The sequence below is a fragment of the Mesorhizobium sp. M0045 genome (assembly GCF_040323385.1).
Lineage (GTDB): Bacteria > Pseudomonadota > Alphaproteobacteria > Rhizobiales > Rhizobiaceae > Mesorhizobium.
In genome coordinates this window covers 55285-110969 of the sequence record NZ_JAMYUY010000004.1, presented here as the reverse complement: position 1 = coordinate 110969, position 55685 = coordinate 55285, and the positions used below count along the sequence as shown (strand labels likewise).

At 62.9% G+C, this 55685-nt stretch carries 57 protein-coding genes (2 of these 57 only partly in view); 32 read left to right on the top strand and 25 right to left on the bottom strand.

Features of this window, described 5'->3' with window-relative positions:
- The 5 genes from NKJ72_RS07860 to NKJ72_RS07840 all read right to left on the bottom strand — a co-directional run.
- Positions 1–68 carry the 5' end (the start) of an ABC transporter ATP-binding protein gene (locus NKJ72_RS07860; protein WP_352476539.1) on the bottom strand. The gene continues 1051 nt to the left of window position 1, outside the view, so the window shows 68 of its 1119 coding nt (coding positions 1–68); it begins with the start codon at positions 66–68; the stop codon falls past the left edge of the window.
- 4 nt (positions 69–72) lie between these two features.
- The gene (locus NKJ72_RS07855; protein WP_023676025.1) at positions 73–930 is read right to left on the bottom strand and encodes a carbohydrate ABC transporter permease; all 858 of its coding nucleotides are present in this window, start codon (positions 928–930) and stop codon (positions 73–75) included.
- A gap of 9 nt (positions 931–939) precedes the next feature.
- Entirely contained in the window at positions 940–1863 is a 924-nt protein-coding gene (locus NKJ72_RS07850; RefSeq protein WP_352476538.1) for a carbohydrate ABC transporter permease, read from the bottom strand.
- A gap of 150 nt (positions 1864–2013) precedes the next feature.
- On the bottom strand, positions 2014–3459 hold the full coding sequence (locus NKJ72_RS07845) for an ABC transporter substrate-binding protein (protein WP_254818725.1): 1446 nt from the start codon (positions 3457–3459) through the stop codon (positions 2014–2016).
- 44 nt (positions 3460–3503) lie between these two features.
- The gene (locus tag NKJ72_RS07840) at positions 3504–4478 is read right to left on the bottom strand and encodes a sugar-binding transcriptional regulator (RefSeq protein WP_023676028.1); all 975 of its coding nucleotides are present in this window, start codon (positions 4476–4478) and stop codon (positions 3504–3506) included.
- 226 nt (positions 4479–4704) lie between these two features.
- On the opposite strand from NKJ72_RS07840, the gene NKJ72_RS07835 reads away from it, so the two are divergent.
- From NKJ72_RS07835 to NKJ72_RS07805, 7 genes are all read left to right on the top strand, one after another.
- Complete coding sequence (locus NKJ72_RS07835) at positions 4705–5748, top strand: substrate-binding domain-containing protein (RefSeq protein WP_352476537.1); 1044 nt, start codon at positions 4705–4707, stop codon at positions 5746–5748.
- A 36-nt stretch (positions 5749–5784) separates the two neighbouring features.
- A complete protein-coding gene (locus NKJ72_RS07830) occupies positions 5785–7053 on the top strand; it encodes an ABC transporter substrate-binding protein (protein ID WP_352476536.1) in 1269 nt (422 codons plus the stop codon).
- A gap of 77 nt (positions 7054–7130) precedes the next feature.
- Positions 7131–7976, top strand: coding sequence for a carbohydrate ABC transporter permease (locus NKJ72_RS07825; protein ID WP_352476535.1), 846 nt, complete (start codon positions 7131–7133; stop codon positions 7974–7976).
- Positions 7973–8815, top strand: a complete 843-nt coding sequence (locus NKJ72_RS07820) for a carbohydrate ABC transporter permease (protein ID WP_352476534.1) — start codon at positions 7973–7975, stop codon at positions 8813–8815. The genes NKJ72_RS07825 and NKJ72_RS07820 overlap by 4 nt, the downstream gene beginning before the upstream one ends.
- Before the next feature lie 21 nt (positions 8816–8836).
- Positions 8837–9877, top strand: a complete 1041-nt coding sequence (locus NKJ72_RS07815) for an ABC transporter ATP-binding protein (protein WP_352476533.1) — start codon at positions 8837–8839, stop codon at positions 9875–9877.
- 34 nt (positions 9878–9911) lie between these two features.
- Positions 9912–11192 (top strand): amylo-alpha-1,6-glucosidase, encoded by a 1281-nt coding sequence (locus tag NKJ72_RS07810; RefSeq protein WP_352476532.1) that lies wholly within the window; start codon positions 9912–9914, stop codon positions 11190–11192.
- An 81-nt stretch (positions 11193–11273) separates the two neighbouring features.
- A complete protein-coding gene (locus tag NKJ72_RS07805; protein ID WP_352476531.1) occupies positions 11274–12689 on the top strand; it encodes an FAD-binding oxidoreductase in 1416 nt (471 codons plus the stop codon).
- 35 nt (positions 12690–12724) lie between these two features.
- Here NKJ72_RS07805 and NKJ72_RS07800 read toward each other — a convergent pair whose 3' ends face one another.
- The 3 genes from NKJ72_RS07800 to NKJ72_RS07790 all read right to left on the bottom strand — a co-directional run bounded on the left by NKJ72_RS07800 (position 12725) and on the right by NKJ72_RS07790 (position 15856).
- A complete protein-coding gene (locus NKJ72_RS07800; protein WP_352476530.1) occupies positions 12725–13654 on the bottom strand; it encodes a pseudouridine-5'-phosphate glycosidase in 930 nt (309 codons plus the stop codon).
- A 12-nt stretch (positions 13655–13666) separates the two neighbouring features.
- Positions 13667–14776, bottom strand: coding sequence for a carbohydrate kinase (locus tag NKJ72_RS07795; RefSeq protein ID WP_352476529.1), 1110 nt, complete (start codon positions 14774–14776; stop codon positions 13667–13669).
- 231 nt (positions 14777–15007) lie between these two features.
- Entirely contained in the window at positions 15008–15856 is an 849-nt protein-coding gene (locus tag NKJ72_RS07790) for a MurR/RpiR family transcriptional regulator (protein ID WP_352476528.1), read from the bottom strand.
- A gap of 186 nt (positions 15857–16042) precedes the next feature.
- Here NKJ72_RS07790 and murA point away from each other — a divergent pair, with 186 nt between their 5' ends.
- From murA to NKJ72_RS07745, 9 genes are all read left to right on the top strand, one after another.
- Positions 16043–17299: a UDP-N-acetylglucosamine 1-carboxyvinyltransferase gene (murA, locus tag NKJ72_RS07785; RefSeq protein WP_352476527.1), complete on the top strand. Its 1257-nt coding sequence runs from the start codon at positions 16043–16045 to the stop codon at positions 17297–17299.
- Positions 17296–18186: a glucosamine kinase nucleotide-binding domain-containing protein gene (locus NKJ72_RS07780; protein ID WP_352476526.1), complete on the top strand. Its 891-nt coding sequence runs from the start codon at positions 17296–17298 to the stop codon at positions 18184–18186. The genes murA and NKJ72_RS07780 overlap by 4 nt, the downstream gene beginning before the upstream one ends.
- Positions 18187–18355: 169 nt before the next feature.
- Positions 18356–19261, top strand: a complete 906-nt coding sequence (murQ, locus tag NKJ72_RS07775) for an N-acetylmuramic acid 6-phosphate etherase (RefSeq protein ID WP_502900490.1) — start codon at positions 18356–18358, stop codon at positions 19259–19261.
- A gap of 99 nt (positions 19262–19360) precedes the next feature.
- On the top strand, positions 19361–20881 hold the full coding sequence (locus NKJ72_RS07770) for an ABC transporter substrate-binding protein (RefSeq protein ID WP_352476524.1): 1521 nt from the start codon (positions 19361–19363) through the stop codon (positions 20879–20881).
- Positions 20882–20915: 34 nt separating this feature from the next.
- Positions 20916–21875 (top strand): ABC transporter permease, encoded by a 960-nt coding sequence (locus NKJ72_RS07765; RefSeq protein ID WP_352476523.1) that lies wholly within the window; start codon positions 20916–20918, stop codon positions 21873–21875.
- On the top strand, positions 21875–22714 hold the full coding sequence (locus NKJ72_RS07760; RefSeq protein WP_352476522.1) for an ABC transporter permease: 840 nt from the start codon (positions 21875–21877) through the stop codon (positions 22712–22714). Before NKJ72_RS07765 ends, NKJ72_RS07760 begins: the two co-directional genes overlap by 1 nt.
- Positions 22711–24459, top strand: a complete 1749-nt coding sequence (locus NKJ72_RS07755; protein ID WP_352476521.1) for an ABC transporter ATP-binding protein — start codon at positions 22711–22713, stop codon at positions 24457–24459. Before NKJ72_RS07760 ends, NKJ72_RS07755 begins: the two co-directional genes overlap by 4 nt.
- Positions 24460–24529: 70 nt before the next feature.
- Positions 24530–25531: a serine hydrolase domain-containing protein gene (locus NKJ72_RS07750; protein WP_352476520.1), complete on the top strand. Its 1002-nt coding sequence runs from the start codon at positions 24530–24532 to the stop codon at positions 25529–25531.
- Positions 25532–25536: 5 nt separating this feature from the next.
- On the top strand, positions 25537–26667 hold the full coding sequence (locus NKJ72_RS07745) for an anhydro-N-acetylmuramic acid kinase (RefSeq protein ID WP_352476519.1): 1131 nt from the start codon (positions 25537–25539) through the stop codon (positions 26665–26667).
- On the opposite strand, the gene NKJ72_RS07740 is transcribed toward NKJ72_RS07745, so the two are convergent.
- Both NKJ72_RS07740 and NKJ72_RS07735 read right to left on the bottom strand, forming a co-directional pair.
- Positions 26664–27095, bottom strand: a complete 432-nt coding sequence (locus NKJ72_RS07740) for a GNAT family N-acetyltransferase (protein ID WP_352476518.1) — start codon at positions 27093–27095, stop codon at positions 26664–26666. The two genes, NKJ72_RS07745 and NKJ72_RS07740, sit on opposite strands and share 4 nt — an antisense overlap.
- A 49-nt stretch (positions 27096–27144) precedes the next feature.
- Positions 27145–28320 carry an MFS transporter gene (locus NKJ72_RS07735; RefSeq protein ID WP_352476517.1) on the bottom strand — a complete coding sequence of 392 codons (1176 nt, stop codon included), beginning with the start codon at positions 28318–28320 and terminating at the stop codon, positions 27145–27147.
- A 48-nt stretch (positions 28321–28368) separates the two neighbouring features.
- Here NKJ72_RS07735 and NKJ72_RS07730 point away from each other — a divergent pair, with 48 nt between their 5' ends.
- From NKJ72_RS07730 to NKJ72_RS07720, 3 genes are all read left to right on the top strand, one after another.
- The gene (locus tag NKJ72_RS07730; RefSeq protein WP_352476516.1) at positions 28369–28908 is read left to right on the top strand and encodes an Lrp/AsnC family transcriptional regulator; all 540 of its coding nucleotides are present in this window, start codon (positions 28369–28371) and stop codon (positions 28906–28908) included.
- Between the two features lie 140 nt (positions 28909–29048).
- Complete coding sequence (locus NKJ72_RS07725; protein WP_352476515.1) at positions 29049–29588, top strand: dihydrofolate reductase family protein; 540 nt, start codon at positions 29049–29051, stop codon at positions 29586–29588.
- A 22-nt stretch (positions 29589–29610) separates the two neighbouring features.
- The gene (locus tag NKJ72_RS07720) at positions 29611–30516 is read left to right on the top strand and encodes a sigma-70 family RNA polymerase sigma factor (protein WP_352476514.1); all 906 of its coding nucleotides are present in this window, start codon (positions 29611–29613) and stop codon (positions 30514–30516) included.
- Between the two features lie 74 nt (positions 30517–30590).
- Here the strand turns inward: NKJ72_RS07720 and NKJ72_RS07715 are convergent, their stop codons facing one another.
- Genes NKJ72_RS07715 through NKJ72_RS07690 form a run of 6 tightly spaced genes read right to left on the bottom strand, consistent with a single transcriptional unit; the run spans position 30591 to position 34976 of the window.
- A complete protein-coding gene (locus NKJ72_RS07715) occupies positions 30591–31850 on the bottom strand; it encodes an ABC transporter substrate-binding protein (protein ID WP_128244314.1) in 1260 nt (419 codons plus the stop codon).
- 48 nt (positions 31851–31898) lie between these two features.
- A complete protein-coding gene (locus NKJ72_RS07710; RefSeq protein WP_352476513.1) occupies positions 31899–32327 on the bottom strand; it encodes a DUF4440 domain-containing protein in 429 nt (142 codons plus the stop codon).
- Between the two features lie 8 nt (positions 32328–32335).
- Positions 32336–33391 (bottom strand): aldo/keto reductase, encoded by a 1056-nt coding sequence (locus NKJ72_RS07705; protein ID WP_352476512.1) that lies wholly within the window; start codon positions 33389–33391, stop codon positions 32336–32338.
- A complete protein-coding gene (locus tag NKJ72_RS07700) occupies positions 33388–33747 on the bottom strand; it encodes a TIGR04076 family protein (RefSeq protein WP_352476511.1) in 360 nt (119 codons plus the stop codon). The genes NKJ72_RS07705 and NKJ72_RS07700 overlap by 4 nt, the downstream gene beginning before the upstream one ends.
- Entirely contained in the window at positions 33748–34236 is a 489-nt protein-coding gene (locus tag NKJ72_RS07695; RefSeq protein WP_352476510.1) for a DUF3830 family protein, read from the bottom strand.
- Entirely contained in the window at positions 34233–34976 is a 744-nt protein-coding gene (locus NKJ72_RS07690) for a GntR family transcriptional regulator (protein WP_352476509.1), read from the bottom strand. Before NKJ72_RS07690 ends, NKJ72_RS07695 begins: the two co-directional genes overlap by 4 nt.
- 125 nt (positions 34977–35101) lie before the next feature.
- Here NKJ72_RS07690 and NKJ72_RS07685 point away from each other — a divergent pair, with 125 nt between their 5' ends.
- The 6 genes from NKJ72_RS07685 (at position 35102) to NKJ72_RS07660 (ending at position 40041) form a co-directional block, all read left to right on the top strand.
- Positions 35102–35899 (top strand): ABC transporter ATP-binding protein, encoded by a 798-nt coding sequence (locus NKJ72_RS07685; protein ID WP_352476508.1) that lies wholly within the window; start codon positions 35102–35104, stop codon positions 35897–35899.
- The gene (locus tag NKJ72_RS07680; RefSeq protein WP_352476507.1) at positions 35896–36645 is read left to right on the top strand and encodes a branched-chain amino acid ABC transporter ATP-binding protein; all 750 of its coding nucleotides are present in this window, start codon (positions 35896–35898) and stop codon (positions 36643–36645) included. The genes NKJ72_RS07685 and NKJ72_RS07680 overlap by 4 nt, the downstream gene beginning before the upstream one ends.
- The gene (locus NKJ72_RS07675; RefSeq protein WP_352476506.1) at positions 36642–37550 is read left to right on the top strand and encodes a branched-chain amino acid ABC transporter permease; all 909 of its coding nucleotides are present in this window, start codon (positions 36642–36644) and stop codon (positions 37548–37550) included. The genes NKJ72_RS07680 and NKJ72_RS07675 overlap by 4 nt, the downstream gene beginning before the upstream one ends.
- Positions 37547–38527, top strand: coding sequence for a branched-chain amino acid ABC transporter permease (locus NKJ72_RS07670; RefSeq protein ID WP_352476770.1), 981 nt, complete (start codon positions 37547–37549; stop codon positions 38525–38527). The genes NKJ72_RS07675 and NKJ72_RS07670 overlap by 4 nt, the downstream gene beginning before the upstream one ends.
- The gene (locus NKJ72_RS07665; RefSeq protein ID WP_352476505.1) at positions 38527–39819 is read left to right on the top strand and encodes an NAD(P)/FAD-dependent oxidoreductase; all 1293 of its coding nucleotides are present in this window, start codon (positions 38527–38529) and stop codon (positions 39817–39819) included. The genes NKJ72_RS07670 and NKJ72_RS07665 overlap by 1 nt, the downstream gene beginning before the upstream one ends.
- Positions 39820–39894: 75 nt before the next feature.
- Complete coding sequence (locus NKJ72_RS07660; protein ID WP_352476504.1) at positions 39895–40041, top strand: hypothetical protein; 147 nt, start codon at positions 39895–39897, stop codon at positions 40039–40041.
- Between the two features lie 47 nt (positions 40042–40088).
- On the opposite strand, the gene NKJ72_RS07655 is transcribed toward NKJ72_RS07660, so the two are convergent.
- The 6 genes from NKJ72_RS07655 to NKJ72_RS07630 all read right to left on the bottom strand — a co-directional run bounded on the left by NKJ72_RS07655 (position 40089) and on the right by NKJ72_RS07630 (position 46075).
- Entirely contained in the window at positions 40089–40925 is an 837-nt protein-coding gene (locus tag NKJ72_RS07655; RefSeq protein WP_254818760.1) for a GNAT family N-acetyltransferase, read from the bottom strand.
- A gap of 6 nt (positions 40926–40931) precedes the next feature.
- Positions 40932–41672 (bottom strand): aspartate/glutamate racemase family protein, encoded by a 741-nt coding sequence (locus NKJ72_RS07650; RefSeq protein ID WP_352476503.1) that lies wholly within the window; start codon positions 41670–41672, stop codon positions 40932–40934.
- Between the two features lie 2 nt (positions 41673–41674).
- Entirely contained in the window at positions 41675–42493 is an 819-nt protein-coding gene (locus NKJ72_RS07645) for an ABC transporter permease (protein WP_352476502.1), read from the bottom strand.
- A gap of 4 nt (positions 42494–42497) precedes the next feature.
- Positions 42498–43406 carry an ABC transporter permease gene (locus tag NKJ72_RS07640; RefSeq protein WP_352476501.1) on the bottom strand — a complete coding sequence of 303 codons (909 nt, stop codon included), beginning with the start codon at positions 43404–43406 and terminating at the stop codon, positions 42498–42500.
- 254 nt (positions 43407–43660) lie between these two features.
- A complete protein-coding gene (locus tag NKJ72_RS07635) occupies positions 43661–44950 on the bottom strand; it encodes an ABC transporter substrate-binding protein (protein ID WP_352476500.1) in 1290 nt (429 codons plus the stop codon).
- Positions 44951–44986: 36 nt separating this feature from the next.
- Positions 44987–46075, bottom strand: a complete 1089-nt coding sequence (locus NKJ72_RS07630) for an ABC transporter ATP-binding protein (protein WP_352476499.1) — start codon at positions 46073–46075, stop codon at positions 44987–44989.
- Between the two features lie 258 nt (positions 46076–46333).
- Here NKJ72_RS07630 and NKJ72_RS07625 point away from each other — a divergent pair, with 258 nt between their 5' ends.
- Positions 46334–47047, top strand: coding sequence for a GntR family transcriptional regulator (locus tag NKJ72_RS07625; RefSeq protein WP_352476498.1), 714 nt, complete (start codon positions 46334–46336; stop codon positions 47045–47047).
- Between the two features lie 7 nt (positions 47048–47054).
- On the opposite strand, the gene NKJ72_RS07620 is transcribed toward NKJ72_RS07625, so the two are convergent.
- Entirely contained in the window at positions 47055–48152 is a 1098-nt protein-coding gene (locus NKJ72_RS07620; protein ID WP_352476497.1) for a lactonase family protein, read from the bottom strand.
- 191 nt (positions 48153–48343) lie between these two features.
- Between NKJ72_RS07620 and NKJ72_RS07615 the strand changes: the two genes are divergently transcribed.
- From NKJ72_RS07615 to NKJ72_RS07600, 4 genes are all read left to right on the top strand, one after another.
- Entirely contained in the window at positions 48344–48895 is a 552-nt protein-coding gene (locus NKJ72_RS07615) for a MaoC family dehydratase (protein WP_352476496.1), read from the top strand.
- 3 nt (positions 48896–48898) lie between these two features.
- Positions 48899–50059 carry a CaiB/BaiF CoA transferase family protein gene (locus NKJ72_RS07610; protein WP_352476495.1) on the top strand — a complete coding sequence of 387 codons (1161 nt, stop codon included), beginning with the start codon at positions 48899–48901 and terminating at the stop codon, positions 50057–50059.
- Positions 50060–50079: 20 nt separating this feature from the next.
- A complete protein-coding gene (locus tag NKJ72_RS07605; RefSeq protein WP_352476769.1) occupies positions 50080–51222 on the top strand; it encodes an extracellular solute-binding protein in 1143 nt (380 codons plus the stop codon).
- Between the two features lie 105 nt (positions 51223–51327).
- Complete coding sequence (locus tag NKJ72_RS07600) at positions 51328–51477, top strand: hypothetical protein (RefSeq protein ID WP_352476494.1); 150 nt, start codon at positions 51328–51330, stop codon at positions 51475–51477.
- A 66-nt stretch (positions 51478–51543) separates the two neighbouring features.
- On the opposite strand, the gene NKJ72_RS07595 is transcribed toward NKJ72_RS07600, so the two are convergent.
- Together NKJ72_RS07595 and NKJ72_RS07590 are read right to left on the bottom strand one after the other, a co-directional pair.
- Positions 51544–52380: an amidohydrolase family protein gene (locus NKJ72_RS07595; protein WP_352476493.1), complete on the bottom strand. Its 837-nt coding sequence runs from the start codon at positions 52378–52380 to the stop codon at positions 51544–51546.
- 66 nt (positions 52381–52446) lie between these two features.
- Positions 52447–53235, bottom strand: coding sequence for an IclR family transcriptional regulator (locus tag NKJ72_RS07590; protein ID WP_352476492.1), 789 nt, complete (start codon positions 53233–53235; stop codon positions 52447–52449).
- Between the two features lie 159 nt (positions 53236–53394).
- On the opposite strand from NKJ72_RS07590, the gene NKJ72_RS07585 reads away from it, so the two are divergent.
- Positions 53395–54714, top strand: coding sequence for a type 2 periplasmic-binding domain-containing protein (locus NKJ72_RS07585; RefSeq protein WP_352476491.1), 1320 nt, complete (start codon positions 53395–53397; stop codon positions 54712–54714).
- Between the two features lie 141 nt (positions 54715–54855).
- Positions 54856–55685: the 5' portion of a carbohydrate ABC transporter permease gene (locus NKJ72_RS07580; RefSeq protein WP_352476490.1), read on the top strand. Its footprint extends 67 nt past the window's final position; the window shows 830 of its 897 coding nt (coding positions 1–830); the start codon lies at positions 54856–54858; its stop codon lies off the right edge, out of view.

The following is a 55685-nucleotide window of genomic DNA, read 5'->3' as shown; positions in this document are numbered from 1 at the left end:
GACAGATTGTCGAGAACGGTCTGGCTTTTGTAGCGCTTGACGATGTTTCGCAGTTCGAGGCTTGCCATCGGACTATCCTTTCACCGCGCCAAGCGACAGGCCTTCGACGAGATAGCGCTGCGCATAAAGCGCGAGCGCCAGCGTCGGCGTGATCGACAGCACGATCGCGGCTGAGATCTGGCCGTACTGGATGCCGGAGGAGGTGATGAACGCCAGCGCGCCGACCGTCACAGGCTGCTTGTCGGCCGAGGCGAGCACCAGCGCAAAGACGAAATTGTTCCAGGCGAAGATGAAGGCGAGCAGGCCGGCAGCGGCAATGCCCGGCCCGGCGAGCGGCAACGCGATCTTGCGGAAGGTGGCAAACCAGGAATGGCCGGCAATGCGGTAGGCGTATTCGATGTCGGCCGGAATATCCTCGAAATAGCCGCGCACGATCCACAGGATCAGCGGCAGGCAGATCAGCTGGTAGACCCAGATCAGCCCGATATAGGTGTTGGCCAGCCCGAGCTTCTGGAAATAGAGGGTGAGCGGCAAAAGCACCAGCAGCGCCGGCGCGAACCGGAACGACAGCAGCGTGAAGGCGATGTCCTCCGAGCCGCGGAATTTGTGCCGGGCAAAGGCATAGGCTGCGGGAACGCCGAGCAGTAGCGCGACGGCAACCGAGGTGACCGACAGGAAGACGGAATTCCAGAGATTGCGCATGAAGGCGATGTCGAGCGTGCCGGCTGCCGTCATCAGCTTGCCTGTGATCAAGGCGGTGTAGTTGGCGAGCGTCGGCTCGAAGACAAGCTGCGGCGGGATCCGCAGGATTGTCTCGTTGGTCTGGAACGACATCATCAGGATCCAGACGATCGGGAACATGAAGAAGATCACGACCAGCGCCAGGGCTATGCCACGCAGGATGCGTTCGAGAAGGGAGGTGTGTTCCATGCCAGCCTCCTATGCATGGCCGCGGGCGCGTTCGCGCAGCCGCAGCCAGTTCTTGATGAAAATGTTCGAGAGGAAATAGGTGATCGCCCACAGGATGATCATCAGTGCTGCGGAGCGGCCGACATTGGTCGACTGGAAGAAGTTGAGATAGGCCTCCACCTGGAAGACGGTCAGCGTATCGCCCGGGCCGCCTTGGGTCATGGCGTAGATGATGTCGAACTGCTGGATTGAATCGAGCAGGCGGAACAGCGTCGCTGTCAGGATATAGGGGGTCAGCATCGGCAGGGTGATGCGGAAGAAGACGAAGCTGCGCGGCACGCCGTCGAGTGCTGCCGCCTCGAAGGGCTGCGTCGGCAGGCTGCGCAGTCCGGCAAGCAGTAGGATCATGATGAAAGGCGTGTAGACCCAGATGTCAACAAGGACGACGGTGAGCAATGCCGTCGACGGAGACGAGGCCCAGCGGAAATCCTGCAGCCCGATCAGGCTAGCGAGATAGCTGAGCACACCGAAGCCGGGATTGGTCATCAGCTTCCACATCAGCGCGGCGAGCGCCGGCGCCGTCATCAGCGGCATCAACAGCATGATCGAGATGAAGTTGTTTAACGTCGAGCGCTTCTGCAGCAGCATGGCGATGCCGAGACCGAGAAGCAGCTCGAGCACGACGGTGATGCCGGCGTAGAGCAGCGAAATCTCCAGCGTGTTCCAGAACTTCGGGTCGGTGAAGAAGGAGATATAGTTGTCGCCCCAGTTGAACTGCCGCGCCCAGGGTTGGCTCAACCGGTAGCGCTGGAACGAATAGACCACCGAGGTCAGGAACGGGATCAGGATTCCGATGCAGACCAGCAGGGCCGGCAGGCTGAGGAGGTAAGGCAGCACACGCTTGCTGATCCTGAAGCCCGACGGCCCGTTTCTTTGTATTGTCGCCGCAGTCATCTGCTGCTCCGTCATCCTGTTGCTTCGCCGTCCCGGCCGCCCAAGGGAGCAAGGCGGCCGGTCGGGCGAGCAGGCGGCACCTTTCGGGACCGCGTCGCAAACGATCACATCTCAAAGGCTGGCCCGCGACGGGCCAGCCTTTGCCGCGCCTTAGCCGAGCCCGGCTTCCTTGAGCTGACCGTTGATGCTCTCGGCCAGCTTGTCGAGGCCCTCGTCGACCGGCACTTCCTTGGCCACCATCTTCTGCAGCGTCGCCGCCCATTCGGTGGTGAGATCGAAGAACAGCGGCTGCGGAGTGAACTTGATGCTGGCGCCCGGCGCCGAGACGTCGAACATCTCGACATAACCGGGATAGCTCTTGTTCAACTTGTCCCGGAACATCTGGTCGTTCCAGACCGACTGGCGGACCGGATTGACGAAGTCCATCTTGGTCGCACCGAACAGTGCATGCTCGGGTCCGGATGCCCATTGCATGAAGTACCAGGTGGCGTCCTTGTCCTTGGAGAAGTTGGACATCGACAGCGACCAGATCCAGATATTGGGCGTCGGTGCCTTGGCGGCGGGATTGGCCTTGAACGCCGCGAAGGCGAGCTTGCCGGCCATCTTGTTATCGCCGCCATTCATGAAGTAGCCGAGAATGTCGGCATCGTAGATCATCGCCGAGGCGCCTGCACCGAGATCGGTGCCGACCTGGTACCAGGTATAGGTCGACCAGTCCTTCGGGCCGCTCTCCTGAATCATCTGGACCCACTGTTTGTGGAAAGCCTTGGATTCGGCGGTGCTCATCGCGGCCGACAGCTTGCCGTCAGCCGAGACGTTCAGGTCCTTCTGGTCGAAATTGGCGTAGGCCGACAGGAAGCCCGGGTGGATCGTTGCCCAGGAGCGCGAGCCGCGCACGCCGATGCCGTAGACGCCACCGCCGACGTCCTTGGTGAGCTTCGCCGCCGTAGCGACCATCTCATCCATATTGCCGGGAACGCTGACGCCGACCTTGTCGAACATGCCCTTGTTGTAGGTGATGTTGTTCTGTTCGAAGCCCCACGGAATGCACCACTGCTTGGCGTCGTCGGAGCCGAGCACTCCGCCAGGCTGGCCGTTCCAGGCGCAGGACTTTCTGACGCCTGGCAGGAAGTCGTCCCAGGCATATTTCGGGTTGGTCTTGGCCGGATCCTTGATCCATTCGTTGAGGTCGGTGATCCAGCCGGCCGGGCCGTAGGTCCAGGTCATGTAGGCGCCGGTCATGAAGGCATCGTATTCGGGCGAGCTGGCCGACAGCGCGGCGGTAACCTTGTCGAAATAGACGTCTTCGGGGAACACGTCATAGACGACATTCATGCCGGTCAACTGCTTGAAATTGTCGAGGTTGGCGATCATCGCATCGGCGTAAGGATGCTTGTTGAGCAACAGCTTGATGGTCTTGCCCTTATGCGCCTGCCAGTCGAAATCAGCCGCCAGGGCGCGGGTCTGCCCGAAATTGAGCAGTGTGCCGGCGGTGCTGGCGGCAAGGCCCATTGCACCGAGGCCCTTGATCAGCCCACGGCGGTCGACTTGTCCACGCAGGAACGCGTCGATGAGGTCTTTCTCTTTCTCATGCATTTCTCTTCTCCTCCACAGGGTAGTTTCAACGAAATGGTTGCCGGCTACCCGACCGGCGTCTGTTCCACGAGCGATCGCGCCGTCCGCTCGTCGGTTATCAAGCCTTTGAGATAGCGGCCCTCCAGCACTGATTTGATGGCACGAACCTTCACCTTGCCGCCGGCCACGGCGACAATCCTGCGGTTGCTGATGTCTTCGCGCGCCAGCGCCAGCGCCCGGTCGGAAAGCGTCGTCGCAACGGCCTTTCCGGCGTCGTCGAAGAAATGCCCGAGCAGTTCGCCGACGCCGCCATTACGGCGGATCTCCTCCATCTCGCCCTTCTCGATCATACCGGTGGCGACAAGCGAGGCCTCACGCTCGGCGGTGCCGATGCCGGCGATAAGCAAGTCGGCGGACTTGGCGAGGTCGAAGACATCGCTGACGCCCTTCTGCCCGAGCAACACGGTTCGATCCTCGACCGTGTTGGCGAACATCGGTACGGGCATCACATAGGCCTCCGCACCGGTCCGTTCGGCGACGCGGTGGATGACGTCATGCGGATTGGCCGAGAACTTGCGCGTCAGGCCGCCAAGCAGCGAGACGAAACGGATCCGGCCGGCCGATATGCGCGGCAGATACTCCACGCAGGCGGCAAGCGTGCGGCCGTGGCCGACGCCGATCAGCGCCTCTTCGCCGCGTTCGATCTCGCGCTTGAGAAACTGCGCGCCGGCGATGCCGAGCGCCTTGAGCGGCAGGTCTTCGGCATCGAAGTCCGGAACTACCTCGCAATAGTCGAGGCCGTAGCGGCCGGACAACTCGTCCTCAAGCTCCACGCATTCGGAGACTTCGCCGTCGATATAGACTTTGACCAGGCCTTCCTGATTGGCCTTGGTGATCAGGCGATGCGCCTTGAGGCTGGTCAGGCCGAGCCGCTTGGCGACCTCCGACTGGGTCAGGCCGCCGGCATAGTGAAGCCAGGCGGCACGGGCTGCCATACCTGTCTCATCGTCGCGCAGCAGGCCGTTGCCAAAACCAACCATTTCCGCCCTTTGATATTTTTATCAGTTGCTGCAAAATTTTTCACAAGGCGTCGCCCGAGTCAAGCAACCGCTGCGTTTAAATCGCCGACCAGGAGCTTGCGGGCCGGGGTCGATAGGGCCGCGCTACCCAACGGGCAAGAAATCACACCAACCGCGCGCCATTTAAAACGTTTGCAATTTCGCTTGAAGTGATTACAAACGTTTCAAACTTCGTTCGGGAGGAACGATGCCGGCCCGCGTTACCACCCTCAAGGAACTTGCTGCGCAGCTCGGCCTGTCAATCACCACCGTTTCGCGGGCCCTTGCCGGCCACGAGCAGATCGCCTTGAAAACGCGCCAACGTGTCACCGAGGCCGCGCGCCTGGCCGGCTATGTGCCGAATACCGCAGCCCGCACGCTGGTCTCCGGCCGCAGCGGCTTTGTCGGCATGGTGCTGCCGATCCGCGGCCCCAATCTGGTCGATTCCTTCCTCGGCGAATTCGTCACAGGGCTCGGCGAAGGGCTGGTTTCGCACGGCTCCGACCTGATCCTGGCCGCAGCGGCGCAGGGCCAGTCGGAACTTTCCGTGCTTCGCCATGTCGTCGAATCGGGCCGCGCCGACGGGGTCATCGTCACCCGTATCGCCGAGGTCGACGAGCGGCTTGCCTATTTGCGCCAACGCAATTTCCCGTTCGTCGCGCATGGCAGGCTGCTCGACGGCGACTTTGCCTACCATTGGCTCGATACCGATGGCGCGCATGCTTTCGGCGAAGCCTTCGACATGCTCTACAACCTCGGACACCGGCATTTCGGCCTGGTGACGATTTCCGAGCCGATGACGTTTCGCCATCTTAGGCAGGATGGGCTCGCCGCCGCGATCGCCCGCCGGGGCGATCCGTCGGTCAGGCTCGATGTGGCGACGGCGCCGCGTTTCGATCGCGGTGCCCGCATCCAGGCGATCAACCGGCTGCTGCACGCTGCCGAGCGGCCGACGGCCATTGTCGCGCTGTTCGACGAGCTGGCGCTGACGGTCATGGAAGAGGCAGGGCGCGCCGGACTTGCCATTCCTCACGACCTGTCGGTGATCGGCTTCGACAACATAGCCGCCTCCGCCTATGCGCCGCCGGGGCTGACCACTTTCGACGCCTCGATCCGCCAGTGCGCGCGCGAGATCGGCGAGATGCTGCTGACCGTCATCGGCGACAGGCCGACCACGCCGCTGACGCGGCTGGTGCGGCCGATACTTGTCTCGCGGGCAAGCCATGGCCCGACACCTACAGGACGGAACTGACGCCTTAGCGGCGCACAACCAGGGAGGAAGATGACGATGAATGCGTTGAGGACATTGGCAGGTGCGGTGCTGGCGTTGTGGCTTGCTGCTGGCGCAGCACAAGCCCAGCAAGTGTTGTTCTGGTCGACACAGGCGCGACCAGTGGAAGAGACACAGAAGATGCGCAGCGAAGTGCTGAAGGGGTTTGACGGCCAGGTCGACTATCAGGTCGCCGAGGACGGGCCCTGGCTCACCCGCCTTCAGGCCGAACTGCAGGCCGGCTCCGGCACCATAGGCGTGCTCGGCGGCCTGCACGGAGACTTCTCCACCGTCGGCGCGAACCTTGTCGATCTGTCCGGCGTCGATCTCGGTGGCGTCAAGGTCAACGAGACCTACAAGAAGCTCGGCATGCTCGGCACCGGCGAGCAGAAGTACCTGCCATGGATGCAGGCCACCTTTCTGATGGCGGCCAACAAACAGGCGCTGCAATATCTGCCGGCCGGCACCGATCTCAACACCATCACTTATGACCAACTGATCGAGTGGGCGAAAAACATCGCGGAAAAGACTGGTTCACCCAAGTTCGGTTTTCCGGCCGGCCCGAAAGGGCTGAAGCATCGTTTCTTCGAGGGTTTTCTCCTTCCGTCTTATACCGGTTCGATGGTGACCAAGTTCCGCTCGGCGGAGGCCGAGACGGCGTGGAACAAATTCAAGGAGTTGTGGCAGTACACCAACCCGAATTCGACCAACTATGCCTTCATGCAGGAGCCGCTGCTGACCGGCGAAGTCTGGGTGGCATTCGACCACGTGGCGCGGCTTGCCGACGCCTTTAACCAGAAACCCAATGACTTCGTCGCCTTTCCGGCGCCGGCTGGCCCGGCAGGCCGCGGCTACATGCCGGTGGTGGCCGGTGTCGCTATCCCGAAGACCTCGCCTGACATGGACAAGGCCAAGGCGCTGGTCGCCTATATGCTGAAACCGGAAACCCAGATCGCGACGCTGAAGGCGACAAACTTCTTCCCCATCGTCGACGTCAAGCTGCCCGACGACATGCCGGCCTCGGTGAAGGCTTTCAGCCCAGTGATCGCCACCATGACAGCAGCTCCCGATGCGTTGCCGGCGCTGCTGCCGATGGGACTTGGCGGCCTCAGCGGCAAGTTCAATCAGATCTACACCGACAGCTTCGAGCGCATCGTGCTCGGCGGCGAGGATGTGCACGACGTGCTCGACGAACAGGCGACGGCGCTGAAAGCGATCATCGAACAGGCGAAGGCGCCGTGCTGGGCGCCCGACAAGCCATCGCAAGGCGCCTGCCCGGTCGATTAGGAATCCTCCCTGGGCGTCCGGATTTCCAGCGCGCCGGGCGCCCACCCTTTTTTCAAGCGTCGAATAGAGAGCGCTCCATGCACGGCAAGGCCCTTCCCTATCTGCTGCTGATGCCGGCGACGCTGTTCCTCTGCGTCTTCTTCCTCTACCCGTTCGCGCTGGTCGCCTTCGAGGCGTTCACCCGCGACGGCGGTTTTACGCTCGACAATTTCCGCACCATGGCGGGCAGCTGGAAGTTTCCGGTCACTGTCCGCAATACGCTGCTGCTGAGCGCCATCGTCGTGCCGATCCAACTGGTGATGGCGCTGCTGATGGCAACGGTGGTGTCGCGGCTTGAAACCGGGCGCAGCACCGCGCTTTACATCTTCGCTATTCCGCTCGGCATCTCCGATCTCGCCGCCGGGCTGATCTGGCTCGCCATCTTCGACCAGTCCGGCTTCCTGAACACCTTGCTCTCCAATCTCGGCGTCATCCACAGGCCGGTTATGTTCCTCGGCTATCAGAGCAAGCTGACGATCTTCATCGCCGTGGCGCTGGCCGAGATCTGGCGCGCGACCGCCATCATGATGGTCATTCTAGTCGCCGGCATGGGGCTGATCCCCCGGGAATACTACGAGGCGGCGGAGGTTTTTGGCGCTAGCCCGTGGAAGCGCTTCATCAAGATCACGCTGCCTCTGCTGCGCCCAAGCCTGCAGACGGCGATCATCCTGCGCGTCATCCTTGCCTTTGAAGTCTTTGCCGTGGTTGCAGCACTCGGCGGCACCAATCTGCCGGTGCTGATGGGCGAGACCTACAATTGGCAGTTCACGCTGCAGGACCGCAATGTCGCCGCCGCCATGGCGCTGTTCATCCTCGCCATCTCGATCGGTTTCACGCTGTTCTTCCTGCGGGTGCTGCGTGTGCCGAAGGAGGCGCGGATATGAGCACGGTCGCGGAACTCTCGATCGCCGCGCCTGAGGCCCGCAAAGCCGGTAACTGGTTGCTGGTCGCCACCGTCATCCTGCTTTGCGTCTGGGTGCTGCTGCCGATCTATCTGTTGATCGTCAACGCGCTGTCGTCGCCGGAAGAGGTGACCGCCTTTCCCAAGCGCTTCTTCCCGTCATTCGATTTCGGCAGCCTTTCTTTCTTCATCAATTTCGCCGGCGTCGCCAAGGCGCTGTGGAACTCCGTTCTCGTCGCCACGCTGACGATGCTCCTCTCGATCGGTTTCGGCGCACCCGCGGGCTACGCGCTGTCGCGCTTCGAATTCCGGGGCAAGGAAACGTTCCGTTTCCTCGTGCTGATGACCCGCGCCTTCCCGCTGCCGCTGCTGGCGCTACCGCTGGCGGTGATGTTCATCCGCACCGGCCTCGACGATACCGCGATCGGGCTGGCGCTGGTCCACACCACGCTGGCGCTGCCGTTTGCCGTGCTGATTACCTTCTCGCTGTTCTCCGGCATCCCAGTCGAGCTGGAGGAAGCTGCCTGGACACTCGGCTGCACGAGATTGCAGGCATTCCGAAAAGTCATTCTGCCGCTGGCGCTGCCGGGCATCGCGGCGTCGGCGGTGTTTGCCTTCACCATCTCCTGGAACGAGGTGTTTGCCGCCGCCGTGCTCACCATCGAGAACCGGACGCTGACCGCCTTCCTGCTGCAGAGCCTTGGCGAATCGCCGCTCTACCTCAAATTCGCCGGCGGTGCTGCCTTGGTTATCCCGGCGCTGATCTTCATCTTCGCCGTCCGCAAATATCTGTTCGCCATGTGGGGGATCGCCAACCGATGACGCGCACAAAAGAGAACGCCGATGGCTGAGATCGTCATCAAGCAGGTGGCAAAACGTTTCGGCGGCTTCACCGCGCTGCATTCGATCGACCTGACCATCGCCGACCAGGAATTCATGGTGCTGCTTGGCGCCTCGGGCTGCGGCAAGACCACGCTGCTGAGGATCGTCGCCGGGCTGGAAACGCCAAGCCAGGGCGAAGTCTGGATCGGCGGCCGTCGCGTCGACCATCTGCCGCCGCGCGACCGCGGCATCGCCATGGTGTTCCAGAATTACGCGGTCTTTCCGCACCTGACGGTATTCGAGAACATCGCCTTCGGCCTGCGCATGAAGAAGCTGCCGCAGCAGGAGGTCGACGGGCGCGTCAACCGCACCGCGGAGCTCATGCATATCGAGCAACTTTTGAAGCGCTATTCGGGCCAGCTTTCCGGCGGCCAGCGCCAGCGTGTGGCCGTCGCCCGCGCGCTCGCCATGGAGCCCGATGTGATCCTGATGGACGAGCCGCTGTCGAACCTCGACGCGCTGCTCAGGCTCGAAATGCGCGCCGAGCTCAAGGGCGTGCTGGCGGCGTCCAAGACCACCACCATCTACGTTACCCACGACCAGGTCGAGGCGATGAGCCTCGCCGACCGCATCGCCGTCATGCATCAAGGCCGTATCGTCCAGGCCGCCTCGCCAGTCGAGGTCTATCGTAATCCGGCCGCCCGCTTCGTCGGCTCCTTCATCGGCAACCCGCCGATGAATTTCATCCCGGCGACGAAGACGGCGAACGGCAGTTGGACCGTCGCCGGCCTGACGCTGCCCGGCCCCAAATCGGACAAGCAGACGATAGAGTTCGCCATTCGCCCCGAGGATGTGGACGCCGGCAACGAAGGTATTAACGCCACCGTGCGCGTCGTCGAGCCGCTCGGACCGCACACGCTGGCCACCTGCGACGTCGAGGGCGGCCTGTTTCGCGCCATCCTCGAATCGAATGCCACGGTCGCCGTCGGCGATCACTTGCGGCTTTCGCCCAAACCCGATCGCATCCGCTGGTTCGATCCCGAAACCACGAACGCCCTTTGATCCTCCCTTCGATCCTGAAAGTACGAACGCCCCGATGATATCTCTTGCTGTCGACGAAACCATCGCCCGCGCCGTCGAGGTGCTCAGGGAAAATGACCAAGGCACCTATACCATACCGACCAAGGGCCTCTACCCGTTCCAGTGGAATTGGGATTCCTGCCTGACCGCCCTCGGTCTTGCCCACTATGACGAGGCCCGAGCCTGGACCGAGATCGACACGCTGTTCGCTCACCAGTGGCCGGACGGCATGGTGCCGCACATCGTCTTCCACGTCTGGAGCGACGGCTATTTCCCCGGGCCGGAGGTCTGGCGAACGGACCGCCCGACCGCCACCTCGGGCATCACCCAGCCGGCAGTCGCCGGCTTTGCCGTGCGCCGCCTGTTCGATCAGGCCAAGGACAAGAAACTGGCGGCCGAGCGCGCCCGCGCGCTGCTGCCGAAGATCGACGCTTGGCACCGCTGGTTCTACGAAAATCGCGACCCGAACGGCGAAGGGCTGGTCGCCATAATTCACCCATGGGAGTCCGGCCGCGACAACTCGATCGACTGGGACGAGGCGTTCGAGCGCGTGCCGACCGAAGGCGTCGAGCCCTACACCCGCCGCGACATCCTGCACGCCGACCCTGCGCATCGACCGACCAGGGCCCAGTACGATCGCTATATCTGGCTGCTGCAGCATTTCCGCGAACTTGGTTGGGACAACACCCGGCTGCACGATGCCTCGCCCTTCCAGGTCGTCGATCCCGGCTTCAACGCCATCCTGATCCGTTCCGCCGCCGACCTTGCCGATCTCGCCGAGGCACTTGGCGAAACCGAAATCGCAGAAGCCAACCGCGCCCGTGCCGAAAAGGGGCTTTCAACGATGGAACGGCTGTGGAGCGACACACATGGCCAGTACATTTGTTTCGACCGAGTGGCCGGAAAGCTCGTGGACAGCGCGTCGGTCGGCGGCATTCTGCCGGTGTTTTCGGCCATTCCGGAAAGCCGGGCGGCGGCCATCGCTGCAACGATCGAGCGCATCGCCGGCAAAGCGCGTTACATCGTCCCCTCGCACGATCCTGGCGATGGACGCTTCGACCCAAAGCGCTACTGGCGCGGCCCGGTCTGGCTGGTGGTCAATTACATGATCGCCGACGGCCTTGCCGCCGCCGGCCACAGCCAAATCGCACAACGGATCACGCAATCCAGTCTCGACCTGATCGCCGAGAGCGGTTTTGCCGAATATTACGGTCCCTTCAGCGGCGAGCCGCTCGGCGGCAATCGCTTCACCTGGACCGCGGCGATGGTGATCGAGTTCCTGAAGGCTCGAGGCTGACGGCCGGTCGCGATTGGCAGTCCCGCAAGGTTTGACAACCAGCAGTCCGTGTCTATCGTCGGCCTTTTCCAGGAGCGGCGCATGACGACAACATCCGTGAGCGCTCTGTCCCCGCTGACCGCCGAGCTCCTGTCGCGGCTGGAAAAGCGGCTGGACAGGTCAGCAATCGTCTCGGCCGATGAGGCCGGGCCGCGTTACAGGGAAGACCCCGACGGCAAGACCGGTGCGCGGCCGGAGGTCGTGCTGCGACCGCGCACTGCCGGCGAGGTATCGGACATACTGCGCCTGTGCAATGAAATCGGGCAGAGGCTTGTGATCCAAGGTGGCCGCACCGGTCTTGCGGGCGCGGCGCGCATCCAGCCCGGCGAGGCGGTGCTGTCGCTGGAGCGCATGACGGCGGTCGCGGCGCCCGACCGCGAGGCGGCGACGATCGTCGCCGAGGCCGGCGCGCCGCTGCAAATGGTGCAGGACGCGGCCGATGCGGCCGGCTTGCTTTTCGGCGTCGACATCGGCGCGCGCGGCACGGCCACCGTCGGCGGCAATGTCGCCACCAATGCCGGCGGTATCCGCGTGCTGCGCTACGGCATGTACCGGGCGCAGGTGCTTGGGCTGGAGGCGGTGCTTGCCGACGGCAGTGTGCTCACGTCGCTCAAGGGCTTGCCAAAGGACAATTCCGGCTATGACCTCAACCAGCTCTTCATCGGCAGCGAAGGCACGCTCGGCGTGGTCACGCGCGCCTGCCTGCGGCTGCATCCCAAACCTGCCACCGAGGTCAATGCCTTCTGCGCAGTTCCATCGCTCGATGCGGCGATTGCGCTGCTTGCGCAGCTCCGGCAGAAGCTTGGGCCGTTGCTCTCGGCCTATGATGTGAATTTCGCACCGCTCTATGGCGCCATGATCGCCGGCATGGAGGCGCCGGCGCCGCTGCCGGTCGGCTCACCCGTCTATGTGCTGGCCGAGATACAGGGCAGCGAGCCGGACCGCGACGGCGACCGCTTCGCCGCGGTGCTGATGCAGGCGGTTGAAGATGGCCTGATCGACGACGTCGTCGCCTCGCAATCGCCGCGCGAATTCCGGGCGCTCTGGGCGGTGCGCGAGGAGGCCAACCGTTTTCTGTTTTCGATAGCAGGCCTGATTAGCGTCGATGTCAGCATCCCGCTGGCGAAAATGGCGACTTTCCTGCGCGAGACGGAAGCCGCTATCAAAGCCGTCGACCCGAGCGCCGACATCTACGTCTTCGGCCATCTCGGCGACGGCAACCTGCATTACCAGGTCCGCACCGTGGATCCGGCGGCCGCATACGGGATCATCTACCAGGGTGTGGCCGCGGCTGGCGGCGGCGTCTCGGCCGAGCATGGCATCGGCCTCGACAAGAAGGAATGGCTGCATCTGGTACGCAGCGACGCCGAGATCGCGGCCATGCGCCGCCTGAAAGCGGCCTTCGACCCGAACAACATCCTCAATGCCGGGCGCATCTTCGACCTCGCGCCGGGCTGAAATCGAAGGCACGTAGCGCTGGCCGGGCGCTGTCTCTATCTGGTCGCGGCCTTCAATTCCGCATGCGCAACCGCGATGCGGGCAGCAAGCGCGGCGTTGTTGCGGACAAGCGCGATGTTGGCCTTCAGGCTGCGGCCTTGTGAAAGCTCGTTGATGCGGGCGAGCAGAAACGGCGTCAGTTCCTTGCGCCCGATGCCGCGCTTCTCGGCCTCAGCAACGGCCGCTGCGATCGTGCCGTCGATGAACGCCGGATCGAGCGCGTCCGCTTCGGGAATCGGGTTGGCGACGAGAATGCCGGTGCCGGATTGCATCTCGTCATGCAGCAGCATGGCTCGCGCGACCTCGTCGGGGGTATCGAGGCGATGGTCGGCCTTGAGCCCGCTGGAGCGGGTGTAGAAAGCCGGAAAATCATCGCTCCCATAGGCAATGACCGGCACGCGCTGAGTTTCCAGATATTCCAGCGTCTTCGCAATATCGAGTATCGACTTAACCCCGGCGCAGACGACGGTCGTGCCGGTCTGGCCGAGTTCGGTCAGGTCAGCGGAGATATCGAAAGTGGCTTCGGCGCCGCGATGCACGCCACCGACGCCGCCGGTCGCGAAAATACCGATCCCTGCTAAAGCGGCAATCCGCATCGTCGCCGACACGGTGGTTCCGGCCGAGCCGCCGCGCACCATGATTGCGGCGAGATCGCGCCCGGAAGCCTTGACCACGCCCTTTGCCGCTGCCAGCTCTTCCAGTTCCCGGTCGTCGAGGCCAACCTTGATCTTGCCAGCGACCACTGCGATCGTGGCGGGCACGGCGCCGTTTTCACGCACCACGGTCTCGACACCACGGGCAGTTTCCAGATTGGCCGGATATGGCATGCCGTGGGTGATAATCGTCGATTCCAATGCCACCACCGCGCGGCCCTTATCAAGCGCAGCAGCGACTTCATCGTTCAAATGGACAAGGGAAGGTTTCATATCATCTCGCTTTCAGGCAGGAATGCGGTACATGCCGACGGCAAGGAAGCGCGGCGACAGATCGGGGTGGACGCTGGATTCGCTCTCGGTGGTCAGTGTGGCAAGCAGCGCGCCGGTGCGCACGGCATGAGCGACCGGCTCACCCGAAAGCACCTTGTACAGGGTGCCGGCGATCATCGCGTCACCGGCGCCGGTGATGTCGACGGCCTGCGCCGGGACGGAGCGCATGGCCGTCACACCGCTCTCGGTCGCAACGGCAAATCCATGCGCGCCTGCGGTCACGATCACTTCGGCGGCGCCGGCCGCGCGCAGCCCTGCTGCTGCTCCCTCCGGCGTCAGCCGCTTGTCGGCATCCGTGACGCCGAGCATCGCATTGGCTTCGTCATGATTGGTGAACAGAAGATCGATGCCGGCCAGGTCCTTCGGCAGACGCGCCGACTTCGGCGACGATACCGTGTCGACTGCGAGCCTGAAGCGCGCACCGTGCTTGCGCGAGATCAGCGCTGCGATGGTCGCGGCCGGCAGGTTGCAGTCGATGAACACCCATGTCGCCGAAGCCAGATGCGGCCAGAAACGGTCGAGATAGGACGGCAAAAACAGATCGAAGATCTCCATGTCGGCGATGCCGAGCACGAGATCGTTGTTGCGGTCGAGGATGGCCGCGTATTCGGCCGTGGGCCGCTCCGTGGTGGTGATGACCTGGCTGACATCGGCGCCGAAGTCACGCAAATGCCGCACCAGCGCGCGGCCGGTTTCATCCTCGCCGACGATCGAGACGAAGCTTATGTCGACACCGAGACGGGCAAGGTTTTCGGCGACGTTGCGGGCAACCCCGCCGAAGCTGCGATGGCCGTCGACCGGGTTCGATGTCTCGAAGATCAGATCCTTCTTGGCGTGGTATTTGCGGTCGAGCACCGCGCCGCCGATGCAGACCATACGTTTGGACGCCGGCAAGACATAGCCGCGGCCGAGAATGTAGCCTTTGTTAATGAGTTGCACGATGTGGGCGGCGACCGTCGAGCGGGCAATGCCGAGCGCGGTTGCAATATCCTGCTGGCCGGCAAACGGATTCGCCGCAATGAGGTCGAGAACCGCTTGTTCTTGTGCTCCAAGGTCGTCCATCGTCTCACCTGGCCCGCCAAATTCGACGCTGAACTCGATGTATGAAACAACAGATGATCTTGTCAACATTGGTTTGCCATGGCGGCGTTTGACCAATCGGCGCTCCCGCGGCTCTGCCGGCCGGAGAACGTGTGAGCGCATTGAACAAAGCTACTTCGGAGGACGAAACTTGCTCTTGTCGACGTGCAGCATCAGGGAGGAACAGAGGCCTTAACGCCACGCTGAAGACTGCTAAGCCTTCAGCACCGAGACGGCCAATTCGCTGTTGTGGACATATTCGTTGGCGTCAGGCTGCTTCTGCACAAGCAGGATGAACAGCAGGTCGGTTAGCGTCAGTTGTGCATCACGCGCGGTTATCGATGAAGAGCGCGCGCGCTCTTCATCGGCCATCGTGTGGAGGCGAATGTCGGCAACCCGGCTCAGCGGATTGTCGCGAAGCCCGGTGACGGCGATAACGGTGGTGCCGCGTTTATGTGCGAGTTCAGCTATCCGCAGGGTTTCGATGCTCGCCCCGGAATAGGAGAGCGCGAATAACGCGTCGCCTCGTCCAAGCGTCGAGACATTGGCCATTTGCACATGGCTGTCGCTGTCGTGCAGCACGTTGCGGCCGAGCTTCATCAGCTTGTATGAGAAATCGCGCGCCACCAGAGAGGATGCGCCGACGCCTGCCAAATGAATGCGGCGCGCACCGTTCAACGCTTCGAGGGCCTTGCCGATTTCATGCTCGGTGTTGGCCGCGACCGTCTGTTGCATCGACAAAAGCTTGCTGCCGATCAGCTTGCGCAGGATGACCGGATAGCTGTCGCCGACCTCGATCGAACCGTGGATCATGCCGGCCGGCACGTGCCATTCCTGCGACTTGGCCTCGCTGACGGCGAGCTTGAGCTCCTGATAGCTGGAATAGCCGAGCTTCTGGCTGAACTTGACGACGCTCGACTGGCTGCGGCCGATCTCGGCGGCAAGCGCCTCCGTCGACAGGCGCAGCATCTGGTCGGGATTATCGACGATATACCGACCGATCTCGCGGTCACCGGGCGCCATGATTTCGAGCTTGGCCTCGATTTTCTTCAGGATGGACATGCGTTCACCTGTTGCCAGTCACGGACAATGCCAAACCAAGGAATAAATTATTCCGTCTCTGATTGACAGCGAAGAATGAACCATCAAATCTCGACTGGTGCGGTTGTGCCCCAGCCTTCTGGCATGTCGACGATTCGGCCATGAAAGATCGTAGACACACCGACAGCTCGGGATTAGGTCAGAGCCATGGACAAATTGCGGATCGTCGGCGGGCACAGGCTTGAGGGCGCGGTGACGATCTCCGGCGCCAAGAACGCGGCCTTGCCGCAAATAGCGGCGGCGTTGCTCAGCCCTTATCCGCTGCAACTGACCAACCTGCCTGCGGTGACCGACGTCGAAAACATGCTTGGCGTCGTCAGGCTCCATGGCGCCCAGGTCACCAGATCGGCACACGCCGCAACGATCAACACCAGTGCTGCCGTCTCCAAGGAGACAACCTACGATACCGTCAGGCGTATGCGCGCGACAGTGCTGGTGCTCGGCCCGCTGCTTGCCCGCTTCGGCCATGCCATGGTTTCGCTGCCCGGCGGCTGCGCGATCGGCGCACGGCCGGTCGACATGCATGTCGCCGCACTTGCCGCACTTGGCGCCGACATTGCGATCGAAAACGGGCTGATCGTCGCGTCCGCGCCGGGCGGACTAAAAGGCGCGCGTATCGTTTTGAGCTCACCATCGGTCGGCGCGACCGAAACAGCGATGATGGCAGCGACGACTGCAAAGGGCGAAACCGAGATCCTCAATGCGGCGCGCGAACCGGAGGTGGCCGACCTTGCTGCCTGCTTGATCGCCATGGGCGCGCGGATCGAGGGCGCCGGCACGCACCGTATCCTGATCGCGGGCAGCACAGGCTGGCGCGCCGCCACGCACGACATCATCCCGGACCGGATAGAGGCCGGCACCTATGCCGTCGCGGCGGCTATCACCGGCGGTCAGCTCGAGCTGACCCACGCGCGGCTCGAGCACATGGCATCCGTCATCCAGCTGCTCGAAACAGCCGGTGTGAAAATCTGGCCGGGCGACCGCGGGCTGATCGTATCGAGAGACGGGCCGCTCAAAGCCGTCGATGTGACGACGGAGCCCTATCCGGGCTTTCCGACCGATCTCCAAGCGCAGTTCATGGCGTTGATGTGCTGTGCCGAGGGCGCTTCGCTGTTGCGTGAGACGATCTTCGAGAACCGCTTCATGCATGTGCCTGAACTGATGCGGCTCGGCGCCAACATCAAGCTGCAAGGCACCATGGCGCTGGTGCGCGGAGGCGAGAAGCTGAAGGGCGCGCAAGTGATGGCCACCGACCTGCGCGCCTCCGTCTCGCTGGTGCTGGCAGCGCTGGTGTCCCAGGGCGAGACGACGATCAACCGCGTCTATCATCTCGATCGCGGCTATGAGCAGCTGGACCGCAAGCTCCGGCTTTGCGGCGCCCAGATCGAGCGGATAAGTGGATGAGTGCCGGCGCGGCGTCTTCGCATTATTTCCTGGGCGTCGATGGCGGCGGAACCGGCTGTCGGGCGCGTATCGAAGACGAGGCGGGAACCGTGCTCGGGCAAGGTCTCTCAGGTCCGGCGACAACGCGGCTCGGTATAGAGGCGGCCTGGGCCTCCGTTGCCAAAGCCTTTGGTGCTGCGATCAAAGAGGCAGGGTTCACGGCGACGAAAATCGCCAGGATCCGTGCCGGCGTCGGTCTTGCCGGCATCGGCCGCAAGGGGTCGCTTGAGGCGTTTCGTGCGATCTCCCATCCCTTTGCAAGTCTCGACTTCGTCAGCGACGGCGTCGCGGCTTGCCTGGGCGCGCATTCGGGCCAGGACGGCGCCATCGTCATAGCCGGGACCGGTTCGATCGGGCTCGGCTTTGTCGAAGGGCGCGACCTGCGTGTCGGCGGCTACGGTTTTCCGATTTCCGACGAGGGAAGCGGCGCCGATCTAGGGTTGAAAGCGGTACAGTTCGCCTTGCGCGCCCATGACGGCCGGCACGAGCGGACCGCGCTGGTGGCCGAGGTGATGCAGCGCTTCAAGGACGACCCGTTCGAGGCGGTGGCCTGGATGGACCGCGCCAGTGCGACGGATTATGCCGCCATGGCGCCGATGGTGATCCGCCATGCCGACCAGGGCGATCCGGCCGGTCGGCGGATCGTGCAAGGCGCTGCCGAGCAGATCGACACCTTCGTGCGGGTGCTGTTCGAAAAAGGCGCGCCGCGGGTTACGTTGCTCGGAGGGTTGTCCAGCCCGCTGGAGCCATGGCTCGCTCCCGACGTCCGCCGACGGCTGAAGCCGGCCGACGGCGATGCGGTTTCGGGAGCCATAATCCTGGCCAGAAAGTCGCTTTGCGGCGAGTAACGCGCAACTCAAAGAGGAATATTTTATTCCTACAATCCGTTGACACCGGGAATACCGAATTCTAAAAAGTTAACTAAGCAGAAACAAGACAGCCGGTCGCCTGCCCGGCACGGCATCGCGTTCCCGCTCACGGCAGATTGAAAGTAAGCAAGTGGTCGAACACGGGTTGATGTCGGAGTTGGAGCGGCTGGTTTCCGAGGACCGCAACCCGAGAACCATCGACATCGACCTGTTGCCGACCATTGAGGTGCTGCGCAAGATCAATGACGAAGATAAAGGCGTTGCGGCCGCCGTCGAGAAGGTCATTCCTGAGATTGCTGCTGCCGTGGACCGGATCGTGAGCGCGTTCCAGAAGGGTGCGCGCCTTGTCTATGTGGGCGCTGGCACCAGCGGCCGGCTCGGCGTCCTCGACGCCTCGGAATGTCCACCGACCTTCGGCGTACCCGAGGACATGGTGGTGGGCCTGATCGCCGGCGGCGACGACGCGCTGGTGCGCTCCGCGGAAGGCGCCGAGGATGACCCGAAACAGGGTGTAAAGGCATTGCAGGACATCAAGCTGACCGCCGACGATGTGGTGGTCGGCATCGCTGTCAGCGGGCGCACGCCTTATGTCATCGGCGGCCTGACCTATGCCAAGCAGGTGGGAGCGACCACCGTGGCGCTGTCCTGCAATCCGCGATCGACCATTGCCGGCATAGCCGACATTGCCATCTCTCCGGTGGTCGGCCCGGAGGTTCTCACCGGCTCGACCCGACTGAAATCGGGAACCGCGCAAAAGCTGGTGCTCAACATGCTGTCTACCGCCAGCATGATCCGCATCGGCAAGAGCTATCAGAACCTGATGGTTGACCTCAATCCAAGCAACAAGAAGCTTGTCGCCCGGGCGGTCAGGATCGTGATGCAGACGACCGGCTGCGCGGCACAGCAGGCACGACAGGCACTCGACCAGACCGGCAATGATGTAAAACTGGCAATCCTGGTGACGATCACCGGCATGGGCGTCGAGGAAGCACGTAAGGCGCTTGCCAACGCGGGAGGTTTCCTGCGCAAGGCGATAGGCGAAAAGACGGTGTAAGACCGCATGGATACTGGGCCGATGTTCGGGGACGTGTGTCCCTTTGAAGCGGTCCGGGGAACTGCAAGGCATCAGGTTTAACAATAATGGGAGACGACAATGGTACGGCACATTGGCAAGAAACTGCTTTCCGGCATGGCCCTCGCGGCAATGGTTGGCATCGCCGCGCTACCGGCGCAGGCGAGTGCGGCGACGCTGCATATGGCGTGGTCGCAGGACGCCACCGGTCTTGATCCGCACAAGCAGACGGCATTCTCCTCACTGCGGCTGCTGGAACTGATCTATGAGCCACTGGTGCGGCTCGACGCAAACCTGCAAATCACGCCCGCGATTGCCGATTCATGGCAGTTCTCGCCGGACGGCAAGGAGCTGAGTTTCAAACTCAATCCGAAAGCAAAATTCCAGAACGGCGCCGCCGTGACCTCGGCCGATGTCAAGGCATCGTTCGAGCGCATACTCGACGAGAAGACCGGCGCGGCCGCGCGTGCCAACTTTCTCTCGATCGCCAGCATCGACACACCCGATCCAGCCACCGTCGTGTTCCACCTCTCGCAGCCGGATGTGCCGATCCTGACGGCGATGAGCGACGTCAACGCCGCGATCGTCCCGGCAAGCGAAATCACGGCCGGCTCGATCGGCACGACGACGATCGGCTCGGGTCCGTTCAAGTTGGAAAAGTGGGATCCGAATTCCAAGGAAGTGCTTGTCGCCAACAAGGATTGGGCGGGCGGCACGACCGGCGTCGACGGCATCGAGATCAGCGTGCTGCCGGACGAGACGGCGATCCTGGCGGCGATGCGCAGCAAGCAGATCGAATTTGCCCTGCTCAACGATCCGCTTGTCGCCACGCTTGTGCCCAAGGAAGCCAGTCTGCAGTTGAACCGTGTGCCGGTGCTTGCCTATCACGTGCTGCAGCTCAATCCTTCCCGCAAGCCGATGACCGAACTCAAGGTGCGTCAGGCGATTTCCTGCGCCATCGACCGGCAGGAAGTGCTGGACACCGCCTCGCTCGGTGAAGGCAAAGTCACCGGCCCGCTGACTATCCCGGCGCTGGCGACCGATCCGAGCCAGTTGTTCTGCTATAAGCGCGACGTCGAGAAAGCCAAGCAGCTGATGGCCGAAGCGGGCTACGCCGACGGTTTTTCGGCGACCGTGATCGGCGCCACCGGCGAGCCGCCGACAGCGGCGGCGGAAGCCCAGGTCATCCAGTCGCAACTCGCAGAAATCGGCGTCAAGCTCGACATCAAAATGATGGAGCTCAACGTCTATGTCGATGCCTGGCTGAAGGGCGATTTCGACATGGCCATCGCCCTGAACGGCGGCAGGGCCGATCCCTACACTATGTACAACCGTTACTGGACCAAGACGGGCAATCTGCAGAAGGTCGCGAACTATATCGACGATACGCTGGACAGTCTTATGCAGAAGGGCCGCAGCGAGACCGACCCGGCAGCGCGCAAGGCGATCTTCGCCGACTTCGAGAAGCACATCACTGAGATGTCGCCCTGGATCTGGCTCTACACGTCCTACAGCTACACCGCACAGCAGAAGAATATCGCAGGATTCGAACCGGTGCCGACAGGCTCGCTGTTCAGCCTCGCCAAGGTGACGATCCAGTAGCTGCTTTGGTGCCAGACGAGAGGGTATTCTTCGCGTGAACTATCTGATGCGGCGACTGGCAACCTTCCCTCTCGTCCTGCTTGGCGTGTCCATCGTCGTGTTCCTGGCGATCAGGATGGTTCCGGGCGATTCGATCACGGCAATGCTGGGGACCGAAGCCGGCCTGCTGACGCCGCAGCAGCGCGATGCGCTTGCAGCTTATTTCGGCATCGACCAGCCCTGGTTCATCCAGTACTGGCGCTGGCTGCTTGGTCTTGTCCAAGGTAATCTCGGCATTTCGTCCACCTATGGCAGGCCGGTGCTCGACGTCATCCTCGAGCGTTTCCCGCTAACGTTGGAGCTCGCCCTGCTTTCGATGGTCATCGCCCTGGTTGTCGGCATGCCGGCCGGGATTTTTGCCGCCACCCATAATGAAAAGCTGTCCGACCTCGGCGTGCGCGTTGTCGCAATGATCGGGCAGTCGACGCCGAACTTTGTCCTTGCCCTGCTGATCATCTACACGCTGTCGGCGGGGTTTGGCGTTTTGCCGGCGATGGGTGAGTTTTCGCCGCTGTGGCAGGATCCGCTGCGCAATCTCGGCCAGCTGTTGCTGCCTGCGGTCACGCTTGGATTTGCCTTCGCGGCTTCGGTGACCCGCATATCGCGTTCGGCGATGCTCGATGTGCTCAGCGACGACTATGTCAGGACGGCGCGCAGCAAAGGCGTTTCGGCGCGCGGCGTCATCTGGGGGCATGCTTTGCCCAACGCGCTCATCCCGGTCGTGACGCTGAGCGGCATAGAGTTCGGCTATCTGCTGGGCGGGGCAGTCATCGTCGAGCAGATATTTGCGCTGCCCGGTCTCGGCCGTATGGTGCTGGATGCCATCCTGCAGCGCGACTACGCGCTGGTGCAGGGAAGCGTGCTGTTCATCGCCTTCAACTTCATGATCGTCAATCTCCTCGTCGACCTCGCCTATGTCGCGCTCGACCCGCGTATCCGGCTAAGCGAGCACTGATGGCGACATTGCGGGCTATATTTGCGCATCCCAGCGGCCGCATCGGCGGTGCCATCGTTGCGCTTTATCTGCTGCTTGCCGTGCTTGGCATGCTGGGGCTGACGCCGCACGATCCGCTGACGCAGCACCGGGTCGAGCGACTGCATGCGCCTGACGGCACCTACCTGATGGGCACGGACCTGTTCGGCCGCGATGTCGCAAGTCGGCTGATGACCGGGATCGGCCAGTCCTTCATCGTGGCCTTCTTTTCGGTCGCCTTCGCGACACTGGCCGGCACCGTGCTCGGGCTGGCGGCAGCCTGGTTCGGGCGCCGCTGGGACGGCCTGGTGATGCGCATCATGGACGTTGTGCTGGCGTTCCCGGCGATCCTGCTGGCGCTGCTGATCGTCGCGGTTGCTGGACCGGGAACCTCGACCAGCGTCATTGCCATTGCCATCGTCTACACGCCGATCTTCACGCGCGTCGTGCGAGGTCCGGCTCTGTCGCTCAAGGCGCGCGAGTTCGTCGACGCGGCCCGCACGTTCGGCAGCAGTGCGGGCTATATCGTAACACGCCATCTGCTGCTCAATCTGGTGGCGCCACTGACGGTTCAGGTGACGCTGGCGCTGGCCTGGGCACTGCTGACCGAGGCCGGCTTAAGCTTCCTCGGGCTCGGCACGCAGCCGCCCGCCGCCTCGCTCGGCCTGATGCTGAGCGACAGCCGCAATCTGATGGAGACAGCTCCCTGGCTGATGATCTTCCCGGGCGTGGCGATCATGATCAGCATCCTCGGCTTTAACCTGCTCGGCGATGCGTTGCGTGATGTCCTCGATCCGAAGATGCGGAGATCGATCGCATGATCCCGCTGCTGTCCGTCAGCGGATTGCGCGTCGGCTTCGGCCGCAACCCGAAAGCCAATGAGGTTGTGCGCGGCGTCAGCTTCGATCTCGCCGACGGCGAAACATTGGCAATCGTCGGCGAAAGCGGCTCGGGCAAATCGGTCACGGCGCTGTCGATCAATCGCCTTGTCGATTATGGCGGCGGCCGCATCACCGCAGGCTCGATCACGCTGAAGCGGGTCGACAACAGCATTTTCGACCTGACCGCCGCGGACGAGCCGCAACTGACGAAGATCCGCGGCGGTGAAATCGGCATGATCTTCCAGGAGCCGATGAGCTCGCTCAATCCGGTGCTGACCATCGGCAGGCAGATCGAGGAATCGTTTCGCCTGCATCGCGGCCTGACCGGCCGGCAAGCGACGGCGGCGGCCAAGAACGCGCTCGACCGCGTGCGTATTCCCGACGCTGCACGGCGACTGAAATACACGCCCAACCAGCTTTCGGGAGGCATGTTGCAGCGGGTGATGATCGCCATGGCGCTCGCTTGCAACCCGCGCCTGCTCATTGCCGACGAACCAACGACGGCGCTGGATGTTACGGTGCAGGCGCAGATCATGGCGCTGCTCGCCGAATTGAAGCAGGAAACCGGGATGTCGATGATCTTCATCACCCACGACATCGGTCTGGTTGCAGGCATCGCTGACAAGGTCATGGTGATGCAAAGCGGAGAAGCTGTCGAGCAGGGCGCGCTGAACCAGATATTGGACAATCCGCAGCATCCCTATACGCGGCATCTGCTTCATGCGGTGCCGCATTTCGCCGGCGGCAGTGCCGCACGCAAAGACGTGCAACGCGAAACGCAAAAAGCTGCCGAGCCGGCGCTGAAGGTCAATGGGCTCGTGGTGCGGTTTCCGGTCAAGGCTGGGTTTTTCAGCCGTGTCAGCGGTGCCGTGCACGCAGTGGACGGGGTGGATTTCGAGCTAATGCCAGGCGAGACATTGGCGGTCGTCGGCGAGAGCGGTTCCGGAAAGTCCACCACCGCCCGCGCGATTCTGGGGCTGGTGCGCCCGACGCACGGCACAATTTCGGCCAGCACGCGCAAGGCCGTCGCCGGGCAGAGCGCCCTGCCCGTGCAGATGGTGTTCCAGAATCCCTATGGCTCGCTCAATCCCAGACTCACCATCGAAAGCATCCTCGCAGAGCCGGTGATCGCTACCGGCGGACGGATAACTGCTGAAACGCGGGCGAAAATGGCCGCGCTGCTGAAACGAGTCGGCCTTCCGGAAAACAGCCTGCAGCGCTATCCGCACGAATTCTCCGGCGGCCAGCGGCAACGCCTGTGCATCGCTCGCGCGCTGATGCTCAATCCTTCGGTTGTTGTCCTCGACGAAGCGGTTTCGGCGCTCGATGTATCGGTGCAGGCCAGGGTGTTGGAGCTTTTGATCGAGCTGCAGCGTGAATTCGGGCTGGCCTACCTGTTCATCTCGCATGACATGGCTGTCGTCGAGCGGATTGCCCATCGCATCGCGGTCATCTATGCCGGCCAGATCGTCGAGATCGGCGATGCCAGATCGGTGCTCTCGGAGCCGAAGCACTCCTATACCAAACAGCTTATCGCGGCCGTTCCCTCCATAGACCGGCGGCATGAACGTTTCGAGCTCGACACGCGCCAGGTCCCCTCGCTCGTGCGTCCGCTGGGATTTGAGCCGGGCCCGGCCAATTGGCAGCAATTCGGGCCGGATCATAGGGCACGGGTGGAAGCGTGATGATTGTCGCTCGAAAGCATGCAGAGTCAGACGGACAGCCCCCTCGCTGCTTTTCAGACGGAGGCCGCAATTGATCGACCATGATCTCTTCGACCGCGCATTCGCCCCGCTCGAAGCGGCCGTGGCTGCGTCGCGCATTCCGGGCGGCGTGCTCGGCATGGTCGACTGGGACGGTCAACGCATCGTCCGGGCAATCGGCTCAGCCCAAGTCGTGCCGAAAATACGGCCGATGCATATCGAAACATGGTTCGACCTGGCGTCGCTGACCAAAGTCATTTTTACGACGCCGCGCATCCTGGCACTGGCGGAGGAAGGCGTCATCGACCTCGACGCGCCGCTGATTTCGGTCCTGCCCGACCTTCGCCAATATGACGAAAAAGCCTGGGAACGGAAGGTGACGTTTCGCCAGTGTCTCGGTCATCAGACGCCGTTTCCCGCCGTCGCGCCAATCTACACCTATGGCCGCGATCCCGAGCTGTTGCGCGCCTTTGTCCTGCAGCGCGAGTGGCAGGCCGGGGAGCCGGTCTATTCCGATATCAACTTCATGCTGCTCGGCTTTGTCCTGGAGCGCCTGTCCGGCAAGACCATTCGCGACATGGATCCCGGTCCGGGCTTCGCGTTCTCCACCGAACCGGATCGCGCGGCGGCCACGGAAGACTGCACATGGCGCCATCGTGTTCTCTGCGGCGAGGTCCACGACGACAATTGCTCGGCATTGCAAGGGGCCGGTCACGCCGGGCTGTTCGGAACGGCGGCCGCGATCCTCGATTTTGCGCTAGGGCTGCTGGACGGGAGCGGCGCATCCGAGCGTTCAATAGCGCTGATGCGCACGCCCGTGTCGGCAACCCGCACCCATGGCTGGGAGCGGCCTTACGAAGGCTGGTCCGGCGGCCGGCTGTGCAGCCCCGGCACAATTGGCCATACCGGCTTCACCGGCACCGGGCTTTGGGTCGACTTCGACAAAGGCAGAGCATGGACCTTGCTCACCAACCGGATCCATCCGACACGTCATTTCAACAGCGGGATCGCAGCGCTAAGGCAATCGATCGGCGATCTCGTCAACGGAGCCTGACAAGCATGATTGCGAAAAATGGCGAACCAATGTGGGCTGTCGGCCTGATGACCGGCACCGTGCTGGACGGCAATATCGACGTCGCGCTGATCAAGACCGACGGCGAACGGATCGCGGATTTCGGCACCTACACGCTGGCACCCTACCCCAGATCGATCCGCAGCCTGTTGGAGGAGACGTTGCGCCAGGCCAGGATCTGGAATTTCACCGGACCGGAACCGGCGATTTTTCGTGAGGCAGAGGAGGCACTGACGCGCGCCCAATCCGCCGCGGTGAGGGATCTTGTCGAAAGTCACGGCCTGACCATGGCCGATATCGGCGTCGTCGGCTTCCATGGCCAGACCGTGCTGCACCGTGCCCCGCAAGTGGGCCGACTGGGCCAGACCCGCCAGCTCGGCGACGGCGAGCTGATGCATGCCATCCTGGGCACCAAGGTCGCCTATGACTTCCGCTCGGCCGACATGCGCGCCGGCGGCCAGGGTGCGCCGCTCTCGGCCGCCTATCACGCCGCGCTACTGCGCGAGGCAGACGCCAGCGGCGACACGGCGGTGCTTAATCTCGGCGGCGTCGCCAACATCACCTGGTGGGACGGCATGGACAATATTGTTGCCTTCGACACCGGGCCCGCCAACGCACCGCTGAACGACTTCATCAAATCGAAGGGTCTTGGCGAAATGGACCGCGACGGCGCGCTGGCCCGCGCCGGGACGGTCGACGAGTCACGGCTGGCCAAGCTCCTGCAGCACCCGTATTTGACCAAGCCTTACCCGAAATCGCTGGACCGTTTCGATTTCGACGCCTCGATGGCGGACGGGATGAATGCCGAGGATGGCGCAGCACTGCTGACGGCCTTCACCGCGGCCGCGGTCGGCAAAGGGCTCGATCTTCTGCCGCGCCGGCCGAAGCGGCTGGTGGTCAGCGGCGGCGGGCGCCACAATCCAACGATCATGGCCATGCTTGCCAGCCGCGCCGGTGTCGAGGCCGTGCCGGCCGAGGCGATGGGCTGGAAGGGCGATGCGGTGGAGGCGGAGTGTTTTGCCTTCCTGGCAGTGCGCGTGCTTAGGGGCTTGCCGATCAGCTTCCCCAGCACGACCGGCGTGCCGCAGCCGATGCGCGGAGGGCGGCTCGCCGGCTAATCGTGCTTCAGGTTCTTCTGTAAGAAGATGCGGCTGCGGCCGATGGGAAAGTCGGCGAGCGCACCGAACGGCCGGTAGCCGTGGCGCTCATAGGCCTTGGCCGCCTTGGGATTGAACGTGTCGATCCAGGCGCCGTGACAGTCGCGCGCGATCGCCTCCCTCTCGGCCGCCTCGAGCATCCTGCCGGCCATGCCGTGGCCGCGCAGTTTTTCATCGACCCAGAGCCATTGCACATAGAGCCAGCCCCAGGCGGTGTATCCCGAGATGCCGGCGACAATAACGCCGTGCTCATCGCGCACGAACACGGCCAATGCCTTCCTGCGGGAGGCGCCGACATCGCTGTCGTTGAACGCAGCAAGCCGCTCTCCGAGAAAAGCCAGCTCGTGCGGCAAGGGATCGGCGGTTATCTCAAGCGTTGTATCGTCCATCCACCAAGCATCTATCGATGGACGGGGCCGAGACGCAAGCCTTGCTGCGCTATAGCTTCGGCGAACGCCACGCCGCTGCCACAGCAGCGATCAGCATGAGCAGGGCTGCAACCACCGCCGACGTCGCAAAACCGAATGTGGAATAAAGCGGTCCGAACGCCGTGGTGCCGACGAACACGGCGAGGTAGGTCACCGCGCTGTTCAAGCCCATGATCGTGCCGCGCCGCGCAGGATCAAGCGCGGACAGGCGCATCACCAGGACGTTCAGCCCGAAATGATTGGCAAGGCCCCAGACGGCTATCATCGCTATAGTCAGATGGAAACTACTGCTCGCTGCGGCAATCGCGACATAGACGGCCGCGACGAGCAGGTAGGCAAATGGCATGATACGCCGCGCGCCCAGGCGGTCGATAACGCCGTCAAGAAGTGCCGCCGCACCAAATCCGGCGCCATAAGCGAGCGCGGCCAGCCCGTTGGCGCTGACCGGCCGTCCCAAGCCATTGTGAAGGTGATCGCCAAGATAGCCATAGACACCGTAGAACGCGGTCATGAATGCGGCGCAGGCAACCAGAAGCGGCACTATGCCGGGGACGCTCAAGGCGCCCAGCGGCGTCGGCGCCGGGCCGCTCTTCCTGACATCGCTCAGCGACGTCAGCGTCAGGCTTGCCAATGCGAGTGCTGAGAGCACCGCGACCGCCGCGAAAACAGCGCGCCAATGCACCAGGTCGGCAAGTACGGCCGATAGCGAAACCCCGGCGATCATGCTCAGCGTCCAGCCGGTCAGCACGACGCCTATGGTGCCGCTTTCGCGGCCGGGCGGTGCAATCGCGGCGGAGCTGGCGTAGATTGCCGGCATGGCGACACCTGCAGCGATGCCGGCGAGAAGCTGGGCCGCGACCAGCGCCGTCACCGTCGGCGCAGCAGCGCTGGCGACGAGCGCTATCGCCAGCAGCAGCAACGCTCCTTGCAGCATGCGGCGGGCACCAAGCCGGTCGATATAGCGCGCCAGGAACAAGGCGCTCGCCGAAGTACCGAGCCCGAACGCGGCGGACGCGATCATAACCGCCGGCACGCTTGTGCCGAGGGACGCGGCAACCGCCGGTGCGATCGGACCGAGCACCAGCGAGTTCGAGCCGATCACGGCAATGCATCCGGTGAGGAGGTAAGCGAGCGCCGGGATAGGCGGCCTTGCCGTAAATGTTGCGGCTTGATCATTGTTCGACATATGGCGATAATGGCCGTATTAAATTCTGCATCAATAGGGAATTTCATTATGGATGAAGAAACAGATGGCATTCCGCAGAACAGGCCTGCTGCCCGCGATATCGATGCAATCGACCGAAAAATATTAAGCGTTCTGGTCGACGACGCCACGATCAGCTATGCCGAGCTCGGCGACCGCGTCGGCCTTTCACCGCCGGCAGCCCATGAACGCGTCAAGCGCCTGCGGCGCAGCGGTGCCATCCGCAACACCGCGATCATCATCGATCCAAAAGCGGTGCACAAGCCGCTGCTTGCCTTTGTCCATATCGACACCAAGGGGTGGGGCAAGACGCCGGAGCTGATGGCAATCTCCGAACACCCCGAAGTCGAGGAGATTCATTCGGTGGCCGGCGACACATGCATGCTGATCAAGGTCCGCACCGAGGACACGCGGGCACTCGAAGGCCTGCTGTCGCGCCTCTACGAAACGCCTGGTGTTACCTCGACCCGAAGCTATGTGGTCCTGTCGACCTATCTCGAGCGGCCGGTGCAGCCGGGGATAACGACGGAATGGCCTACCCCCCGGCACATGGCCAAGCCGCTTTATTAGCTCATACGATCCCCCACGCGTATCCAAAGTCGAACCGGAAACGTCTTAGGCACTGCATCCTGTGGTCATCCGTCGGGCCGGTTCGTTTGCGCCGGTTCTTGGATCCGACGGGATGCCTGTTGCGCAACCGGAGACACGCGATGAGAAAATTAATCGTAGGCAGCTTCATCTCGCTGGACGGCGTCATCGAAGCACCAATGGAATGGGCCTCACCCTTCTTCGACGAGGAGATGAAGGAACACTCCTATGAAAAGGCCGGCGAGGCGGATTTTTTCCTGCTCGGCCGCATCACCTATGAAATGTTTTCGGCGCGTTGGCCGCAGGTCAAAGGCAGCAAGTACATGGACCGCATGAATGGGCTGAACAAGCTCGTCGCTTCGCGCAGCCTCAAGGCAGTGAGCTGGAACGCGTCGCTGATCGGAGGCGACGTCGCTGCCGAAATCGCCAGGATCAAGCAGCAAACCGGCGGCAACATATTGAAGTATGGAGTGAGCAATCTCGACCAGACGCTGCTCGCCAACAGGCTTGTCGACGAGTATCAACTCTCGATCGTGCCGACCCGCGTCGGGCATGGCAAACGCGCTTTCCAGGATGTCGACCCGTCCCTGGTCAAGCTGGAGCTTATAGATACGCACCGTTTCAAGAACGGCGTGATCACGCTGACCTATGTCCCGCTGTGATCCGCCGCCGAATCGAATGCCAATGAAGATGCAGCCAAGACTTGACCCGACCGGGCTTTTCGACGTCCGCTACGCCGGCTTCCTGGAGACAGTCGCGCATTTGCGTGGACGGCTGCACCGCTACTGTGCACGCATGACCGGTTCGACGCTCGACGCCGAAGACGTGATGCAAGAGGCGCTGTTCGAGGCCTATCGGAAGATCGAGAAGCTGGACGATGCGACTGCTCTTCGCCCTTGGCTGTTTCGCATTGCACATAATCGCTGCATCGATTTCCTGCGAAGCCGGCAGGTGCGTCAGCATGCGGAGGCCAATTTCGTCGAAGACGAGATCATCCTGCCGGTCGAGCCGGCGGGCAAGGGCGCGGATCGCGCGATCGAACGGCTGGTTATCCACCTGCCGCCCAAGGAACGCGCCTGCGTCCTGCTCAAGGACGTCTTCGACTATTCGCTGGAAGAGATTGCCGATCTCGTCGGCTCGACCGTGGGTGGCGTCAAGGCCGCGTTGAGCCGTGGCCGCTCCAAATTGGGCGCCTTGTCAGGCGAGCCAATCGTGCGTTCGGAGCCCCAGCGCGATCCGGAACTTCTGGAATTGCTCAGCCGCTATGTCGAACTGTTCAACCGCCGCGACTGGGACGGGGTTCGGGCGTTGACCAGCGCCGACGCACAATTGCGGGTCGCGGATTGCTTCAAGGGCAGGCTGTCGGAATCACCTTACTTCGTTGAATATGAAAGAGCCTCGACGGCCTGGAAAATGGCGATTGGCATGATCGATGGCGAGGCGGTGCTGCTCGTGCTCCACCATGGCGAAGACGGTTGGAAGCCGGCTTATCCGGTTCGGATCGAAGCCGCTGGCGGGACCATAAATCGCATCACGGATTATTATGCCTGCCCCTGGATCATGCCGAGGGGTGGTGCGGTGGTCGCATAACCAGCAACAGGACATGCAAGCGTCCGGCATCAACCTCAATGAAATGGGATCGATGCCGGACAAGACATAGGGGCTTACTGAAGCTTCGCCTGCAAGGCGTTGACGTCATCCGTCGTCATTTCGCCGTCGGTCGTCACCTTGCCGTCGACGATCTTCCAAAGGCGGAACGGGCCGGTGATGTCGCCATACTTGTCGAAGGCTACAGGGCCGATGACGCCTTCGTAGCGGATCGGCTTGCCGTCCTTGATCAGGCCGAGCGCCTTGGCGAACTCGTCCTTGCCGGCATAGATCGGTGTGCCGGCCGGATCGACCGCCTTGTACATCGCGTCCTTGATCTTGGCCGGATCCTCGGAGCCGGCAATCGCGATAGCCAAGCCGACGATGGCGCCGGCATCATAGGACCGGTCGGCCGCCGGGTTCGACGGCTCAATGCCCGAAAATTCCTTGTAGTTCTTGGTGAAATATTCGGTCGATGCGGTCGGGCTGGTGCCCGAAGAAGTGCCATAGGCATCCTTCAAATAGTCGGCGCCGACGGATTCGATGAAATCCGGGCTGTTCATGCCGTCATTGAGCAGGAATTTCTGGACGCCGCCCTGCGAAATCCAGGTACGGGCGATGGTTGCGCCATCGACAGGCGTGCTGACGAGGTAAAGCCCGTCTGGCTCGCCAGCCATGGCCGCGGTCACTTCAGAGGCATAGCTCGACTGCTTTTCATTGTAGGGCGTGTCGGAGACGATGGTGCCGCCGAGCGCCTTATAGGCACGCGAGAATTCCGCCACCATGTTGACGCCGAAGTCGTTGTTGACGTGGATGACCGACAGCTTCTTGAAGCCCTTGTCGATGGCATATTTGGCGGCGGCGACGCCCTGCAGAGCGTCCGAGGTGATGGTGCGGAAGAAGATGCCGTTGGTCTTGCCGTCGCGCCCGAGCGCCGTCAGCGTCGGCGACGACGAAGCCGGCGACACCTGGACGATCTTGGCCGGCGCGGTGACCGAGGTCAGGATCGGGATCGACACCGAGGAGATGATGCCGCCTATGATCACCGGCACTTTCTTGACCTGCACGAGCTGGGTTGCGGCGTCGACCGCAATGTTGCCCTGGCTCTGGCTGTCGCGGGTGTCGGTCGCGAGATCGCAGCCGCGCACGCCGCCGGCATCGTTGATGTCGCGGAATGCCATTTCGACCGACTTGGCGCCTGCCTGGCCATATTCGCCGGCAGGACCGGTCAGTTCCATGACGAGGCCGACGGTGATCTTGCAGTCGGCGGCCTGCGCTGCGCCGGCCGCTGTCAGCAAGGCGAGCGCGGTGGTGATCTGAAGTATCGTCTTTGTCATTGTTGTTCCCCTTTCGTTACACGACTCTCATTCACGTCTTGAGCCTGTTCAGCCTTCCGGCACCTGCAGCCAGGTTTCATGCAGATGTCGCCATTCGACGCCGTTAGGCGCCGATGAACTGGTGGTGAAAACGGCACTCGAGCGACGGCGGCTGTGCTTGCCGGCGCGTTGCTGTGCCTCGACGTAGCAGACGACGATCGTGTCGCCGGCCTGCCAGCCGGCCCGGATATCCTCGATCGAGATGGTGAAACCGCCGTCACAGCTGGCGCGGCTTGCGCCGACATGGTCAAGCACAGCATCGCGATCGAGGACCTGACCGTCCGGCGCAACCATCTGGAAGCCTTTGCCCATGACGCTTTCGAAGCGCCTGAAATCTGCATTGTCCGCACTCGCCGCATTGAACCAGTCGACGAAGAAGCGGTGGAGATCGACCACCTCGGCGCTGGCGCGGGAAAGCAAGGAGGGGTTTTCGTCCATGGCCGCGTTCATTTCCTGCCTGCATTCAAATTGTAATGCATGATCGAGCCGTGGCGGCCGTGACGGTCGCGTTCCAATGTGTAGACGTCGCCCAGCGGCCCCCGGCTTTGCGCGATTACGGCAGCGATCCTCGCCCGTTCGTCTGCATCGAGCGCGACGTCCATGATTCTGGCATTGGCAAGGGCGTGCGCCTGGTTGCGGGCGCCGACGATGACGGCCGCCACTTGCGGCTGCTCCAGCACCCAGGCGCTGGCGATGGTGGCGATGTCGACACCGCGGTGGTCGGCGACGGCCTTCAGTGTGCGAAGCAACTCCTGGAAAAGCTCCCAGCCGCCGAAATCATCGATGATCAGCTTGTATTTGACCAGCGACCGGTTTTCGAGCGGCGTCTGCGGCTCGGTAACGCCAAGCCATTTTTCGCTAAGGAAGCCGCCCGCCACCGAACCGTAGCAGAGGAAACTGACGCCATGCCGGCTGGCGAGTGCTGCAAGGCTGTTGGCCGGCCGCTGGTCGAGCACCGAGTATTGCAATTGCTGGCTGACCAGCGGCACACCCGCGGCCAGGATCTCGGCCAGCCGCAGCGTGTCGAAGTTCGTGGTGCCGATATTGCGCACCTTGCCTTCCCTGCGGATCTCATCAAGCCAGCCCATCGCATCGACATAGCGGGGCACCGAATAGTCCCACCAATGGAACTGCACAAGATCGAGGCGCTCAGTCTTCAACCGCCGCAGCGACTGGTCGACGATGCTGCTGATGTAGTCGCGGCCGATCGTGGAGAGCCGTTCGAGGTCAGGCACCAGCTTGGTGTGCACATTCATCTTGGCGGCAGCGTCGAGGCCACGCTCATTGGCGAGGCGCAGGCGCGCCGCACCAATCAGTTCCTCGACCCCGGTATAGATATCGGCGCAATCAAAGGTCCAGATTCCGGCGTCGAACGTGGCGATCAGGTCGCTCACCGCCTGTTGGCGATCGACCGCGCCGTGCCCGCCGGCAAGCTGCCAGCCGCCGCGAATGACGCGCGAGATCGTGTAGCCGGGGCTGAGCTCGAATGCCTTGGCGGTCATCTCTGGTCACTTTCCCTGGGCAGCGGCACCGCCGTGGTTTCGGCATGGCTGAACCGCCGCTTGCCGGTCCTGATGATCCTGAGCCGGCTGGCGCAATTGGGATCTGGACAAGCGATCTCGGCGTCCGATGTCATCCAGTCATTCCTGTGGGTCGGGCGCTGTTTTGCCGCGAGCAGCGGCAGCACGGCTGATATCGAATAGATCGAAAAACCCTGGCCCGCCGGCATCGACAGCATCTCGCCCTTCAGCTCGAAATAGTCGCCGGCCTTGGCGCCGCAATAGATCGGCTTGCCCTCAGGGATGACCGCTTCGACACGAAGGTCGAAGAGTTCGAAACTGTCGTCTTGCTCAGCCATTCAGATCTCCACCCGGGTAAAGGTGATGTCGCAGGCGCCGTTGCGGCGGATCACGCCACAAGCGGCTGCGAATTTATCGCGATCCTCAGGCAGCACCTGCGCGACGACGCTTCCGGCAAGCCAGCCGATCGGGAACAGCAGCCGCGCACCCTGTCCATAAAACAAGCCGATGTCGAAAATAGCATTCGGATTGCCGCCCCACATGCGCGGCGGCACGTAGGACAACACGATGTCGCCCGGCTGCGGCGTCAGCGTTGCATTCTCCGCCGGCAAGGGCCTGGCATAGGTTTGGCCCTCAAGATCGACCGATGGAACCGGGCAGGAAATCTCAGGCCCTGTCCACATCGCATGGATGCCGGCAACAACGCGCGGTTGCTCGAGATAGGCCAGCAGGAAGGCGGCGTTGTCGGGCGCCTTTTCAGGCAACAGCAGTGCGGTCACGGAAAGCTGTGAGCGCGGCTCGGTGATGCTGATGCCAAGCGCCGTCATGCCCTCAATCCTTCCTTGCTTGTGGATTGGAGCTTGTCGCGCAGAAAGGCGAAGGGCCGGCTGATGTCGGCCACCAGCGCCTCACGCGCCGCTTGCGCATCCTGCTTGGCAAGCGCGGCGACGATGCTGCGGTGATAGTGGGCGGTGTCGACCTCGCCGGCGTCGGAAAAGGCGTAGATGGCGACGCGGATACAGGGTCCGGATTGCAGCCAAAGGCTCTCGATCATCGGGATCAGCACGGCGGAACCGCAGCAACGGTAGATCTCGAAATGGAAGCTCTGGTTGAGCGTCGCCTCGCGATCGATATCCTGCTTGTGCTTCAGCGCCCGCATCTCGTCCCATTCGCCGAGCATGGCTTCGACCGAAGCAATCTGGCGCGGGCTCATGCGCGTGGCGGCAAGTGCTATCGCTTCCCCCTCTATGAGGGACCGAGCCCGCAACAGATCGTCGATACGCTCCAGCGTGATCGGCGGCACACGTACCGAACGGTTGGGAAGCGCCTCCAGCGCCTTCTCGGTGATCAGCCGTCCGAGCGCCTCGCGCACCGGCATGGTGCTGGTGACCAGCGCGTCGGCGAGGCCGCGGATGGTCAGAACCTGGCTCGGCTCGAAAAGTCCGCCGATCAAGGCGCGGCGAAGCTCCGAATAGACGCGATCCTGCACGGTCTCGCGGCCGACCGGTGTAAGCTGGGCCGCGATCACTTCATTGTTCTTGTTCTTTTCGACGGCGGCCTTGTGCATTGGCAATTCCGGTCTTGGCCTTTTTCGGCTTGCGGAAGAAATTAAAGCCGAATAGCGTGATCAAAGCAAGAGTGATCACAAATCAAATCATAGGCGACGAAGATCGCTTTCGGCCAGAGGGATTGATGAGCGACACGACGGAATGGCAGGAGGAGATCCGCACGCCGGTCCTCACGGCCAGGAACGTCCTCAGACGCTTCGGCGGGCTCGTTGCGGTCAACAATGTCTCGTTCGACGTCCGGCCGGGCGAAATACTTGGCCTTATCGGCCCGAACGGCGCAGGCAAAACCACGATGTTCGACCTGCTCGCCGGCAGCATTCTGCCGACCAGCGGCGAAATCCTCCTCAACGGCGTATCGGTGTCGGGGGAAGCTGCCCATCGCCGCATCCGCCGCGGCCTCGGCCGCACGTTCCAGATCCCCCGGCCCTTGCCTAACCTGACGCTGATCGAAAACGTCATGCTGGCCGCGCAAGGGCAGGCCGGAGAAAAACTGCTCGCCAATTTCCTGACGCCCCGGCGGGTCGCTGCCGAAGAAAGGGCTGCCGAGATAAGAGCCGTCGAACTGCTCGAGCTCGTCACGATCGCTCACCTCGCGCACGAGCCGGCGCGCGTGCTCTCAGGCGGCCAGCGCAAGCTGCTCGAGCTGGCCCGCGTGATGATGGCCGACCCGGCGATCATCCTGCTCGACGAGCCGGCGGCCGGGGTCAACGCAACCCTGCTCGAGATCATCATCGACCGCATCCGCGACATCAATGCGCGCGGCATCACCTTCCTGCTGATCGAGCACAATATCGACATGGTGACGCGACTCTGCCACCGCGTGCTGGTCATGGCGAGCGGCCAGCTTCTGCGCGAAGGCACTCCGGACGAGGTGGCGCGTGACCCACGCGTCATCGAGGCCTACCTCGGAGGCACGGCATGAGCCAAAGGGTACTCGATGTCCGCGAGCTCGAAGCCGGCTATGAGCCCGGCGTTCCGATCGTGCGCGGCGCCTCGATCACCGTCGACAAGGGCGAGATCGTCGTCGTCCTCGGTCCCAACGGCGCCGGCAAGTCGAGCCTTATCAAGGCCATCGCCGGCCTTGTCCCGATCACCGGCGGCACGGTGCTGCTGGATGGCAAGGATATCACGGCGTCGCCCGCCCACACCATGGTCCGCCTTGGCCTTGCCTTCGTGCCGCAGACAGAGAACATCTTCCCGCTGATGTCGGTCGAGGACAATCTCAGGGTCGCCTGCGGCATTCTGAGGCCGCGCGAGGTCCCGGCCCGCATTGAGGAAATGTATGCGGTCTTTCCCGATCTCGCCCGTCAGCGCAGAACAGCCGCGGGCAATCTCTCAGGCGGACAGCGGCAGATGCTGGCCGTCGCGCGGGCATTGATCGTCCATCCCAAGGTGCTGGTGCTCGATGAGCCGTCGGCCGGCCTGTCGCCGAAATTCGTATCGATGGTGTTCGAGATGCTGGCCGGCATCCGCAAATCCGGCGTCACCATCCTGCTGGTCGAGCAGAACGCGAAGGCAGCGCTTGCCGTTGGAGACCGCGCCTACGTGCTGGTCGAGGGCAAGGAGCGGCACCAGGGCATCGCCGCCGAGCTCTGGAACGATCCGGTCGTCGCCGAACTCTACCTTGGCCAGCGCCGCCCCGACTTTGGGAAAGGAGGCGCGGCATGAACCTGCAATTTGTCGTCGACGGACTGCTGGCAGGCTTGATGATCGGCCTCGGCGCCATCGGCGTGACGCTCACCTATTCGATCCTGCGCTTCTCGAACTTCGCCCATGGCGACTTCATGGCCTGGGGCGCCTATGCGACGCTGGCCGTGGTTGGCGCCATTGGTGCGATGTTCGGCAAGATCGCGCCGATCGCGCCCCTCTCCTTCGGTTGGCCGCTGATCGCCGCGCTCATCATCGGCATGGCGGTCACCGGCCTGCTGGCACTGGCGCTCGATCTGGTGCTGTTCGCGCGGCTGCGGGCCAAGGGCCAGGCGATCATCGTGGTGATGGCGAGCTTCGGCGCCTCCATGGCGCTGAGAAGCCTGCTCGAATTCATCTTCACCTCGCGTCCGACCTATTTCAGCCGGGCCATCCAGATCGCCATGCCCGTCGGCTTCGGCATTCGCATCACCCCCGACCAGATCGCGCTGCTGCTGCTGACGGCCGTGCTCGTGCTCGGTGTGCACCTCCTGATGACCCGCACCCAGACCGGCCGTTCGATGCAGGCATTGAGCCAGAACGCGGCACTGGCGCGCATCGTTGGCATTGACGTCGCCAAGGTGGTGCGCGTTACCTGGATCATCGGCGCGGCGCTGGCCTGCGTCGCCGGCGTCATGATCGGCATTCTCATCCAGATCCGCCCATTCATGGGTTTCGAGATGCTGCTGCCGATGTTCGCGGCCGCCATCCTCGGCGGCATCGGCAGCGTGCCCGGCGCCGTCCTCGGCGGTTTGATCATCGGCATGGCCGAAGCGGGTGCCGTGCAATTGATCGGCGCCGAATGGCGGGCGGCCGTCTCCTTCGTCATCCTGATGGCGGTGCTGTTCGTGCGCCCCATCGGCCTTTTCGGAGTGAGGGAACGCTGATGGATCTGCTCGGCTACGGCGCTTTCTTCCTGACCACCGCGCTGATTTTTTCGCTCGTCACGCTCGGGCTCAATTTGCAATGGGGGCTGACCGGGCTTTTCAATGTCGGGGTCGCCGGCTTCGTTGCCATCGGCGCCTACACCTCGGCACTGCTGACCACGCCCGACGATGCCGCGCGGCTCGGCGGCTTCGATCTGCCGATCCTTGTCGGCTGGCTCGGCGCCATGCTGGTGGGCGGCGTCGCGGCCGCCATCACCGGCATCGCGACGCTGCGCCTGAGATCGGACTATCTGGCGATCACTACTTTCGGCGTCGCCGTCGTCGTGCAACTGGTAGCGCTCAATGCCCAGACGCTGACCGGCGGCCCGTTCGGCATCGGCTTCATTCCGCGTCCGCTCGGCGGTCTTGCCGAAACGCCGTTGCTGTTCAACCTTTCGAACCTTGCGATCGTCTCGGTGGTGACGCTGATCGTCTATCTCGCGCTGGAGCATCTGTCGCGCAGCCCGTGGGGGCGCGTGTTGAAGGCGCTTCGCGAGGACGAGCGGGCCGCGATATCCCTAGGTAAAAGCGCACGTTTCTACCGTGTCCAGGCCTTTGCCGTGGGCGGTGCCATCATGGCGCTGGCCGGCGCGTTGCAGGCGCATTTCACCGGCTTCATCGCTCCGGACAATTATTTGCCGGCGCTGACTTTCCAGGTCTGGGTGATGCTGATCGTCGGCGGCTCGGGCAGCAACATCGGCGCCGTCATCGGCAGCATCCTGGTCTGGGCGATATGGGCCGGATCGGGAGCCTTGACCAGCGTGTTGTTCTCGCCGGAACAGCAGGCACGCGCCGCTTCGCTGCAGATCGTGGCGATCGGCGTGATGCTGTGCGTCATCCTTCTAGTCAGGCCGAACGGCCTGTTCGGCGACAGGCTGCGGCGCGCAAGGTTCGGCAAGGGCGCGAAAGCGGCTCCGGACGAGAGCGCGGCACGGTGATGAGCAGCGCTGCAGTGCCACGCGGCCTTTCGCTATGGCACGCCGTCGGCCGTAACCGCCGCGACCGGCCTTCGCTCGAAGGAGCACTCGATGTCGATCTGGCGATTGTCGGCGGCGGATTCTTGGGCCTTTCCGCAGCGCTGCACACCGCCGAGAAAGGCATCTCGGTCGCCGTCCTCGAAGCCGAAATCATCGCCTGGGGAGCGACCGGCAGGAACGCCGGTTTCGTCGTGCCGAATTTCGCGAAAAGAGACCCCCACGATATCATTGCCCAACTCGGGCCCGCACGCGGCGAACGCCTTGTCGGCTTCGCCGCCGGCAGCGCCGACCTCGTCTTCGACCTGATCAAGCGGCATGCCATCGAATGCGATGCCGTCCAGAGCGGCTGGATACAACCAGCTCATTCGCCGCCCGCTTTGCAAAAGACCAGATCGCGTGTCGAACAATGGGCACGGCGCGGAAGACCGACTGTTGCGCTGGATAGACCGGCGGTCGAGGAGCTGACCGGCGTTCGCGGCTATCTCGGCGGCTGGATGGATCGGTCGGGTGGCGTCCTCAATCCGGTCGAATATGCGCGCGGCCTCGCCGATGCGGCGGAAAAAGCCGGCGCGCGCATTTTCGAACATACGCGTGTCGCGTCGATCGATCACCTAGGCGATGGTTGGGCTTTGAAGACGGCCTCCGGCTCGGTACGCGCAGGAAAGGTGCTGGTCGCCACCAACGCCTATGGCGGGCCGCTGGATCGCGCGCTGCGGCGAACCTATTTCCCGCTGAAAATCTTCCAGATCGCGACAGCGCCGCTGCCGCGCGAAATACGCACTCGCCTGCTTCCTGGCGGGCAAGGCGTCGGCGACACAAGACGCAATCTCTTCACCTTCCGCTTCGACGGCGAACACAGGCTGATCACCGGCGGCATGCATGTTTTTGGCCCCGGTGCCGACACGCGGGTGCCGCGGGCGATCTGGCGGCGCCTGGCAAAACACCTCGACCTCCCGGAGATCCCGCCGCTTGAATATAGCTGGTCGGGGATGGCTGCCGTCGAGCCCGACTTCCTGCCGCGCCTTGTCGATCTCGGCCCCGGCCTGATCGCGGGCTTTGCCTGCAACGGACGCGGCATCGCCATGACGACGAGCATGGGCAAGGTGCTTGCAGATTGGGCTGATGGAACAAAGCCTCAGGATTTGCCGCTGCCGTTTGCGCCGCCGGCGCCGATCCCGCTCCACGGCCTGACGCGGCACGCGCCAAACATGCTGCTTCCCCTAAGCATGCTGCGCGATCGGCTGGATGGCTGATCGACGTGCGTGTCCGTCCGCCGTCCTGATACCGAACCGCTAGACTCGCTCAAATCATGTTGTTAACGACAGCGGATGAAGCAGAACTATCTTTATCTCATCATCGGCGCTTTGGTCGTCGCAGTCATTGCCTTGGGCATTTACGTCTATCGCGAGGAGACCAAGCCGAGAGGCGTGGAACTTCGTATCGACGATTCCGGCATTTCAGTTCAGGAAAAGTAGACATTTCTGCTCCCCGACTTGCGCGCTAGAAGCCGACTTGCACCGTCTCAACCAAGCTCCAAGGTCGTTATCGCATAGACACCCGACTGCGTGAGCTGCGGCGCGCTTCCCTTGTACATTCGGGCAGTCTCGAAACCCGGTTGAAGACCTGCGGATGACAGCAAATCTGCCAATTGCCCGCTGGTTTCGGGAACGTCGAGATGGACGTTTCCGGGACCGCACATCTGCGCAAGCGTGGCGAAGAGACGGCTTGCCGCGTCCAGGCTGTCGGCAAAGAGCGGGCCGATCTTGCAGCCGTCCCGGCATTGGCGCGCGACGCCGTATCCCGCAATGGCGCCGTGCTTGAGGATCGCAAGCGCCATATGCGGCGGGCGCAGCCAGTGTTCCAGGAACGATCGCCTCGGGCCGGGAAAGAAGCGGCGGTCATAGTCCAATATGTCCGGCACGAAGTCCGGCCCTATTGTGCAAATGTCACTGCCGACCGCTGCCGGGACATTCGGCAATCCGACGAACCGGATCGTCCGGTAGGCCGGTGCAAAACCCATGCTGCGGTAGTTGGCCTGCTGTTCGACAACGCCGTCGAGGCCGATCGTGCGGTTGCCGAGCCGCGCCATGCCGGCATCCCAAACGGCTTTGCCATGACCTTGGCCACGCCTGTCCGGCCGGCAGATGTAGAGGCCGATGAAGCCGAAATCCTCGCCATAGGCAACGGCCGAAATGCCAGCCACCATCTCGCCTTCGACAAAGGCGCCGATGAAGCCCTGCGGGTCCGCTGCCTGGAACAGCGCGGCGTCGCCGAGGCCGGGATTCCAGCCTTCCTGCGCCGCCCAGTCGACAAGGGTTTCCACCTCTTCAAGTGCGAGTGTTCGGATCGTTCTGAGCATTTGCGATCACTCGGCGGCACCAGGCGCGAAGGACTTCAACGCGCCATGATAGGGCTTTGCCAATGGGCTTGCATAGGCGCCGCGCTTGGATGTCGTCAGGCCAAGCGCGATCAAGGCCTCGGCCTGCTTGACCGCGGCACTGACGCCGTCGATGACCGGAAGGCCGAATTCCCGCTGCAGCGCCGCCGCCAGATCGGCCATGCCGGCACAGCCGAGCACGATCGCCTCTGCGCGATCCTCGTCGATGGCGCGCGCAATCTCGTTGCGCAGTTTGAGCAGTGCGCCGGACGCTGGATCTTCGAGGGCAAGGACCGGAATGTCGGCAGCGCGCACGCGTGCCCGCCGCGCCATGCCATAGCGCTGCACCAGGCCTTCGACCGGCACGCGCGAACGCCCGGTGGTGGTGACGACGGTGAAGCGCTGGGCGATGAACGAGGCCGTGCTGAGCGATGCCTCGCAGATGCCGATGACCGGAATGTTGGCCATGGCGCGCGCGGCATCGAGGCCGGTGTCGTCGAAGCAGGCGACGATCGCGGCCTGTGCGCCCAAGCGCTCACCGGTGGCGATCTCGACCAGCAGGCCGGGAACGGCAAGCGCTTCATCGTAATAGCCTTCGATCGACACCGGGCCCATCGTAGAGGTAACGGCAACAATCTTCGTCGATTGAGCAGCGACCGATCGGGCGGCGACCGCGATAGTCTCGGTCATGCTGGCGGTGGTGTTCGGATTGACGACGAGGATCTGCACTGTCAGGCACGCTCGCGGCGGCGGCCGACATAGACGATTGCGCCGAGCGTCAGCAAGATCACCAGGAAGGAAAACACGGTCGTCACGGTGCCCAGCGCATAGAGCACCGGCGTCGTGACATTCGTCGTCATGCCATAGATTTCGAGCGGCAGCGTGTTGAAGGTGCCCGACGTCATCAGCGTGCGAGCGAACTCGTCATAGGAGAGGGTAAAACCAAACAGGCCGACGCCGATCAGGCTGGGTGCGATCATCGGCAGGACGACATGCGCGAAGGTTTGCCACGACGATGCTCCGAGATCGCGCGCGGCTTCCTCGTAGGCCGGCGAGAACCGGTTGAAGACAGCAAACATAATCAGCACGCCGAAAGGCAGGGTCCAGGTCAGATGGGCGCCGAAAGCCGACGTGTACCAGGCGGGGCGGAAGCCGATCTGCTGGAAGACGACGCCAATGCCGAGACTGATGATGATCGAGGGCACGACCAGGCTGGCGACGGTCAGATAGAACAGTGCGGTTGCGCCGCGAAATTTCTGCCGGAAAGCAAGGCCGGCAAGCAGCGACACGGCGACAGTGACGACCATCACCATCAGGCCAAGGACGAGCGAGCGTTTGAAGCTGCCGCCGAAGTCGCCGACGGCCTGGCGCTCGAACAGGTTGGCAAACCAGTGCAGCGAGACGCCGTTCAGCGGAAATGTCAGACCGCCATTCTCGCCCTGGAAAGAGAGGATCAGGATCGCCGAAAGCGGGCCGTAGAGGAACAGCACGAAAACCGCGAAGAACGCCGCCAACACGTAGAATTCGAAGCTGCGCTTGTCGTGTCTCAAAGTCTCACAGCTCCTTGCGAATGTCGACGATGCGCAGGATGCCCGCGACCATCAGCAGGACCAGTACCAGCAGCACGACCGCGTTGGCAGCGGCCGCCGGATACTGCAGCAGCGACATCTGGTTCTTCATCATCAGCGCGACGGAGGCGCTCTGGCCGCCGGACATCACCTGCACCGTCGAAAAGTCGGCCATCACCAGCGTGACGACGAAGATGGTGCCGATCGCCATGCCGGGCTTGGCAAGCGGCATGATGACGTTCCACAACACCTGCCAGCCGGAAGCCCCGGCGTCGCGCGCGGCCTCGATCAGCGACTTGTCGATGCGCATCAGCGTGTTGAAGATCGGCGTCACCATGAATAGCGTGTAGAGATGCACCATGGCCAGCACCACGGCGAATTCGGAATAGAGCAGCCACTCGATCGGCTTCGGGATCAGTCCCATCTGCACCAGCGTCGAGTTGACCAGGCCATTGCGGCCAAGCACCGGAATCCACGAGATCATGCGGATGATGTTGGAGGTCAGGAACGGCACCGTGCAGACCAGGAACAGCACCATCTGCATGGCTGTGGTTCTGATATGGAAGGCGAGGAAATAGGCGACCCAGAAACCGATGAACAGCGTCACCGCCCAGACGATGGCGGCGTATTTCAGCGTATTTAGATAGGTCTTCCAGGTAACCCACGAGCCGAGCGTGTCGGCGTAGTTGGTGGTCAGGAAATCCGGGTACATCGCCGCGAAATCGTAGTCCCAGAATGAGACCACGGCGATCATCAGGATCGGCAGCAGGAGGAACGCGCCGAGGATCATCGCCAGCGGTGTCGCCTGGAGATAGGGTGCGACGCCGGCAAAGGAGCGCCTACGTCTGGCAGGCTTTGTGGCAATGGTTGCTGGCTGATCGAGTGCCACTGTCATCTGGAACAGCCCTGGGGTGTCGCAAAGGGCCGATAGTCCGGCACGCCGTGATCCTTCCCACCCCCCTCTGTCCTGCCGGACATCTCCCCCGCAAGGGGGGAGATCGGCAATTTGGCTGCTAGCTCTCCTCTTGAAGCATTGGAGATTGGCGAAATCAGAGATGACGGCGCAATCTCCCCCCTTTCGGGGGAGATGTCCGGCAGGACAGAGGGGGGTGGGAAGGAATGAGGCATCTCAGCTATTGCCGCCTTGCATCAAGCAGCGATGAACTCGTTCCAGCGCTTCACCATGTAGCGGTCCTCGTCCATGACCGAGTTCCAGCAGGCGACCTTGCCCATGCGCTCTTCGAACGAGCCGCCGTCACGCACGGCGCCTGCCTTTTCCATGACCTTGCCGTCCGGCGACAGGATATCGCCCTTTGCCGGCTTGCCTTCGATCCAGTAGCCCCACTCGTCCTCGGACATGAACTTCTTGGCCGACACCATGTTGGCCGAGTAGTAGCCCTGGCGATTGAGATAGCCGCCCACCCAGCCTGACGTGTACCAGTTGATGTATTCATAGGCGGCGTCGAGTTTGGCGCCGGAGAGATGGGCTGCCAGGCCAAGCCCGCCACCCCAGGAGCGGTAGCCTTCCTTGAGCGGCTGGAAGCGGCATGCGATGCCCTTGGAGCGGACTGCGGCCACGGCCGGCGACCACATCGACTGGATTACCACTTCGCCTGAAGCCATCAGGTTGACACTTTCGTCGAAGGATTTCCAGAAGGCGCGGAACTGGCCGGCTTGCTTGGCTTTGATCAGGAAGTCGATCGTCTTATCGATCTCCTCTTTGGTCATGTTGCCCTTATCGGCGTATTTGATGTTGCCCGTTGCCTCCATGATCATCGCCGCATCCATGATGCCGATCGACGGGATGTTGAGGATGGCGGTCTTGCCCTTGAAGGCCGGATCCATGATGTCGGCCCAGGTGGTGATATCGCGGCCGACGAGGTCGGGGCGGATGCCGAGCGTATCGGCATTGTAGATCGTCGGCACCATGGTGAACCAATTGGTCGGCGCCTTGGCGAAAACCTTGCTGTCCTGCGCCTCGACGTAACCGACCGTATGCGGCGCGGTGCCCTGGGCAATGACGCTGTCCGGCGTCAGCTTGCCGGTTTTGAACAGCGGCACCAGCTCGTCGTAATATTTCAGCTTGCTGACATCCATCGGCTGCAGGACGCCTGTCGGGAACACCTTCTTGCAAATCCAGTATTCGATGTCGGCGATGTCGTAGCTGTCGGGCTGCGTCACGGCGCGCTGCGCGGCGGCGTCGGAATCGGTTGCCGTCATCTCCAGGGTGATGCCGAGATCGGCTTTGCACTTGTCGGCGATGGCATTGAGATTGGACACGCCGGTGCCGAACTGGCGCAGCGTGATGTTCGATTGCGCCCAGATGGTCGGAAAGCCTGATATGGCGCCGGAACCGGCGGCGAAACCGACGGCGGCGGCACCTGTCTTGAGCAGCGAACGTCGCGATATTCCAGTCTTCTTGTCGGTGGTGTTGGTCATGTTCAGTTCCCCTGTTCTGGTTGGTTATGCTGGGTTTCAGGAATCGAGACGGCCAAGGACGATCGCGTCCTCGGCATCCCAGGCGATCGGCACGGCGTCGCCGACGGCAACCGGCCTGGCGAAGAAGCTGGTGTCGTCGACGATCACCGTGAAATCCTCGATGCCGGCGCCATTGACCGAGAGCTTCACGGTCGAACCGCGGTACTCGACGTTTGCAATGATGCCGGTGAAGCCGAGCCCGGCTGCCGCCGGCTCGCCGATGCGCACGTGGTCGGTGCGAATGGCGATGTCGATGGGCTCCCCGGTCTCCCTGCCCTGCCCGCTCGCGGCGAGCGCGACGCCGCCGGGCACGTCGAAAACGACCATGCCGTCGCGACTACCGGTGACGCGGCCGGAGATGACATTGTGGTCGCCCATGAAACGAGCGACGAAGGCGGTGGCCGGCCGCTCGAACACCGTGCGCGGGTGCGCCGCCTGCTCGATTCGGCCGTCGTTCATCACCACGATCAGGTCGGCCAGCGCCATCGCCTCTTCCTGGCTGTGGGTGACGTGGACGAAAGTGATGCCGAGCGACGTCTGCAACTTCTTCAGTTCGGCCCGCATGCGGAGCTTCAGGAACGGATCGAGCGCCGAAAGCGGTTCGTCGAGCAACAGCGCCTCGGGATCGGTGATCAATGCGCGGGCGAGAGCGACCCGCTGCTGCTGGCCGCCGGAAAGCTGCGCCGGACGACGGCTGGCATAGGCCTCCATCTGCATCAGCTTCAGCATATCGAGTGCCTTGGCGCGGCGCTCTTCCTTGCCGACGCCCTTCATCTTCAGGCTGAAGGCGACATTGTCGATCAGGTCGAGATGCGGAAACAGCGCGTAGGACTGGAACATCATGGCGGTGCCGCGCCTGGCCGGCGGCAGGTCGGTAACCACTGTGTTGCCGAGACGCACGTCGCCGCTCGATATGCTCTCGTGCCCGGCGATCATGCGCAGCGTCGAGGTCTTGCCACAGCCGGACGGACCGAGCAGGCAACAATAGGTTCCCGCAGGGATTTTCAGGCTGATGCCTTCGACGGCAGTCGTCGCGCCATAGACTTTCGAAACGGACACAATGTCGATTTCGGCGGCTTTGGACATCCAGCTTCCCCTTTGGTCGGATTAGCCAAAGCATCATGCGTGCCAGTTGCGCACCGCCGCACCAACCGACTGAATCCTTGAAGAAATCAGGGCCGCGTCAATATGACTGCCGATACAGCATCCTTGTGCAATGCACAAATTATAGGCGATTGCCACCGATCCTCGCAAAAATCGTATGCAATCTTTTTCGTTCCTGTATTCACTTTGTCTCTCGTCCAAGCGATGCGATTCAGGATAGAAGAAGGCAGGACCACTGCCATGAACATTGCCGACCAGACTATCCCTGCTATCGAGGCCGCCAACGAGGATCGCGCGCAGGCGATCCGCGATCAGTTGCGCGACGCGATCGTCGATCGCCGGCTGGCGCCGGGAACCAAGCTTTCCGAAGGCGAAGTCGGCACGCTGTTCGATGTCAGCCGCACCGTGGCGCGCGCCGCACTGCAGATGCTTTCCTTCGAGGGATTGGTGCGCACCGAGCGCAATCGCGGTGCCTTCGTCGCCAATCCGTCGCCGGAGGAAGCGCGGCAAGTCTTTGCTTCGCGCCGGCTCATCGAACCCGGCATCGCGATTGCCGCCGCCGGGCGGATGACGCCGGCTCATGTCGCCGCATTCAAGGCCCAGCTCGACGAAGAAGGCCGTTTCATCGCCGAACGCGGACCGAACGCAAGGCGATCGGAGATCAAGGCGTCGGGGGATTTTCACCTGCTTCTGGCGTCGGTCGCGGGAAACGTCATCCTGCAGCGCTTCATGGAGGAATTGGTCGCTCGTTCATCGCTGGTGATCGCACTCTATGGCCGCTCGGGTATCTCGAGCTGCGGCCACAACGAACACATGCAGATCCTCGAAGCGCTGGAAAATGGCAATGCCGAACGCGGCAGTGCCCTGATGCTGCACCACATCGACCATATCGAGGCCGACCTCGATTTGCGCGTCAGGAGCGGCCCGGCACTCAGGCAGGCGCTCGAGTTCTGAGGTCACTTCAACGCACGATCCTCGCGCACATCGGCGTGCCGATGTCGATGGATCGGCCGGTGTCGGTCAGCCGGCCGGTTGCGGCATCACGGGCGAAAATCGAGATGCGGTCGGCATTCTGGTTGGCCGAGAACAGATGGCCGCCCGAAGGCGTCAGGGCCAGATTGCGCGGCGTGGCGCCCCCGCAAGGCGTATAGCCCACAAGCGTAAGCCTGCCGTTTTGCTGGTCGACCGAAAACACGGCGATGCTATTATGGCCGCGGTTGGAGCCATAGAGGAAGCGGCCGTCGGGCGAGATCTGGATGTCGGCGCAATGATTGCCGTCGCGTGCCTCGGGCGGCACCGCCGGCTTACTGTCGATCACCGCAAGCTTGCCTGATCCGTCTTCCAGCGCCAGCGAGACGACCGTCGAATCCAGCTCGTTCATGACGAACACGAAGCGGCCGCCCGGATGCAGCGCGAGATGGCGCGGACCAGCCCCCGGCGCAAGCGCCGATTCGGCGAGCTTCGTCAGACTGCCGTCTGAGCCGATGCGATAGGACACCAGCTGGTCGATGCCGAGGTCGGCGACGATCGCCATGCCGCCGGCAACCGTCTCGGTTACGCTATGGGCGTGCGGCCGCTCCTGGCGTGCGGGGTCTGGTCCGGTCCCGCTATGGGCGACGCTCGACAACGGTGCGGTCAGGCCGCCATCCTCGCGCAGCCCCAAGACCACGACCGAGCGATCGGGGCCGCCCTCGCCCATGCCGTAATTGGCGACCAGCAGCTTGGTCCCGTCGCGCGTGATGGTGTTATGCGCCGTGATGCTGCCCAGCGTCGGCTGCTTGTTGATGTAGGACAGCGTGGCGGTCTGCCTGTCGAAACGGTAGGCCGAGACAACCCCTTCGCGCCAGGTGAACACTTCGGAATTGGCGTAGACGTGGGAGCCGTCCGGCGTCACCGACAGGAAGGTCGGATTGTCGATGTCTTCCGTCTCGGCCAGTTTCTTTGTCTCCAGCGTCCCCTCGTCGAAACTGTAGACGCCCAGCCCGACGCCGCGCGCGCCCTGAAAATATGGGGCGTCGCGATTGAGGCTGCCGACGAAAACCAGACAGGCATTCTGCATCACTTCCTCCCATGTGCCGCCGGCATGGGCCGCGACGGAGCCGCCAAAATTTCGCCGAGACTCGCTTGCAACACAACCCCATATGTGAAAATACTATTCACAAAAGAAGATTGATGGGAGGATCGATCCATGCATTTCGCTGGTCTGCGGCGCGCCCTGATGGACGATTCCCGCTCCCAGAGGAAGTCGTCATGAGCGGTTTCGCGTCAACCGTGGGCGTGGCCTCGACACACCCCGCCAACATGCCTAGGGATCACGCTGACCTTCCCGTCTGGAACGCGGAGAACTGGTTCTACGAAGACTGGCCGGTCGGCCAGAAGATCCGCTCGCTACGCAGGACCATTGCCGAGGGCGACAGCCATCTCTTCAACACGCTCGTGCTCGACATCCATCCATACGTGCAGGACCAGATGTTCGCCGAAACAGAAGGCATCTTCGGCAAGCGCCTGGTCGCCGGCGCCTTCGTGTTCTCGGCCGGGCTCGGCCTCGTTGCCACCAATTGCATCAACGCTTTTTCCTATGGCTACGACAAATTGCGCTTCATCAAGCCGGTGTTCATCGGCGACACGATCTATTCGATCCGCTCCAATCTCGACAAGAAACCCAAATACAAGGAGATGGGGCTGATCCGCGCCAGCTATGAAGTCTTCAAAGGTGAAGGAGAGCTTGTGCTTTATTGCGAGCACCTGCAGACGGTGAAGTACCGCAATCCGGCCGATTTCGCCGGCAAGACGGAGAAATAGGCAATGGCTGCCATTGCCGAACTGCCGCTGACCGGGCTCATCGTTGTCGATATGAGCCAGTTCTTGTCCGGCCCCTACTGCTCGCTGCGACTGCTCGACCTCGGCGCTCGCGTCATCAAGATCGAACGGCCGGATGGCGGGGACCTGTCGCGCCGACTCTATCTCAGCGACACCGAGATCGGCGGCGATTCCACTATTTTCCACGCGATCAACCGTGCCAAGGAAAGCTTTGCCATCGACCTCAAGGACAAGGCCGATCTTGCGGCACTGCGCGGCCTGCTGGCCAGGGCTGACGTGCTGATCCAGAACTTCAGACCCGGCGTCATCGAACGACTGGGCTTCGATTATGACGCGGTGCGCAAGATCAATCCGCGCCTGGTCTACGCCTCGATCAGCGGCTACGGCGAGGAAGGCCCATGGGTCAAGCGGCCCGGGCAGGATCTGCTGGCGCAGGCCCGTTCCGGCGTCATGTGGCTGAACGGCGACGAGGACCAGGGGCCGGTGCCCTTCGGCCTGGCGATCGCCGACATGCTGGCGGGTTCGGCCGCCGCGCAAGGCATCCTCGCCGCACTGGTGCGGCGCGGTGTGACCGGCAAGGGCAGCCATGTCGAGACCAGCCTGCTCGAAGCGCTGGTCGACTTCCAGTTCGAGGTGCTGACCACGCATCTCAATGATGGGCGCCGGCTGCCGCGGCGGTCGAGCTTCCGCAGCGCACACGCCTATCTGTCGGCGCCCTACGGCGTCTATCCGGCCAAGGACGGCTATCTGGCGATCGCCATGACGCCGATCTCGAAACTCGCCGATCTCCTCGGGCTCGAGGAACTTGCGCCCTACCGCGATCAGCCGTCGACCTGGTTCACTGCCCGCGACGAGATCAAGGCGATCATCGCGCAAAAAATCGCGACGAAAACGGTCGACGAGTGGCTTGCTATCCTCGAGCCTGCCGACATCTGGTGCGCCAAGGTTTTGACCTGGCCGGAAATGATGGCCAGCGAAGGCTTCCAGGTTCTCGACATGTTGCAGACGGTGACGCGCGAGGATGACGTTTCGATCCTTACCACGCGCTCGCCGCTCAGGGTCGACGGCATCCGCGCCAAGGTCGAGCGGGCCGCGCCACGCATCGGCGAGCACAGCGCAAAAATCCGCGCGGAGTTCGGGCTGTGAGCGACGTCACGCTCAAAGGCATGACCTGGAGCCATCCGCGCGGCTATGACCCGATGGTCGCCTGTTCGGCGCTGTGGAAGGAACGGACCGGCGTCACTATCGAATGGGACAAGCGCTCGCTGCAGGACTTCGAATCCTTCCCGGTCGAGGAACTGGCCCGCGCCTATGATCTGATCGTCATCGACCATCCGCATGTCGGCCAGATCACCGCCGAGAACTGTCTGACGCCGCTCGATGTCGCCGGCCGGGAAGCCGAACGTGCAGCACTTGCGGCGGGCAGCGTCGGCCGGTCCTATGCCAGCTACAACTGGCAGGGCCGGCAGTGGGCGTTTCCGATCGACGCGGCCAGCCAGGTGCAGGCGTGGCGGCCCGACATGCTCTCGGCTGCGCCGGCGAGCTGGGCCGATGCGCTCGATCTGGCGCGGCAGGGCCGCGTGCTGTTGCCGCTCAGGCCGCCGCATTCGCTGATGGTGTTCTACACGCTCGCCGGCAATCTCGGCCGGCCCGCCGGTGAAGGCCCGGGCGACCATGTGGATCCTGCAATCGGCAAGCAGGTTTTCGAGATGATGCGCGAGATCGCGGCGCTCGTCGACCCGGCCTGTCTTGGCATGGACCCGATCGCGGTTCTGGAGCAAATGGCCGGATCGGGATCGCGGACCGCCTGTGCGCCGCTGATCTATGGCTATGTCTCCTATGCCATCGCCGGATTCCGGCCCAGCCGCGTTGTTTTCGCCGATATCCCTGCTGCGGGCAATGTCGGTCCCAAAGGCTCGGCGCTTGGCGGGACCGGCATCGCCGTGTCGGCCTTTTCGAAGGCCAGGCGGGCCGCCATCGACTTCGCTTACTGGATCGCCAGCGGTGACGTGCAGCGCGGCCCTTACGCCTCGGCCGGCGGCCAGCCCGGCCATGCGGCAGCCTGGGCGGATGCCGCCGTCAACGCCGCCACCGGCAAGTTCTACGTCGCCACCCGAGCCACGCTCGAAGGTGCCTGGGTCAGGCCGCGGCACGACGGCTACATGGCCTTCCAGCAGGCGGCGTCAGATCGCATCAATCTTGGCTTGGACGAAAGGCACAATGCCGCTCGCGTCGTTGCCGATCTCAATCGCCTGTTTCGGGAGAGCCTTTCGACGCAGGTGTCCGGTGTTGCCGGCGGAGGAGCCTGAAAACAACCGAACGGAGGAGAACATGAACAGCCTGATCCGCGGCCTTTCGACGCAACCGCACTTGCATCGCTCACGACCATAGCCTGCGCTCAAGACGTTTCGGGCGTGATCGCTGGATTGCCGACCGAACTGAAGGCGCAATATGACGGCGCGCCGCAGAAGGTGCTGCCGTCGGCCTGGGCGGCACCTGGCCTGGTCATCATGCTCCTGGTTTCGCTCTACGGTCGCGAGCGGCACGTATCGGCGACCATCTGAGGCCGTCTATTCGTTTTAGCCGCATTTGTGCGACGCCAAGTAATTCCAACTTGGCTGCAAAATGCTCTACAAACTCCACAGCCGCTTGGCGTTGCCGGAGAGCAGCTTTTGCCGTTCATCGTCGCTGGCACCACTGAGCAGCGCATGCGTCGCCGCCACCCAGGTCGCAAGCCCGCCGCCGAGCGTGCAGACCGGCCAATCGCTGCCCCAGACGACGCGATCCCAGCCGAAGCATTCGATGGTGTGCTCGACATAGGAACGCAGCGTTTCGACAGTCCAGGATCCGGCATCCGCATAGGCGACCACACCGGAAATTTTGCCGGCGACGTTCGGGCGCCGCGCGATCTCCGCCATGCGCTCGCGCCAGGGGTGCTCGGCACCGCCCTTGATGTCGGGCACGCCGCAATGGTCGAGCACGAACTGCACATCCGGCGCGAGGTCGGCGAGTACGATCGCCTTGGGGATCTGGTGCGGCAGGACGACGAGGTCGAAGGTCAGGCCGCTGCCGGCAAGCCGCTTGACGTTTTCACGAAACAGCGCGCCTTCCGACAGTTCATCCGGCATGACGTGCAGCACACGCCGAAAGCCCTTGACGAAAGAATCGGCGCGCTGGCGCTCGAGATAGCCGGCAAAGCCCGGCTCTTCCGGACGGCACGAGGCGATTGCCCCGCGTAGCAGGCTGTCCTTCTGCTGCGACAGCGTTTTCACATGGCTGGTCTCGGCCTCGATATCGGCTGGATCGACATCGACCTCCATGTGCAATGCGCCCTCTATGCCGGCGCGGCGGGCCTGGACTGCATATTCGTCGTAGGAGAAATCGCGGTTGAGCGCCGGCACGCCGGCCAGCCAGGGATAGCGCAGCGCGGATTGGTCGATCAGGTGCAGATGAGTGTCGAAGATCATGTGGCGCGCTCCTCCTTGGCGACTTCGCGATCATCTCACGGAGAAATTCTTCATTCAAATAAGAATTCATCGCGATTGCTTGACGGTCGATCCCGCCAGTTGCGACAGCTTTTCGGTCGCTGCCAGCAGCAGCTCAATCGTCCTCGTAATGTCGGGCGCCTTGGGTGCGTTGACCAGGGTTATGTAGGGGATCGACAGCGCGGCGATCGCCCTGCCGTCCGAGCCAAGAACCGGTGTCGACAGGTTGAAGACACCGGCGGTCTGCATCGATGCCATCATCTCGTAGCCGCGTTCCCGGATCTGGTCGAGGCGGGCAAAGAACTCCGGCGATTGCGGCGGCTTGTCGGTGCTGCGCAGATGTTCTGAGATCATCATCTGCCGCTCTTCCGGCGGGCGGAACGCCAGCAACACATGGCCGGAGCCGGTGTCGAACAGGCTGATATGCGAGCCGACGCGGATCGAGATACCCCAGTAATCCGGTGCTTCCTGCTGTGCGATCACCACCGCAGAACCGCGATCGAAGACGACCAGCTGATTTGCCTGCTGTGTGATCTCGGCCAGCTCGCGCATCAGCGGCGTCGCATACGAAACCAGCCGTCGCACCGGCGCGTGCAGCTGCGCCAGGCCAAACAGCTTCAGCGTCAGCGAGTAACGGTCACCATCCGGCCGCGTGACATAGCCCCGCCGCACCAGCCGGTCCAGCATGCGGTAGAACTCGTTCGGGCTGCGGTCGAGCTTCTTGGCGATTTCCGCCTGCGTCAGGCCGCCATCGACCCCGGCCAGCAGCTCGAGGATGTCGAGCCCCTTGTCCAGCGCCGGGGCTCGATAGCGGTCGTCTTCCTCGTCCTCTGCCATTCCGCCTCTCCAGTGAATTGCATTTTTCATATACGCATAACGGTATTGCTTCCGAAAGAACTTTCGGCTTGACGATCCTATGAATGTTTTGTTTGTATATGAATTAAGCTGCCGATCGACCTCACTACGCGATCGATGCAGGCTCTTGGGAGGATACCAATGACGAAACTGTTTTGCGGCCTGTCGGCCGGCGTAACGCTGCTCGCACTTGGTGCGAGTGCAGCCCTTGCTGCCGACCTGCCAGGCAAATTCGACGGCGTCACCATCGACGCCAAGCTGATCGGCGGCCAGCAATATGAAGGGCTCTACGCGCGCATCGGCGAATGGGAAAAACTGACCGGCGCCAAGGTCAACGTGATCTCGAAGAAAAACCACTTCGAGCTCGACAAGGAAATCAAGTCGGACATCGCCTCCGGCAGCATCAACTGGTGCGTTGGGTCGAACCACTCGTCCTTCGCGCCGCAGTATCCTGATATCTACACCGACCTCAACAAGCTGCTGCCGAAGGAGGAGATCGACGCCTTCGTGCCCTCGACGATCAAGGCCTCGACGCTCGACGGCAAGCTGGTGATGCTGCCGCGCGCGCAGTTCGACGTGTCGGCGCTCTACTACCAGAAGAGCCTCTACCAGGACGAAGCCAAGAAGGCCGCCTACAAGGCCAAGTACGGCAAGGAGCTGACACCGCCCGACACCTGGGACGAGGTCGCCCAGCAGGCGGAATTCTTCGCCAGCCCGCCCGATTTCTACGGCACCCAGTTCGCCGGCAAGGAAGAGGCGATCAACGGCCGGTTTTACGAGATGCTCATCGCCGACGGCGGCGAATACCTCGACAAGGATGGCAAGCCGGCCTTCAACTCGGAAGCCGGCGTGCACGCACTCGACTGGTTCGTCAATCTCTACAAGGCCAAGGCGGTGCCGGCCGGCACCACCAACTATCTGTGGGACGATCTCGGCCAGGGCTTTGCCTCAGGCACCGTCGCCATCAACCTCGACTGGCCGGGCTGGGCAGGCTTCTTCAACGATCCGAAGTCGTCGAAGGTCGCCGGCAATGTCGGGGTGAAGGTGGCGCCGAAGGGATCGGCCGGCATTCGTACCGGCTGGTCGGGGCACCACGGATTTTCGGTCACCGAAAACTGCGCCAGCAAGGAGGCTGCGGCGTCGCTGGTCTGGTTCCTGACCAATGAGGACAGCCAGAAGCTCGAGGCGGCAAGCGGCCCACTGCCGACCCGCACGGCGGTGTGGGACTGGGACATTCAGCAGGCGGCAAGCGATCCCTATAAGAAGGAAGTGCTGGCCGCGTTCCAGGAAGAGGCAAAGCACGCTTTTGCCGTGCCGCAGACACCTGAATGGATTGAAATCTCCAACGCCGTCTATCCCGAATTGCAGGCCGCCATCCTTGGCGACAAGACCTCCAAGCAGGCGCTGGACGACGCTGCCGCCAAGGCCACCCAGATCCTCGAGGACGCAGGCAAGCTTTGATTATTCAACCGAGGGGCGCCGCGCTCATTGAAGAGCGGCGCCCCGAGCATTTTTTCGAACCATGCGCAACACGCTTTGTCTTGATCCCAGTTCGCCAATGGCGGCCTTCGGTGTCCGGGCACCAACCAGAACCGGATCGCCATGAAAGGCTGGAGACCTTCGCCGCCATTGCTGCTCCTGCTGCCGGCGGTGATCGTGCTGGCGGCGGTGGTGGTGGTGCCGCTGCTGCTGTCGCTCTATTCCAGCTTCACGCCGTTCCGGCTGACCAGGCCGGAGACGTTCTGGGTCTTCATCGGCGCGCGCAACTACGTCGCCATCCTGACCAGCCGCGCTTTCTGGGTCGCCTTTGCCCGCACCGTGGTCCTGCTGACGGTGGCGCTCAACCTGGAAATGCTGATCGGGCTCGGGCTGGCGCTGCTGGTGGAAAAGGCATCGCGCGGCCAGCGGGTTCTGCGCACCATCATGATGTTTCCGATGATGTTTTCTCCGATCCTGGTCGGCTTCCAGTTCAAATTCATGTTCAACGACAATATCGGCCTGGTGAACAACGCCCTGCAGGGGCTCGGCCTGACCGACCGCGCCATCCCGTGGCTGATCGACGGCAATCTCGCCTTCATCGCCATCCTAACCGCCGAGATCTGGTCGTCGACCTCGGTGTTCGCGATCCTGATCCTTGCCGGGCTGCTGGCGATGCCGCGCGAACCGGTCGAGGCGGCCCGCGTCGACGGCTGCACGCCGTGGCAGACATTCCGCTATGTCACCTGGCCGTTCATCATGCCGTTTGCTTTCATCGCCATGACCATCCGCTCGCTCGACGTCGCGCGCGCCTATGACATCGTCAAGATCATGACCGACGGCGGTCCTGCCGGCCGCACCGAACTGGTCTGGACGCTCGTCGCCCGCACTGCCTATGGCGATGCCCGGATGGGAATGGCCAATGCCATGGCCTATTTCTCGATTCTGCTGTCCAT

Coding starts and splice junctions, on each gene's coding strand:
- NKJ72_RS07635 (WP_352476500.1), bottom strand. CDS start 44,950: ATGACCAACACCACCGACAAGAAGACTGGAATATCGCGACGTTCGCTG.
- NKJ72_RS07740 (WP_352476518.1), bottom strand. CDS start 27,095: ATGGACGATACAACGCTTGAGATAACCGCCGATCCCTTGCCGCACGAG.
- NKJ72_RS07780 (WP_352476526.1), top strand. CDS start 17,296: ATGAGTGCCGGCGCGGCGTCTTCGCATTATTTCCTGGGCGTCGATGGC.
- NKJ72_RS07585 (WP_352476491.1), top strand. CDS start 53,395: ATGACGAAACTGTTTTGCGGCCTGTCGGCCGGCGTAACGCTGCTCGCA.
- murQ (WP_502900490.1), top strand. CDS start 18,356: ATGTCGGAGTTGGAGCGGCTGGTTTCCGAGGACCGCAACCCGAGAACC.
- NKJ72_RS07855 (WP_023676025.1), bottom strand. CDS start 930: ATGGAACACACCTCCCTTCTCGAACGCATCCTGCGTGGCATAGCCCTG.
- NKJ72_RS07790 (WP_352476528.1), bottom strand. CDS start 15,856: ATGTCCATCCTGAAGAAAATCGAGGCCAAGCTCGAAATCATGGCGCCC.
- NKJ72_RS07685 (WP_352476508.1), top strand. CDS start 35,102: ATGAGCGACACGACGGAATGGCAGGAGGAGATCCGCACGCCGGTCCTC.
- NKJ72_RS07665 (WP_352476505.1), top strand. CDS start 38,527: ATGAGCAGCGCTGCAGTGCCACGCGGCCTTTCGCTATGGCACGCCGTC.
- NKJ72_RS07690 (WP_352476509.1), bottom strand. CDS start 34,976: ATGCACAAGGCCGCCGTCGAAAAGAACAAGAACAATGAAGTGATCGCG.
- NKJ72_RS07615 (WP_352476496.1), top strand. CDS start 48,344: ATGAGCGGTTTCGCGTCAACCGTGGGCGTGGCCTCGACACACCCCGCC.
- NKJ72_RS07815 (WP_352476533.1), top strand. CDS start 8,837: ATGGCTGAGATCGTCATCAAGCAGGTGGCAAAACGTTTCGGCGGCTTC.
- NKJ72_RS07845 (WP_254818725.1), bottom strand. CDS start 3,459: ATGCATGAGAAAGAGAAAGACCTCATCGACGCGTTCCTGCGTGGACAA.
- NKJ72_RS07850 (WP_352476538.1), bottom strand. CDS start 1,863: ATGACTGCGGCGACAATACAAAGAAACGGGCCGTCGGGCTTCAGGATC.
- NKJ72_RS07795 (WP_352476529.1), bottom strand. CDS start 14,776: ATGGACGACCTTGGAGCACAAGAACAAGCGGTTCTCGACCTCATTGCG.
- NKJ72_RS07825 (WP_352476535.1), top strand. CDS start 7,131: ATGCACGGCAAGGCCCTTCCCTATCTGCTGCTGATGCCGGCGACGCTG.
- NKJ72_RS07620 (WP_352476497.1), bottom strand. CDS start 48,152: ATGCAGAATGCCTGTCTGGTTTTCGTCGGCAGCCTCAATCGCGACGCC.
- NKJ72_RS07640 (WP_352476501.1), bottom strand. CDS start 43,406: ATGACAGTGGCACTCGATCAGCCAGCAACCATTGCCACAAAGCCTGCC.
- NKJ72_RS07720 (WP_352476514.1), top strand. CDS start 29,611: ATGAAGATGCAGCCAAGACTTGACCCGACCGGGCTTTTCGACGTCCGC.
- NKJ72_RS07710 (WP_352476513.1), bottom strand. CDS start 32,327: ATGGACGAAAACCCCTCCTTGCTTTCCCGCGCCAGCGCCGAGGTGGTC.
- NKJ72_RS07770 (WP_352476524.1), top strand. CDS start 19,361: ATGGTACGGCACATTGGCAAGAAACTGCTTTCCGGCATGGCCCTCGCG.
- NKJ72_RS07680 (WP_352476507.1), top strand. CDS start 35,896: ATGAGCCAAAGGGTACTCGATGTCCGCGAGCTCGAAGCCGGCTATGAG.
- NKJ72_RS07595 (WP_352476493.1), bottom strand. CDS start 52,380: ATGATCTTCGACACTCATCTGCACCTGATCGACCAATCCGCGCTGCGC.
- NKJ72_RS07590 (WP_352476492.1), bottom strand. CDS start 53,235: ATGGCAGAGGACGAGGAAGACGACCGCTATCGAGCCCCGGCGCTGGAC.
- NKJ72_RS07755 (WP_352476521.1), top strand. CDS start 22,711: ATGATCCCGCTGCTGTCCGTCAGCGGATTGCGCGTCGGCTTCGGCCGC.
- NKJ72_RS07735 (WP_352476517.1), bottom strand. CDS start 28,320: ATGTCGAACAATGATCAAGCCGCAACATTTACGGCAAGGCCGCCTATC.
- NKJ72_RS07700 (WP_352476511.1), bottom strand. CDS start 33,747: ATGGCTGAGCAAGACGACAGTTTCGAACTCTTCGACCTTCGTGTCGAA.
- NKJ72_RS07830 (WP_352476536.1), top strand. CDS start 5,785: ATGAATGCGTTGAGGACATTGGCAGGTGCGGTGCTGGCGTTGTGGCTT.
- NKJ72_RS07695 (WP_352476510.1), bottom strand. CDS start 34,236: ATGACGGCGCTTGGCATCAGCATCACCGAGCCGCGCTCACAGCTTTCC.
- NKJ72_RS07835 (WP_352476537.1), top strand. CDS start 4,705: ATGCCGGCCCGCGTTACCACCCTCAAGGAACTTGCTGCGCAGCTCGGC.
- NKJ72_RS07725 (WP_352476515.1), top strand. CDS start 29,049: ATGAGAAAATTAATCGTAGGCAGCTTCATCTCGCTGGACGGCGTCATC.
- NKJ72_RS07810 (WP_352476532.1), top strand. CDS start 9,912: ATGATATCTCTTGCTGTCGACGAAACCATCGCCCGCGCCGTCGAGGTG.
- NKJ72_RS07630 (WP_352476499.1), bottom strand. CDS start 46,075: ATGTCCAAAGCCGCCGAAATCGACATTGTGTCCGTTTCGAAAGTCTAT.
- NKJ72_RS07675 (WP_352476506.1), top strand. CDS start 36,642: ATGAACCTGCAATTTGTCGTCGACGGACTGCTGGCAGGCTTGATGATC.
- NKJ72_RS07625 (WP_352476498.1), top strand. CDS start 46,334: ATGAACATTGCCGACCAGACTATCCCTGCTATCGAGGCCGCCAACGAG.
- NKJ72_RS07705 (WP_352476512.1), bottom strand. CDS start 33,391: ATGACCGCCAAGGCATTCGAGCTCAGCCCCGGCTACACGATCTCGCGC.
- NKJ72_RS07715 (WP_128244314.1), bottom strand. CDS start 31,850: ATGACAAAGACGATACTTCAGATCACCACCGCGCTCGCCTTGCTGACA.
- NKJ72_RS07805 (WP_352476531.1), top strand. CDS start 11,274: ATGACGACAACATCCGTGAGCGCTCTGTCCCCGCTGACCGCCGAGCTC.
- NKJ72_RS07745 (WP_352476519.1), top strand. CDS start 25,537: ATGATTGCGAAAAATGGCGAACCAATGTGGGCTGTCGGCCTGATGACC.
- NKJ72_RS07820 (WP_352476534.1), top strand. CDS start 7,973: ATGAGCACGGTCGCGGAACTCTCGATCGCCGCGCCTGAGGCCCGCAAA.
- NKJ72_RS07610 (WP_352476495.1), top strand. CDS start 48,899: ATGGCTGCCATTGCCGAACTGCCGCTGACCGGGCTCATCGTTGTCGAT.
- NKJ72_RS07660 (WP_352476504.1), top strand. CDS start 39,895: ATGAAGCAGAACTATCTTTATCTCATCATCGGCGCTTTGGTCGTCGCA.
- NKJ72_RS07730 (WP_352476516.1), top strand. CDS start 28,369: ATGGATGAAGAAACAGATGGCATTCCGCAGAACAGGCCTGCTGCCCGC.
- murA (WP_352476527.1), top strand. CDS start 16,043: ATGGACAAATTGCGGATCGTCGGCGGGCACAGGCTTGAGGGCGCGGTG.
- NKJ72_RS07655 (WP_254818760.1), bottom strand. CDS start 40,925: ATGCTCAGAACGATCCGAACACTCGCACTTGAAGAGGTGGAAACCCTT.
- NKJ72_RS07840 (WP_023676028.1), bottom strand. CDS start 4,478: ATGGTTGGTTTTGGCAACGGCCTGCTGCGCGACGATGAGACAGGTATG.
- NKJ72_RS07605 (WP_352476769.1), top strand. CDS start 50,080: ATGACCTGGAGCCATCCGCGCGGCTATGACCCGATGGTCGCCTGTTCG.
- NKJ72_RS07760 (WP_352476522.1), top strand. CDS start 21,875: ATGGCGACATTGCGGGCTATATTTGCGCATCCCAGCGGCCGCATCGGC.
- NKJ72_RS07800 (WP_352476530.1), bottom strand. CDS start 13,654: ATGAAACCTTCCCTTGTCCATTTGAACGATGAAGTCGCTGCTGCGCTT.